This window comes from Frankia torreyi (assembly GCF_000948395.1).
Classification (GTDB): domain Bacteria; phylum Actinomycetota; class Actinomycetes; order Frankiales; family Frankiaceae; genus Frankia; species Frankia torreyi.
Window position 1 is genome coordinate 1 of record NZ_JYFN01000014.1, and the last position, 56,441, is coordinate 56,441.

At 72.5% G+C, this 56,441-nt stretch carries 52 protein-coding genes and 3 pseudogenes (1 of these 55 running past the window's edge); 34 read left to right on the top strand and 21 right to left on the bottom strand.

The features are described 5' to 3' along the window. Positions 1 to 1,314 (bottom strand): carboxyl transferase domain-containing protein (locus FF36_RS10895; RefSeq protein WP_044884919.1); only part of this gene is annotated, 1,314 nt, incomplete at its 3' end. Between the two features lie 135 nt (positions 1,315 to 1,449). On the opposite strand from FF36_RS10895, the gene FF36_RS10900 reads away from it, so the two are divergent. Together FF36_RS10900 and FF36_RS10910 are read left to right on the top strand one after the other, a co-directional pair. Further along, positions 1,450 to 2,226, top strand: a complete 777-nt coding sequence (locus FF36_RS10900; RefSeq protein ID WP_095212134.1) for an SACE_7040 family transcriptional regulator — start codon at positions 1,450 to 1,452, stop codon at positions 2,224 to 2,226. 352 nt (positions 2,227 to 2,578) lie between these two features. Next, positions 2,579 to 3,808, top strand: a complete 1,230-nt coding sequence (locus tag FF36_RS10910; protein WP_242422427.1) for a YncE family protein — start codon at positions 2,579 to 2,581, stop codon at positions 3,806 to 3,808. A gap of 56 nt (positions 3,809 to 3,864) precedes the next feature. Here the strand turns inward: FF36_RS10910 and FF36_RS10915 are convergent, their stop codons facing one another. The 3 genes from FF36_RS10915 to FF36_RS10925 form a co-directional block, all read right to left on the bottom strand. After that, positions 3,865 to 4,506 (bottom strand): CoA transferase subunit B, encoded by a 642-nt coding sequence (locus FF36_RS10915; RefSeq protein ID WP_044884921.1) that lies wholly within the window; start codon positions 4,504 to 4,506, stop codon positions 3,865 to 3,867. Next, complete coding sequence (locus tag FF36_RS10920) at positions 4,503 to 5,249, bottom strand: CoA transferase subunit A (protein WP_044885011.1); 747 nt, start codon at positions 5,247 to 5,249, stop codon at positions 4,503 to 4,505. The genes FF36_RS10915 and FF36_RS10920 overlap by 4 nt, the downstream gene beginning before the upstream one ends. A gap of 210 nt (positions 5,250 to 5,459) precedes the next feature. Then, positions 5,460 to 6,467 carry an LLM class F420-dependent oxidoreductase gene (locus FF36_RS10925; protein ID WP_044885012.1) on the bottom strand — a complete coding sequence of 336 codons (1,008 nt, stop codon included), beginning with the start codon at positions 6,465 to 6,467 and terminating at the stop codon, positions 5,460 to 5,462. Between the two features lie 189 nt (positions 6,468 to 6,656). On the opposite strand from FF36_RS10925, the gene FF36_RS10930 reads away from it, so the two are divergent. From FF36_RS10930 to FF36_RS10935, 3 genes and pseudogenes are all read left to right on the top strand, one after another. After that, the gene (locus FF36_RS10930) at positions 6,657 to 7,766 is read left to right on the top strand and encodes an acyl-CoA dehydrogenase family protein (protein WP_242418670.1); all 1,110 of its coding nucleotides are present in this window, start codon (positions 6,657 to 6,659) and stop codon (positions 7,764 to 7,766) included. Positions 7,767 to 7,814: 48 nt separating this feature from the next. After that, a pseudogene (locus FF36_RS37680) lies at positions 7,815 to 8,124 on the top strand (acyl-CoA dehydrogenase family protein); the annotation flags it as partial. 1 nt (position 8,125) lies between these two features. Further along, positions 8,126 to 9,140, top strand: a pseudogene (locus FF36_RS10935) (acyl-CoA dehydrogenase family protein); the annotation flags it as partial. An 87-nt stretch (positions 9,141 to 9,227) separates the two neighbouring features. Here the strand turns inward: FF36_RS10935 and FF36_RS10940 are convergent. Beyond that, on the bottom strand, positions 9,228 to 10,373 hold the full coding sequence (locus FF36_RS10940) for an acyl-CoA dehydrogenase family protein (RefSeq protein WP_044885014.1): 1,146 nt from the start codon (positions 10,371 to 10,373) through the stop codon (positions 9,228 to 9,230). Between the two features lie 110 nt (positions 10,374 to 10,483). On the opposite strand from FF36_RS10940, the gene FF36_RS10945 reads away from it, so the two are divergent. The 3 genes from FF36_RS10945 to FF36_RS41440 all read left to right on the top strand — a co-directional run bounded on the left by FF36_RS10945 (position 10,484) and on the right by FF36_RS41440 (position 13,583). Further along, complete coding sequence (locus FF36_RS10945; protein WP_044884923.1) at positions 10,484 to 12,145, top strand: AMP-binding protein; 1,662 nt, start codon at positions 10,484 to 10,486, stop codon at positions 12,143 to 12,145. Positions 12,146 to 12,167: 22 nt separating this feature from the next. Then, a complete protein-coding gene (locus FF36_RS10950; protein ID WP_044884924.1) occupies positions 12,168 to 12,818 on the top strand; it encodes a cysteine hydrolase family protein in 651 nt (216 codons plus the stop codon). Between the two features lie 642 nt (positions 12,819 to 13,460). Beyond that, positions 13,461 to 13,583: a hypothetical protein gene (locus FF36_RS41440; RefSeq protein ID WP_255354382.1), complete on the top strand. Its 123-nt coding sequence runs from the start codon at positions 13,461 to 13,463 to the stop codon at positions 13,581 to 13,583. Positions 13,584 to 13,596: 13 nt separating this feature from the next. Here FF36_RS41440 and FF36_RS10960 read toward each other — a convergent pair whose 3' ends face one another. Next, positions 13,597 to 13,968: a MerR family transcriptional regulator gene (locus FF36_RS10960; protein ID WP_044884926.1), complete on the bottom strand. Its 372-nt coding sequence runs from the start codon at positions 13,966 to 13,968 to the stop codon at positions 13,597 to 13,599. A gap of 120 nt (positions 13,969 to 14,088) precedes the next feature. On the opposite strand from FF36_RS10960, the gene FF36_RS10965 reads away from it, so the two are divergent. The 4 genes from FF36_RS10965 (at position 14,089) to FF36_RS10980 (ending at position 16,907) form a co-directional block, all read left to right on the top strand. Beyond that, the gene (locus tag FF36_RS10965; RefSeq protein ID WP_044884927.1) at positions 14,089 to 15,162 is read left to right on the top strand and encodes an alkene reductase; all 1,074 of its coding nucleotides are present in this window, start codon (positions 14,089 to 14,091) and stop codon (positions 15,160 to 15,162) included. Between the two features lie 69 nt (positions 15,163 to 15,231). Continuing rightward, positions 15,232 to 15,591, top strand: coding sequence for a putative quinol monooxygenase (locus FF36_RS10970; RefSeq protein WP_044884928.1), 360 nt, complete (start codon positions 15,232 to 15,234; stop codon positions 15,589 to 15,591). A 183-nt stretch (positions 15,592 to 15,774) separates the two neighbouring features. Continuing rightward, positions 15,775 to 16,383: a helix-turn-helix domain-containing protein gene (locus tag FF36_RS10975; RefSeq protein WP_044884929.1), complete on the top strand. Its 609-nt coding sequence runs from the start codon at positions 15,775 to 15,777 to the stop codon at positions 16,381 to 16,383. After that, positions 16,311 to 16,907, top strand: coding sequence for an IS630 family transposase (locus FF36_RS10980; protein ID WP_199865370.1), 597 nt, complete (start codon positions 16,311 to 16,313; stop codon positions 16,905 to 16,907). Before FF36_RS10975 ends, FF36_RS10980 begins: the two co-directional genes overlap by 73 nt. Before the next feature lie 11 nt (positions 16,908 to 16,918). On the opposite strand, the gene FF36_RS10985 is transcribed toward FF36_RS10980, so the two are convergent. From FF36_RS10985 to FF36_RS11010, 7 genes and pseudogenes are all read right to left on the bottom strand, one after another. Then, complete coding sequence (locus FF36_RS10985) at positions 16,919 to 17,785, bottom strand: SDR family NAD(P)-dependent oxidoreductase (protein ID WP_044884930.1); 867 nt, start codon at positions 17,783 to 17,785, stop codon at positions 16,919 to 16,921. Positions 17,786 to 17,833: 48 nt separating this feature from the next. Continuing rightward, entirely contained in the window at positions 17,834 to 18,634 is an 801-nt protein-coding gene (locus FF36_RS10990) for an enoyl-CoA hydratase/isomerase family protein (RefSeq protein ID WP_044884931.1), read from the bottom strand. A 95-nt stretch (positions 18,635 to 18,729) separates the two neighbouring features. Next, on the bottom strand, positions 18,730 to 19,768 hold a 1,039-nt coding region (locus FF36_RS10995), incomplete at its 5' end, for an ABC transporter substrate-binding protein (RefSeq protein ID WP_242422429.1). Between the two features lies 1 nt (position 19,769). After that, a pseudogene (locus tag FF36_RS39930) lies at positions 19,770 to 19,872 on the bottom strand (hypothetical protein); the annotation flags it as partial. Between the two features lie 91 nt (positions 19,873 to 19,963). Continuing rightward, a complete protein-coding gene (locus FF36_RS11000; protein ID WP_044884933.1) occupies positions 19,964 to 21,235 on the bottom strand; it encodes an acyl-CoA dehydrogenase family protein in 1,272 nt (423 codons plus the stop codon). 20 nt (positions 21,236 to 21,255) lie between these two features. Continuing rightward, the gene (locus FF36_RS11005; RefSeq protein WP_044884934.1) at positions 21,256 to 22,425 is read right to left on the bottom strand and encodes an acyl-CoA dehydrogenase family protein; all 1,170 of its coding nucleotides are present in this window, start codon (positions 22,423 to 22,425) and stop codon (positions 21,256 to 21,258) included. Positions 22,426 to 22,609: 184 nt separating this feature from the next. Then, positions 22,610 to 23,839: an ABC transporter substrate-binding protein gene (locus tag FF36_RS11010; RefSeq protein ID WP_242418676.1), complete on the bottom strand. Its 1,230-nt coding sequence runs from the start codon at positions 23,837 to 23,839 to the stop codon at positions 22,610 to 22,612. Between the two features lie 412 nt (positions 23,840 to 24,251). Here FF36_RS11010 and FF36_RS11015 point away from each other — a divergent pair, with 412 nt between their 5' ends. Further along, positions 24,252 to 25,424 (top strand): amidohydrolase family protein, encoded by a 1,173-nt coding sequence (locus tag FF36_RS11015; RefSeq protein WP_044884936.1) that lies wholly within the window; start codon positions 24,252 to 24,254, stop codon positions 25,422 to 25,424. A gap of 147 nt (positions 25,425 to 25,571) precedes the next feature. Here the strand turns inward: FF36_RS11015 and FF36_RS11020 are convergent, their stop codons facing one another. Continuing rightward, complete coding sequence (locus FF36_RS11020; RefSeq protein ID WP_044884937.1) at positions 25,572 to 26,345, bottom strand: acetoacetate decarboxylase family protein; 774 nt, start codon at positions 26,343 to 26,345, stop codon at positions 25,572 to 25,574. A 92-nt stretch (positions 26,346 to 26,437) separates the two neighbouring features. After that, positions 26,438 to 27,649, bottom strand: coding sequence for a CaiB/BaiF CoA transferase family protein (locus FF36_RS11025; RefSeq protein ID WP_044884938.1), 1,212 nt, complete (start codon positions 27,647 to 27,649; stop codon positions 26,438 to 26,440). Positions 27,650 to 28,303: 654 nt separating this feature from the next. Between FF36_RS11025 and FF36_RS11030 the strand changes: the two genes are divergently transcribed. Both FF36_RS11030 and FF36_RS11035 read left to right on the top strand, forming a co-directional pair. After that, positions 28,304 to 31,051 carry a branched-chain amino acid ABC transporter permease/ATP-binding protein gene (locus tag FF36_RS11030; protein WP_044884939.1) on the top strand — a complete coding sequence of 916 codons (2,748 nt, stop codon included), beginning with the start codon at positions 28,304 to 28,306 and terminating at the stop codon, positions 31,049 to 31,051. Next, complete coding sequence (locus FF36_RS11035; protein ID WP_044884940.1) at positions 31,048 to 31,851, top strand: ABC transporter ATP-binding protein; 804 nt, start codon at positions 31,048 to 31,050, stop codon at positions 31,849 to 31,851. Before FF36_RS11030 ends, FF36_RS11035 begins: the two co-directional genes overlap by 4 nt. A gap of 60 nt (positions 31,852 to 31,911) precedes the next feature. Here the strand turns inward: FF36_RS11035 and FF36_RS11040 are convergent, their stop codons facing one another. Then, positions 31,912 to 32,616 carry a FadR/GntR family transcriptional regulator gene (locus FF36_RS11040; protein ID WP_236706212.1) on the bottom strand — a complete coding sequence of 235 codons (705 nt, stop codon included), beginning with the start codon at positions 32,614 to 32,616 and terminating at the stop codon, positions 31,912 to 31,914. An 805-nt stretch (positions 32,617 to 33,421) separates the two neighbouring features. Here FF36_RS11040 and FF36_RS11045 point away from each other — a divergent pair. The 7 genes from FF36_RS11045 (at position 33,422) to FF36_RS11080 (ending at position 41,056) form a co-directional block, all read left to right on the top strand. Then, complete coding sequence (locus tag FF36_RS11045; RefSeq protein ID WP_242422430.1) at positions 33,422 to 34,261, top strand: hypothetical protein; 840 nt, start codon at positions 33,422 to 33,424, stop codon at positions 34,259 to 34,261. Positions 34,262 to 34,269: 8 nt separating this feature from the next. Further along, positions 34,270 to 35,172, top strand: a complete 903-nt coding sequence (locus tag FF36_RS11050; RefSeq protein ID WP_242418678.1) for an LLM class F420-dependent oxidoreductase — start codon at positions 34,270 to 34,272, stop codon at positions 35,170 to 35,172. A 28-nt stretch (positions 35,173 to 35,200) separates the two neighbouring features. Continuing rightward, positions 35,201 to 36,433: an iron-containing alcohol dehydrogenase gene (locus FF36_RS11055; protein ID WP_044884944.1), complete on the top strand. Its 1,233-nt coding sequence runs from the start codon at positions 35,201 to 35,203 to the stop codon at positions 36,431 to 36,433. Beyond that, positions 36,430 to 37,893 carry an aldehyde dehydrogenase family protein gene (locus tag FF36_RS11060; protein WP_044884945.1) on the top strand — a complete coding sequence of 488 codons (1,464 nt, stop codon included), beginning with the start codon at positions 36,430 to 36,432 and terminating at the stop codon, positions 37,891 to 37,893. The genes FF36_RS11055 and FF36_RS11060 overlap by 4 nt, the downstream gene beginning before the upstream one ends. Beyond that, positions 37,890 to 38,807 carry an SDR family NAD(P)-dependent oxidoreductase gene (locus FF36_RS11065; protein ID WP_242422431.1) on the top strand — a complete coding sequence of 306 codons (918 nt, stop codon included), beginning with the start codon at positions 37,890 to 37,892 and terminating at the stop codon, positions 38,805 to 38,807. The genes FF36_RS11060 and FF36_RS11065 overlap by 4 nt, the downstream gene beginning before the upstream one ends. After that, on the top strand, positions 38,804 to 40,138 hold the full coding sequence (gene lhgO, locus FF36_RS11075; RefSeq protein ID WP_082121827.1) for an L-2-hydroxyglutarate oxidase: 1,335 nt from the start codon (positions 38,804 to 38,806) through the stop codon (positions 40,136 to 40,138). Before FF36_RS11065 ends, lhgO begins: the two co-directional genes overlap by 4 nt. 66 nt (positions 40,139 to 40,204) lie before the next feature. Continuing rightward, the gene (locus FF36_RS11080) at positions 40,205 to 41,056 is read left to right on the top strand and encodes an alpha/beta fold hydrolase (RefSeq protein ID WP_044884948.1); all 852 of its coding nucleotides are present in this window, start codon (positions 40,205 to 40,207) and stop codon (positions 41,054 to 41,056) included. Between the two features lie 308 nt (positions 41,057 to 41,364). On the opposite strand, the gene FF36_RS11085 is transcribed toward FF36_RS11080, so the two are convergent. From FF36_RS11085 to FF36_RS11095, 3 genes are all read right to left on the bottom strand, one after another. Further along, positions 41,365 to 42,249 carry an HpcH/HpaI aldolase/citrate lyase family protein gene (locus FF36_RS11085; RefSeq protein WP_242422432.1) on the bottom strand — a complete coding sequence of 295 codons (885 nt, stop codon included), beginning with the start codon at positions 42,247 to 42,249 and terminating at the stop codon, positions 41,365 to 41,367. Then, complete coding sequence (locus tag FF36_RS11090) at positions 42,239 to 42,793, bottom strand: MaoC family dehydratase (RefSeq protein ID WP_044884949.1); 555 nt, start codon at positions 42,791 to 42,793, stop codon at positions 42,239 to 42,241. Before FF36_RS11090 ends, FF36_RS11085 begins: the two co-directional genes overlap by 11 nt. A 268-nt stretch (positions 42,794 to 43,061) precedes the next feature. Then, a complete protein-coding gene (locus tag FF36_RS11095; RefSeq protein WP_044884950.1) occupies positions 43,062 to 43,823 on the bottom strand; it encodes a 3-hydroxyacyl-CoA dehydrogenase in 762 nt (253 codons plus the stop codon). Between the two features lie 95 nt (positions 43,824 to 43,918). Here FF36_RS11095 and tnpA point away from each other — a divergent pair, with 95 nt between their 5' ends. Next, entirely contained in the window at positions 43,919 to 44,341 is a 423-nt protein-coding gene (gene tnpA / locus FF36_RS11100; protein ID WP_044884951.1) for an IS200/IS605 family transposase, read from the top strand. Beyond that, positions 44,338 to 45,537, top strand: coding sequence for an RNA-guided endonuclease InsQ/TnpB family protein (locus tag FF36_RS11105; RefSeq protein ID WP_044884952.1), 1,200 nt, complete (start codon positions 44,338 to 44,340; stop codon positions 45,535 to 45,537). The genes tnpA and FF36_RS11105 overlap by 4 nt, the downstream gene beginning before the upstream one ends. A 169-nt stretch (positions 45,538 to 45,706) precedes the next feature. Here FF36_RS11105 and FF36_RS11110 read toward each other — a convergent pair whose 3' ends face one another. Then, positions 45,707 to 46,558, bottom strand: a complete 852-nt coding sequence (locus FF36_RS11110; protein ID WP_110431434.1) for an SDR family NAD(P)-dependent oxidoreductase — start codon at positions 46,556 to 46,558, stop codon at positions 45,707 to 45,709. A gap of 293 nt (positions 46,559 to 46,851) precedes the next feature. Between FF36_RS11110 and FF36_RS11115 the strand changes: the two genes are divergently transcribed. From FF36_RS11115 to FF36_RS36360, 10 genes are all read left to right on the top strand, one after another. Then, positions 46,852 to 47,244: an FAS1-like dehydratase domain-containing protein gene (locus FF36_RS11115; RefSeq protein ID WP_044884953.1), complete on the top strand. Its 393-nt coding sequence runs from the start codon at positions 46,852 to 46,854 to the stop codon at positions 47,242 to 47,244. Next, positions 47,241 to 47,738 carry a MaoC family dehydratase gene (locus FF36_RS11120; RefSeq protein ID WP_052681048.1) on the top strand — a complete coding sequence of 166 codons (498 nt, stop codon included), beginning with the start codon at positions 47,241 to 47,243 and terminating at the stop codon, positions 47,736 to 47,738. Before FF36_RS11115 ends, FF36_RS11120 begins: the two co-directional genes overlap by 4 nt. Beyond that, positions 47,738 to 48,532 (top strand): enoyl-CoA hydratase/isomerase family protein, encoded by a 795-nt coding sequence (locus FF36_RS11125; protein ID WP_044884954.1) that lies wholly within the window; start codon positions 47,738 to 47,740, stop codon positions 48,530 to 48,532. The genes FF36_RS11120 and FF36_RS11125 overlap by 1 nt, the downstream gene beginning before the upstream one ends. Continuing rightward, entirely contained in the window at positions 48,517 to 49,899 is a 1,383-nt protein-coding gene (locus tag FF36_RS11130; protein WP_044884955.1) for a phenylacetate--CoA ligase family protein, read from the top strand. The genes FF36_RS11125 and FF36_RS11130 overlap by 16 nt, the downstream gene beginning before the upstream one ends. A 129-nt stretch (positions 49,900 to 50,028) precedes the next feature. Continuing rightward, positions 50,029 to 50,319 carry a hypothetical protein gene (locus FF36_RS11135; RefSeq protein ID WP_044884956.1) on the top strand — a complete coding sequence of 97 codons (291 nt, stop codon included), beginning with the start codon at positions 50,029 to 50,031 and terminating at the stop codon, positions 50,317 to 50,319. Beyond that, positions 50,316 to 51,464: a TIGR03857 family LLM class F420-dependent oxidoreductase gene (locus FF36_RS11140; protein ID WP_052681049.1), complete on the top strand. Its 1,149-nt coding sequence runs from the start codon at positions 50,316 to 50,318 to the stop codon at positions 51,462 to 51,464. The genes FF36_RS11135 and FF36_RS11140 overlap by 4 nt, the downstream gene beginning before the upstream one ends. Before the next feature lie 112 nt (positions 51,465 to 51,576). Beyond that, the gene (locus FF36_RS11145; protein ID WP_044884957.1) at positions 51,577 to 52,737 is read left to right on the top strand and encodes an acyl-CoA dehydrogenase family protein; all 1,161 of its coding nucleotides are present in this window, start codon (positions 51,577 to 51,579) and stop codon (positions 52,735 to 52,737) included. A 219-nt stretch (positions 52,738 to 52,956) separates the two neighbouring features. Continuing rightward, positions 52,957 to 53,682 carry a Phenylacetic acid catabolic protein gene (locus FF36_RS11150; RefSeq protein ID WP_044884958.1) on the top strand — a complete coding sequence of 242 codons (726 nt, stop codon included), beginning with the start codon at positions 52,957 to 52,959 and terminating at the stop codon, positions 53,680 to 53,682. A 27-nt stretch (positions 53,683 to 53,709) separates the two neighbouring features. Then, complete coding sequence (locus FF36_RS11155; RefSeq protein ID WP_044884959.1) at positions 53,710 to 54,021, top strand: hypothetical protein; 312 nt, start codon at positions 53,710 to 53,712, stop codon at positions 54,019 to 54,021. Between the two features lie 1,024 nt (positions 54,022 to 55,045). After that, the gene (locus FF36_RS36360; RefSeq protein WP_044884960.1) at positions 55,046 to 55,234 is read left to right on the top strand and encodes a hypothetical protein; all 189 of its coding nucleotides are present in this window, start codon (positions 55,046 to 55,048) and stop codon (positions 55,232 to 55,234) included. Positions 55,235 to 55,305: 71 nt separating this feature from the next. Here FF36_RS36360 and FF36_RS11165 read toward each other — a convergent pair whose 3' ends face one another. Next, on the bottom strand, positions 55,306 to 56,441 hold the 3' portion of the coding sequence (locus FF36_RS11165) for an ABC transporter substrate-binding protein (RefSeq protein WP_044885021.1). 208 nt of this gene lie beyond the right edge of the window; 1,136 of the gene's 1,344 nt are visible here — the last part of the coding sequence; its start codon lies off the right edge, out of view; its stop codon occupies positions 55,306 to 55,308.

The following is a 56,441-nucleotide window of genomic DNA, read 5'->3' on the forward strand; positions in this document are numbered from 1 at the left end:
GATCACCACCGTGAACTTCGGCACCCGCGCACACGCCACCGCCGTCACCATCTTCGCCCCGTGCTTCGCAATACCACCCGCCTCGTACTCCCGCCCCACCATGAACCCCGAGATGTTCTGCAGGAACACCAACGGAATCCCCCGCTGATCACACAACTCGATGAAATGCGCCCCCTTGAGCGCCGACTCGCCGAACAACACCCCGTTGTTCGCCACGATCCCCACCGGATGACCATGCAACCGCGCCGTCCCGGTCACCAACGTCGACCCGTACTCCCGCTTGAACTCCGCGAACCGACTCCCGTCCACCACCCGCGCGATCACCTCCCGCACGTCATACGGCGTCCGCGAATCCGTCGGCACCGCCGCGTACAGGCCGGCCGGGTCGACCGCGGGCTCCTCCACCGCCGCGACCGGCCAGGGCCGCGCCGCCCGCGGGGCCAGGCTCGCGACGATCCGGCGCACGGTCTGCAGGGCGTCGGCGTCGTCGTCGGCCAGGTGGTCGACGACCCCGGAGGTCTTCGCGTGCAGCAACCCACCGCCGAGGTCCTCGGCCGCGACGACCTCCCCGGTGGCGGCCTTGACCAGCGGCGGGCCACCCAGGAAGATCGTCCCCTGGTTGCGGACGATGACCGTCTCGTCGCTCATCGCCGGGACGTAGGCGCCGCCCGCCGTCGACGAGCCGAGCACCGCCGCGATCTGGGCGATGCCGGCCTTGGACATCGTGGCCTGGTTGTAGAAGATCCGGCCGAAATGCTCCCGGTCCGGAAACACATCGTCCTGCATCGGCAGGAACGCCCCACCGGAGTCGACGAGGTAGACGCAGGGCAGCCGATTATGCAGCGCCACCTCCTGCGCCCGCAGGTGCTTCTTCACCGTCAGCGGGTAGTACGTCCCGCCCTTCACGGTGGCGTCGTTCGCGACGACGACGCATTCCCGCCCCGCGATCCGGCCGATGCCCGTGACGATGCCCGCACCCGGCGCGTCGCCGTCGTACATCCCGTCGGCGGCCAGCGGGGACAGTTCCAGGAAGGGGCTGCCCGGGTCGAGCAGCACCTCGATGCGCTCGCGCGCCAGCAGCTTGCCGCGCTCGACGTGCCGGCGCCGCACGGGCTCCGGGCCGCCCAGGGCCGCCGCGGCGAGCCGCTCGCGCAGCTCGGCGACGAGCGCGGCGTGGGTCTCGGCGTACCCGCGCGCCGCGGGCGAGGCGGCGTCGACGGCGCTGCGCAGCGGCGGCCCGGTCAGGTCCTCCGCCGCCGCGGCCCGTGCGCGTGCGGCGGCGGGGCCGTCGCCGACGTTAACAGTCGCTAACATGGGTCCAGATGTTAGCGCGCGCTAACACTCCCGTCGACCGTCCGGCCTGCCGGGACGTCCGCCACCGCCCGCGCACTTCCGGCCACCGGCCGGTGGGCCGCGCTTGGTAGCCTCTGCCCGGAGGAGGACCACATCGTGCCGTCGCGTGCCACCCGGGTGACGCCCCCGGCGGGTCTGGCCCCCACCTTCTCCGACGCCGCCTCGGACGCCGCCTCGGACGCCGCCTCGGACGCCGCCGCAGCGCCCGCCCACACGGCGGTGAAGGATCCCGCGCCCGCGCCGGCCGCGGCCGAGCCCGACCCCACCGGCGCGGCCCCCCCTGGCGCAGCCCCGGTCGCGGCTTCGCCGGTCAGGCGGCCTCGCACCGGGCGCCGGGACGACCTGCTGCAGGCGGCGGCCCGGCTGTTCGCCGAGCGGGGGTTTCGCGGGGTCGGCATCGAGCAGATCGGCGCCGCGGTCGGCATCCGCGGGCCCGGCATCTACCGGCACTTCGCCAGCAAGGACGCGATGCTCACGGAGCTGCTCGTGGGCATCAGCCAGCATCTGCTCCAGGGTGCCCAGACCGTGCTGAGCGCGGACCCGAGCGCGTCCGACGCCCTCGACCGCCTCGTCCGCCGGCACGTCGAGTTCGCCGTCGGCAACCCCGACCTGATCGTCATCCACGACCGTGACCTGCACAGCCTGCCGGCGCCGGACGAGCACGAGGTCCGGCGACTGCAACGCGCCTACGTCGAGCTGTGGGTCGGCGTGCTGCGCCGGCTGCGCCCCGAGCTGACCGCGCCCGCCGCCCGCGTCCGCGCCCACGCGATCTTCGGTCTGATCAACTCGACCCCGCACAGCTCCGGCGCCCTCGATCCCGCGGTCCGGGCGACCACACTGCAGGCGATGGCGATCGCCGCAGCTACGGCCTAGTGTGCGCGTCGCCGTCGTCCGCGCCCAAGCCCGCGAGCAGGCGACGAGCACGCGGATGAAGAACACACGGTGCGAGCAGAAATCCGGTGGGCGGGGCGGCGACACCCTCTACGTCCACGGCTCGGCGGGCGCGCGGGNGCTGGCCGAGGACCTGGCCGACCCGAGCGCGCCGGTCGCGACCGATCCCCGTCCCAGCGCGGGAAACCGACATCTCCACCGGACTCACCCTCCCGGGCGGTCCGGCCTCCCGGGGCCTCGCTAGTCTGTCGGCGTGTCGGCGCGGGCTTCCTCACATCATCGCAGGCGAGGGCGACCTCCCGGTGTACGGCGTCTGTTGCCGCTGGGCGGGGCGGTGATCATCGTCGTGGTCCTGCTCGCGGTCTATCTCGTCGCGAACCTGGGCAATGGGGGCGCGGGAGCCACGGCACCGACCTCCCCGGCGACGCACGCCGCCCACCTCCCGTCCGTCCCGTCGACCTCCGCGACGGTCACCCCGGGTGGCGGCGCGGCCGTGGACGTCTACAGTCACGCCCGAGCCGGGATGCTGAGCGACGTCGTTCGCACCGATCCGCCGCTCGTCTACGTGCCGAACCTGCACGACGGCACGGTCAGCGTCATCGACCAGCGCACGCTCAAGGTGGTGGACTCCTACGCCACCGGCCGCGAGCCGCAGCACGTGGTTCCGTCCTGGGACTTGCGGACACTCTGGGTGAACAACAACGCTGGTAACAGTCTGTCACCGATCGATCCGCGGACGGGCCGGCTCGCGGGCCCGGCGGTGCCCGTCGCCGACCCCTACAATCTGTACTTCACCCCCGACGGGCGCAGTGCGATGGTCATCGCGGAGGCGCTGCACCGCATCGACTTCCGTGATCCGCACACCTTCGCCCTGCGCAACGGCCTGGATGTGGGCACCGCGTGCGAGGGGGTCAACCACGTCGACTTCGCCCCCGACGGCACCTACGCGATCGCCACGTGCGAGTTCGCCGGCCGGCTCGTCAAGATCGACCTCGTCCACGAGCGGGTGCTCGGCTACCTGGATCTCGGGCGTACCGCCGCCCCGCAGGACATCAAGATCGAACCGGCCGGGAAGGTCTGGTACGTCGCCGACATGAACGCCGACGGCGTCCACATCATCGACGGAGACAGCTTCACCCGGATCGGCTTCGTCCAGACCGGGCCGGAGACCCACGGCCTGTACCCCAGCCGCGACGGCCGCTTCCTGTACGTCGCCAACCGGGGCGGCCACATGAGCTCCGACATGGTCCCGTTCCCGCACTCCGGCACCCAGGGTTCGGTCTCGGTCATCTCCTTCGCCACCCGGTCCGTCGTGGCCAACTGGCCGATTCCCGGCGGCGGAACCCCGGACATGGGCAATGTCAGCGCCGATGGCACCCGCCTGTGGCTGTCGGGACGTCGCAGCAACGTCGTCTACGTGTTCGACACCGGCGCCGCGGCAGGGGCCGATCCCACCACGGGCCGACTGCTGACGAAGATCCCCGTCGGCCGGGAGCCGCACGGGCTGACCGTCTGGCCCCAGCCCGGGCGCTACTCCCTCGGCCACACCGGAATCATGCGCTGAGGTCGCCACCGAGGCCGCCGGCCCGGGCGGCAGACGGGTCAGTCGAGGCAGACGGGTCAGTCGAGGTGGACGGTGAGGTCGGGGCCGGTGGCGGCGCGGACCTCCTCGACGGTGACGCCCGGGGCGAGCTCGCGCAGCACGAGGCCGTGGCCGGGTTCGACGTCGAGGACCGCGAGGTCGGTGATGACCCGGTGCACGCAAGCCCGGCCCGTCAGCGGCAGGGAACACTCCCGCACCAGCTTGTGGGTCCCGTCGCGGGCGACGTGCTCCATCATCACGATGACCCGCCGCGCGCCGTGCACGAGGTCCATCGCGCCGCCCATCCCCTTCACCATCCGGCCGGGGATCATCCAGTTCGCGAGGTCACCCTGCGCGGAGACCTGCATCGCGCCGAGCACCGCGACGTCGACATGGCCGCCACGGATCATCCCGAACGACGTCGCCGAGTCGAAATACGACGCCCCCGGCAGCACGGTCACCGTCTCCTTGCCCGCGTTGACCAGGTCCGCGTCGACCCGGTCCGGAGCCGGGTAGGGGCCGACTCCCAGGATGCCGTTCTCGCTGTGCAACACCACCGTCACGTCGGCCGGCAGGTGACCCGGCACCAGGGTCGGCAGCCCGATCCCGAGATTGACGTACTGGCCGTCGACCAGCTCCCGCGCCACCCGCGCGGCGAGCCCGTCCCGTGTCAACGTCATGCCGTCACCGTCCTGCGTTCGATCCGCTTCTCCGGATCCGGCGCGTGCACCACCCGCTGGACCAGGATCCCCGGGGTGTGCACCTGGTCCGGGTCGAGCTCGCCGGGTTCCACCAGCTCCTCGACCTCGGCGATGGTCACCCGGCCCGCCGCCGCGCACAGCGGGTTGAAGTTCGCCGCACTCGCCCGGTAGACCAGGTTGCCGTGCCGGTCGCCGCGCCAGGCGTGCACCAACCCGAAGTCGCAGACGATTCCCCGTTCCAGGACGTACTCGGTGCCGTCGAACACCCGGGTCTCCTTGGGCGGGGACGCGAGCGCCACGCGACCGGAGGCGTCGTGGCGCAACGGGACGCCGCCCTCGGCGACCTGCGTGCCCACCCCGGCCGGGGTGTAGAACGCCGGGATGCCCGCCCCGCCCGCCCGCAGCCGCTCGGCGAGCGTGCCCTGCGGCACCAGTTCGACCTCCAGCTCGCCGGCCAGGAACTGGCGCTCGAACTCCTTGTTCTCCCCCACGTACGACCCTGTCGTGCGCCGGATCCGGCCCGCCCGCAGCAGCAGGCCGAGCCCCCAGTCGTCGACCCCGCAGTTGTTGCTCACGGTCTTCAGCCCGCCGACCCCGGCCGCCAGCAGGGCGTCGATCAGGACACTCGGGATGCCGCACAGCCCGAACCCCCCGACCGCCAGCGACGCCCCGTCCGGGATGTCGGCCACCGCCAGGGCCGCACTCGCGACCACCTTGTCCACCCGCGCACCCGCCTCCCACAGCAGTGGGCGGCACCACACCGGAGCCACCCGCACGTTAGCGTCCGCTAACCCAGACGAAGTTAGCCACAACTAACATCCCCGTCCAGCCCCCACCGCCCGATCAGGCTCAGGCGACGGCGACCGGGCCGCGCCGCGCCGCTCCCGTACTCCGGCCGGCGCGCCGTGACCCGCCGCCACGCAGGACCGTCGCTAGCCCTTCAGGCCGGCGAGGATGCGGGAGATGACCTCGGGGGTGATGGGGGCGGGCGAGTAGAAACTCACCCGGTCGGCGATGTCGCCGACGCGGGCCCGGATCTGCTTCGGGATGTCCTCCGGGGTGCCCCGCGCCGTGAAGACCTCCAGCACCTCCTCGGTGACGAGCGAGCCGAGGTCCTGCCACCGGCCGTCGCGGGTCAGCTCGTAGAGGTCGCGCTGCAGGCCGCCCCAGCCGTGCAGCTCCAGGACCGCGCTGTAGGCGGGGGTGGAGGCGTAGAAGGCGAAGTGCTGGCGCAGCTTCTTCTCCGACTCGGCCAGCTCCTCCTCGGTGTCCCCGGTGGCGATGAGGGTCGGGAAGGTCAGCTCGACGTCCGAGCGCTTGCGCCCGGCCCGCGCCAGGCCCCGCTCCAGCGCCGGCAGGGTCACCTCGCGCACGAACCGCTCGGAGGACAGGCCGTGCAGCAGGATCCCGTCGGAGACCTCGCCAGCGACCTCGGTCATGCGCGGCCCGAGGGCGGCGAGCTGGATACGCGGCGTCCCGTACGGGTTGGGCCCGGGGTTGAAGAACGGCGTCATCAGGGTGTGCTGGTAGAACTCGCCCTGGAAGTCGAGGCGCTCGCCGTCGTTCCAGCACCGCCAGATCGCCTGGATGGCGAGAACGATCTCCCGCATGCGCTTGGCCGGCTCGGACCACACGGCACTGAAGCGCTTCTCGATGTGCGGCTTGACCTGCGATCCGAGCCCGAGGACGAACCGACCCCCGCTGATGGTGTGCAGGTCGTTGGCGACCATCGCCAGGTGCATGGGGCTGCGCGGGAAGGCCACGGCGACGCCGGTGCGGATCATGACGCGTTCGGTCGCCTGCGCCGCCAGGACCACGGGCAGGAACGGGTCGTGCGCGGTCTCCGGGACGTACAGCGCGTCGTAGCCCAGGGACTCGAGTTCGCGTGATCGGCTGGCGATGTCGTCAAGATCGGCCCACAGACCAACGTCGACCTTCACGTCCACTCCTTAAGTTGGATCAGATAGATGATTTGAGTAAGCTACCTTAATAGTCGCTATCGCGGCAGCCGCACGAGCGGTCGGCTGCGTCACTGACCGGGCAGCACGTGCTGGACGAACGGCGTTTGCTGGTCGAGGGCATGCCACCGGCGCCCCAGGATCGAGAGGAGACCGCCCGTGCTTCCGGGTGTGACAGCGGATCAGAGACTGTTCGCCGAGACGGCCGAGCGCTTCATCAGGTCGACCTGCCCCGTCTCGACGGTGCGCCGGGTGGCGCAGCGGGAGGAGGAGCTCGACGGCGGCTACTTCACCGAGATCGGCGAGCTGGGCTGGCTGGCGCTGTTCGTGCCCGAGGAGCACGGCGGCGGCAGCCCATCCGGTCGGCCGGTCCTCGACGCCGGCCTCATCGCCGAGCAGCGGGGCCGCTACCTGCAGCCCGGAGGGGTCGTCGGGTCGAACGTGGCGGCGCTGGCGCTCACGCTCGGCGGCACCGGCGAGCAGCGCGCCCTGCTTGACGACCTCGCCGGCGGCAAGGCCCTCGCGGCCTGGGCGCTCGGCGACCCGGTGGGTGGCTGGGAGGCGTCGGCCGGCGTCAAGGTCCGCCGCGGCGACACCGGCTTCGTCCTGTCCGGCACCAAGGGCCTCGTCCAGGACGCCCACCTGGCCGACTGGTTCCTCGTCAGCGCCGCGGTGGACGGCCGCCCGGCGCTGTTCTGGCTGCCCGCCGACGCCCCCGGGCTCACCGTCGAGCCGCTGGCCGGGCTCGACCTGACCCACCGGTACGCCGAGCTGGTCCTGCGCGACGTCGCCGCGCCCGCCTCCGCGGTGGTCGGGCAGATCGGCGGCGACGACGATCTCGGCGAGCGGCTGCTGCAGGTCGCCACGGTGCTGACGGTCGCCGAGATGGTGGGCGCGATCGGCGAGCTGTTCGCGATGACGCTGGAGCATGCCCGCAACCGCGCGGCGTTCGGCCGGGTGATCGGCTCGTTCCAGGCGGTGAAACACCAGCTCGCCGACCTCAGCCTCGCGGTGGAGTGCAGCCGTGCCATCGCCGGCGGAGCGCTCACGGCCGTGCAGGAGCAGGCGCCCGACGCCGCGGAGCTGGCCAGCGCGGCCAAGGCGTTCGTCGGTGACGCCGCGATCGACGTCTCCCAGGGCTGCCTGCAACTGCATGGCGGCATCGGCTACACGTGGGAGCACGACCTGCACCTCTACCTGCGCCGGCTGGCGACCGACCGGGTCGTGTTCGGCGACCCCGCCTGGCACCGCGAGCGCATCTGCCGGCTGCACGGCCTGTGAGAGCGGGCGACGACCGATGAGCACACCCCGGCGAGCGGAGGAAGGGCGATGAGCGGACAGACAGCGGATGGGCAGGCAGCCGGCGGGCGGCTGGCGGGCAAGGCGACAACGGGCGAGGGGACAGCGGGCGAGGGGACGGCGCCCGCCCTCGAGGACTACCGGCGCGAGGTGCGGGCCTGGCTCGCGGCGAACCTGGATCGCCGGGACGACGACGCCCCGGCCCGCCTGCGCGGCGGCGACGCCGCCAACCTCTCCCCCGAGCGGGTCGCCCAGCAACGGGACCTGCAGCGCCGCGTCTACGAGGGCGGCTATGCCGGCATCACCTGGCCCGCGCAGTTCGGCGGGCAGGGCCTCACCCNCGCCCACGAGGAGATCTTCGCGCAGGAGAGCCGCGGCTACGTCGTGGCGGACCTGGGCATCGCCGGCCTCACGACCACCCGGGTCTGCGGGCCGACGATCCTCGCCCACGGCACGGACGAGTTCCGCCGCACCCACATCCCGCGGATGCTCTCCGGCGAGGAGATCTGGGTGCAGCTGTTCTCCGAGCCGGGCGCGGGTTCCGACCTCGCCGGCGTGTCGACCCGGGCGACCCGCACCGACACCGGCGACTGGGTGCTCAACGGGTCGAAGGTGTGGACCAGCGGCGCCTACTACGCCGACTACGGCCTGTGCCTGGCCCGGACCGACCCGACCGTCCCGAAGCACCGGGGGCTGACCTGGTTCGGCGTGCCGCTGACCAGCGACGGCGTGACGATCCGGCCGATCCGGGAGATCAACGGCAGCTCGGAGTTCTGCGAGGAGTTCTTCGACGACGTGGTCGTCTCCGACGCCAACCGGATCGGTGCCGTCGGGGACGGCTGGACGGTCGCCCGCACGATGATGGTCTTCGAGCGGCTCGGCGGCGACCCCGACGAGACGCCCCGCCACTCCGGTGCCCGCGAGCTCGCCCCCGACCTCGTCGCCCTGGCCCGCCGGGTGGGCCGTCAGGGCGACCCGGTGACCCGCCAGCTCATCGCCCGCGCCCACGTCATCGACCTCGTCAAGGAGCAGCTCGACGCCTACGTCGCCGCCCTGACCGAGTCGGGGGCGGCCAACCCGAACCTGGGCTCGTACAGCAAGCTCGCCGCCGGCACGCTCAACCCGGTCCGGGCGTCGATCGGCCTGGAGATCGCCGCCGCCGCCGGCGTCGTCTGGCATCCGCAGGACACCGAGGCGTCGACGACGGCGCTGAACTACCTCAACGGCCGGATCCTGGCCATCGCCGGCGGCACCAACGAGATGCAGCGCAACGGGATCAGCGAGCGGGTCCTCGGGCTGCCCCGGGAACCCGCCCACGACCTCGACCGCCCCTTCAACGAGCTGCGCCACAACTGACCAACGCCCGTCTCACCACCGCCGTCTGGCCACCGTCTCACCACCGCCGTCTGACCACTTGGCCGTCTGGCTCAGGTCATCGGCCGCTCAGCCCAGCTGCAGCGAGCGGCCGATGATCTCCTTCATGATCTCGTTGGAGCCACCGAGGATGCGGCTGATCCGGCTGTCGCGGTACATCCGGGCGATCGGGTACTCGTTCATCCAGCCGTAGCCGCCGTGCAGCTGCACCCCGGCATCCACCGCGGCGTCCTCCAGCTCGGTGGCGCACAGCTTCGCCGCCGCCGCCTCGACCCCGGTCAGCTCGCCGGCGACCAGGGCGGCCAGGCAGGCGTCGACGAAGGACCGGGCCATCAGCGCGCGGGCCTGCAGGTCGGCGAGGACGAAGCGGGTGTTCTGGAAGCTGCCGATCGGCTTGCCGAACGCCTTGCGCTCGCGCACGTAGGCGGTCGTGAGCTCCAGCGCGCGAAAGACGTTCTGCACCGAGGAGATCGCGATCGACAGGCGTTCCTTCGCCAGGTTGCGCATGAGGTAGTGCAGGCCCTCGTTCTCCTCGCCGAGCAGGTTGGCGACCGGGACGCGGGCGTCGGTGAAGAACAGTTCGGCGGTGTCCTGCGAGCGGGCGCCGACCTTGTCCAGGCGGCGGCCACGCTCGAAGCCGGGAGTGTCGCGCTCGACGACGATGAGGCTGATCCCCTGGTCGCCGTCCGCGCGGGTCGTCTTCGCGCACAGCACCACCAGGTCGGCGAGGATGCCGTTGCTGATGAACGTCTTGGACCCGTTGATGACGTAGTGGTCGCCGTCGCGCACCGCCGTGGTGCGCATGCCCCGCAGGTCGCTGCCGGCAACGGGCTCGGTCATCGCGATCGCCGTGATCAACTCGCCGCGGACGTAGCCGGGCAGCCAGCGCGCCTTCTGTTCGTCGGTCGTCAGCTCCAGCAGGTACGGACCGATCAGGTCGTTGTGCAGTTGGATGGCGAAGCCGCCGATGCCGGCGGTGGCGAACTCCTCGGCGACGACGGCGCCGTAGCGGGGGTCGTCGATGCCCGCGCCGCCGTACTGCTCGGGCACGGCCGGGCCGAGCAGGCCCACCTCGCCGGCCCGCAGCCAGGCGGCCCGGTCGACGATGCCCTCGGCCTCCCACCGGTCGTTGTGCGGCAGGCACTCCTTCTCGACGAAGGTGCGGGCCAGCCGGCGGTACTCCTCGTGGTCGGGGGTGAAGACGGAACGCTGCATCTCGTGACCTCCGCGGGGATCGTCTGGCAGCATCACAGGGCAGACGGTAAAGAGAATCTAATCATCTGAAGGATATAGCTTGTGCAGGTAATGGCGGCTACAGTGCTGCCATGACCGGTCTCCTGCGCCGCGCGCCGGCGAACGACCACTGGTACGCCGCCGGGCTGCACACCACCCAGACCCTGGTCGACGCGTTACGAGACGGCGCCGCGCGGCACCCCCAGTCGATGATGATCTTCGACTCGGAGACGCATCCGGCGTCGGCCCCGCTGATCGAGATCCACCGCCGCGGCGCCCGCCTCGCCGGCGCGTTCGCCCGACTCGGGCTGCGACGCGGCGACGTGATCGCCTGCCAGGTCCCCAACTGGCTGGAGGGCGCGATCGTCTACCACGCGGCGATCTCGCTGGGGCTGGTCATGGTGCCCGTCGTGCACATCTACGGGCCGGTCGAGGTCGGCTACATCCTGCGGCAGTCGGGCGCGCGGGCGCTGGTCATGCCCGACCGCTGGCGCTCCATCGACTACCTCGAACGGTTCTCCGCGGTCGGCGACTGCCCCGACCTGGAACACGTGATCACCATCGGCGAGCGGATGGCGCCGGGCGGGGTCACCCTGGCGGCACTGGAGGCGCTCGACGCCGACCCGCCGGCACCGCCCGCGCTGCACGCCGACGACGTCTGCATGGTCATCTACACCTCGGGCACCACCAGCGCCCCCAAGGGCGTGCAGCACACCCACAACACCCTGCTCGCCGAGATGCGGGCGCTGGCCGACGCCGACGCCGGCGCCCCGGACGCGGTGCACCTCTCGCCGTTCCCCGCCGGGCACATGGGCGGGGTCCTGCTGCTCGGCCGGGCGTTCCTGTCGGGCCGCACGAGCATCCTCGTCGACTCGTGGAACACCGAACGCGTCGCGCGGGTGATCCGCGAGCGCGGGGTGAGCTGGCTCGGGGCCACCCCGTTCTTCCTCAGTAGCCTGCTCGCCGACGTCCGCGACACCGGCGTGCCGATGCCGTCGCTCGACGAGATCCACCTCGGCGGCGCGGGCGTGCCGCCGGAACTCGTCCTGGCCGCCGAGGCGGCCGGCTGGCGGGCGTTTCGCTCCTACGGCTCCACCGAGCATCCGACGGTGACGGTGTCCGCCGTGTCGGACCCGGTCGAGGTGCGCGCCTACACCGACGGCGTCGCCTTCGGCGCCAACCGCCTCCGGATCGTCGACGACGACGGCCGGGACCTGCCGCCCGGCACCCCCGGCGAGGTCGTGACCCTCGGCCCGGAGCTGTTCGTCGGCTACACCGACGCCGCGCTCAACGCCGAGGCGTTCCTCGACGGCGGCTGGTTTCGCACCGGCGACATCGGCACCCTCGACGACGGCGGCCACCTCACCATCGTCGACCGGAAGAAGGACATCATCATCCGCGGCGGGGAGAACATCTCCTCCACCGAGGTCGAGGGCGTCCTGCTGCGCCATCCGGCGATCGTCGAGGCGGCGGTGACGGCGATGCCCGACCCGCTCTACGGCGAGCGGGTCTGCGCGTTCGTCATCGTCGAACCCGGCCGCGAGCTCTCCCTCGGCGACCTCGTCGAGCACTTCGTCGCCGTCGGCGTGGCCAAGCACAAGACCCCCGAACGCCTCGAGATCGTCACCGAGCTGCCCCGCACCGCGGCCGGCAAGGTCCGCAAGGCGGACCTGCGCGCCCGCCTGCGCGCCCCCGCCCCCGTTCCCGCCGACGCCGGTCAGGGCGGCCGGGACTCCCAGCGCGCCGGCCGCTGAGCGACGCGAACGGATCTGCGCGATGGTCCACGGACTCGACCGCGGTGAGCGCGCCGCGCTGGTCGTCAGCGAGTGCCTGCGCGGCACCCTCGACCCCGAACTGGCGATCTTCGCCGGGCTCGCCGAACAGTCCGCCGACCGCGGCATACTCCCGCGCATCGCCGCGCTCGCCGCGGACTTCCGCGCGTTCGGGCTGCCGGTGGTGCACATCCACGTGGCGCACCGGCCGGACTTCGGCGCGTTCAGCGACACCAACCCCGTCTCGGCGAAGGTGCGCCGCGAACAGCGGGTGCTCGCCGGCACCCCGCAGGCCGAGCCGATGCCCCAGGTCGCGCCCCTGCCCGGCGACTACGTCAGCATGCGCCGCTCGGGCCTGGCGATGTGGTATGGCACCGACCTCGACTCCACCCTGCGCAACCTGCGCGTCGACACGGTCGTCCTGACCGGCGTGTCGACGAACATGGCGCTGCTCGGCGGCGCCCTCGGCGCGACCGACCGCGGCTACCGCAGTGTCCTCGTCGAGGACGCCGCGGCCGGGGCGAGCGCCGAGTCGCACACCTGGATCGTCGCCAACCTGCTGCGCCTGCTGTCGACGGTCGCCCGCGCCGACGAGGTCCGCGCCGACCTCGCCCGCCGCCGGGGCGCCGCACCGGCCACGCCCTCGCGCCCTTGACTCAACACCCGCCCTGAGGATGGCTCCCGACCGAGGTGACGAACGGGTATGACCCCAACTGGTAGACGCGACCGGCCCGCCGCGGCCGGTCAGGGTGGGCCAGGGGATCGTGACGGTGCCAGCGCCGTCGTTGTTGCCAGCGCCGTTGCCTTCAGGGTCGGGGTTGTCGCCGCCGGGGCGGGTATCGATGTCGGTGAGGCGTTCACGTATATGACGGCCGAGCCGGGCGAGTTCCGCGGGGTCGAACGTGGCAGCAGAAGTAAGCAGGAACTGTTCGGCTGATCGTGCCGGCGATCAGGGCGGCGGTACTCGTCGCGCCTTCCCGCAGCGCGCTGCCTCGGCCATGCATCTCCCGCACCAGACCGAGACGGACCGCGGCGAGACGGACCAGCAACGCCGAGCAGTCCAGAGCCGCGCCGTCGAGCTCGGGATCGGCCAACCCCCAATGTCGAACTTATGTTCGCCCGGGTGACCGATATAGGGAAAGGGCCCACCGACGCGTGCACGAGCAATTGTCAAGACCTGTAGATGGGAGCCGCACCGACCCAGCGGTGATAGGCGTCCACGTCGACGTTGCTGCCGCACATGATGGTGACCACGCGTCAGCCGGTGAAGCGGTCACGGTCTTCGAGGATCGCCGCGATGCCGAGCGCGGCCGACGGTTCCGGCGAGGCCAGCGTGGTCGAGGAGTATCCGCATACCGGCGATGATCGACGCCTTCTGGACCAGGACAGCGTCGTCAGCGACCAGAGAAGCCGAAGCTAGGACCGGGACGCCGTCATGCGGCGGTCTGGCGGGCGTCGCGGTGGGCTTGGGCCGCGACCATCAGGACGTCGAGCGCGTCGCGGGTGCGCAGCAGGTCCTCGATGTGGGTGGAGAGCCGGTCGCGCTCCTTGGCCATGCGCTCCATCGCGGCGTCGGAATTCTCGTCGCTGGGCGAGTCGAGGCACGGCAGCAGTTCGGTGACGGTGCGGCTGGACAGCCCGGCCGTATACAGGCGCTGGATGAAGGCGACCCGCTCGACATCGTCCTGCGTGTAGTGCCGCTGCCCGCCGGCGCTGCGGGTGCTGGTGAGCAGTCCCTGCTCCTCGTAGTAGCGCAGCGAACGGACACTGACTCCGGCCAGCGCCGCGAGTTCGCCGATCCGCATCTCACCCTCCCGGCTGTGATCCCGCCCCTACGACTTGCCTCTCACATTGATGTCAGGTTTTAGCGTACCTGTCGGGCTCGCCGTTCCGAGGCCTTTGACCAGGTATGAAGGAGTTCCGGCATGATCACGCTGTTCGACCGCTACCGCCTCGGCGGTCTGGAGCTACCCAACCGTGTCGTGATGGCCCCGATGACCCGGGTCCGGGCCGCGGCGGGGAGCCTCGCGACCCCGTCCATGGCGGTCTACTACGCCCAGCGGGCCACCGCCGGGTTGATCGTCAGCGAGGGGGTGCAGCCCAGCCTGGTCGGGCAGTCCAACCCGGGCACCCCGGGCCTGTACACCGACGAGCAGGTGGCCGCCTGGCGGCCCGTCACCGACGCCGTGCACGCCAACGGCGGGCGCATCTTCGCTCAGATCATGCACGGCGGCCGGGTCTCGCACCCCGACACCACCGGTCTCCAGCCGGTCGGGCCGTCCGCTGTCGCCGCCGTGGGCGACGTGTTCACCCCGACCGGGCCGCAGGCCGCGCCGGTCCCCCGCGTCCTGGACGCCTCCGAGGTGCCCGAGCAGGCCCGCTCGTACGCCGAGGCCGCCCGGCGCGCCATCGACGCCGGATTCGACGGCGTCGAACTGCACGGCGCGAACGGCTACCTGATCTCGCAGTTCCTGTCGTCCAACGCCAACCTGCGCACCGACTCGTATGGCGGCCCGATCGCCCACCGCATCCGTTTCGCCGTCGAGGCGGTCGCCGCCACGGTGGACGCCGTGGGCGCGGCCCGCACCGCGATCAGGCTCTCGCCCGGCGGCACCTTCTGGGGCGTCGAGGAGACCGAGGTGCCGGAGCTGTACGCGGCTCTGCTCGCCGAACTCGTCCGCTTCGACCTCGCCTACGTGCACCTGGAGGCGACTGCCGAGGAGAAGGTGCTGGTCGGGCTGCGCCGCGCGTGGCCGGGCAGCCTGATCATGAATCCGGTGTTGCCGATGGGCCCGAAGCAGGTCGACCGGACCGCCGCCGACCACTGGCTCGGCCTGGGCGCGGATCTGATCAGCTTTGGCCGTGCCTTCATCGCCAACCCCGACCTGGTGGAACGGCTGCGCACCGGCCTGCCGGTCGCACCCGCCGACATGGCCACGTACTACCAGGGCGGCGACGCGGGCTATCTCACCTACCCGGCGTACCAGTACACCGCCTGACCGGAGCAAGCGGACGCAGGGGCGGAACGGTCCGGCTCTGCATCGAGACACGAAGGACGAGAAGGAACAATGAATTCGCTCCAGGACAAGGCCGCCACCACCGCAAGCACGGAACTGTCTGACCAGACGGCCATCATCATTGCCGGCCGGGTCTTCGTCCCGGTCGGTGACGTCGAGACGTTCATCACCGAGGCACAGGCGACGTACCCGGTCGCCGCAGCGAACCCGGGAAACGTGCTGATCTCGTTCTGCGTGGAGGACGCGGCGACCGGAACCGTCACGGTGCTCGAGCAATGGACGTCCCAGGAGGCGCTCGATCGGCACCTGGCCACACCGGAGGTCATGGCGCTCTTCGCCAAGTGGAGCCCGCACATGCGCAATGAGGTGCGCAAGTTCGACGCGCTCAACGAGAGAGACCCCCGGGCCTGAGACCACCAGCATCCGGGCTGAACTACGTCGACGCCGCCGCAGACGTCCCAGCCCGAATATCTCGGTGCGCTGGGGACGGGGACGCCTTCTCGGCCTCGACACACCGGGCTAGTGCAACGTTCCTCAAGGCCGGGGTAGATCGGGTGGGTCGGGGTATCACCGTGTTTTGGTGAGGAGCACGTCATGCCGACTTTCCTGTCCGCGCGGCTCCCGGGTGATCCGGCCGAGGAGCAGAAGATCTGCCAGCTGGCTGGGGCCCGGCACGCTCCGGCCGACTGGATCCTGCGTGCCCGGATCATCATGGCCAGCTGGTCGGGCAACCACGTCCCCCAGATCGCCGCCGCGGTGGGCTGCCACCCCAAGACGGTGCGCCTGTGGCTGCACCGGTTCAACACCGACGGCCTGGACGGGCTGGCCGACCAGCCGATCCCCGGACGCCCACGGCGGATCACCGAGACCGAACGCTCCCAGATCATCGAGCTGGCCCGCACCACCCCGCCGGGCCGGCCCGTCCGCGACGGCGCCGGCGAGTTGAGCGCCGCCGACGAGACCGGCCCACCCCAATGGACCCTCGACACCCTCACCGAGACCGCCCGGGCCAGGGGCATCCAGATCCAGCGCAGCCAGGTCCGGCGCATCCTGCTGGACGAGAAGGTGCGCTGGCGACACACCCGCTCCTGGGTGGAAAGCCCCGACCCCGAGTTCGCCCCAAAAGGGCGGTGGTCGTCGGCCTCTACACCCAGCCGCCCGCGGGCACCACGGTCATCTGCGCCGACGAACTCGGTCCGGTGATCCCCCGCACCTTCCCGCCGGCACCGGGCTGGTCACCCGACGGCCACCGCATCAAGGCACCCCTGGAGTACTCCCGCGGCGAGCAGAAGACCTGGGTCTTCGGCGGCCTACGCATCCACGACGGCGCCGAGGTCACCTACTGCGCCCCGGCGCGCAACAGCGACGGCTGGATCGAGCTGCTGACCCAGCTGGCCCGAGCAAATCCCCGCGGCCCGATCCGGGTCGTCACCGACAACCTGACCACCCACACCAGCTGGAAAGTCCGCCAATGGCTGGCCCACCACCCGCGCATCCAGCAGGTGTACATCCCGAAGAAGGCCTGCTGGCTCAACCTGCAGGAAGGCTGGTGGCGACTCCTACGCCGGGCCGCGTTCGCCGGCCAGACCTTCGCCGACCCCGACGAGATCACCCACGCCGTCAACCTGGCCACCACCCAACTCAACACCCACGCCAAGCCCTGGATCTGGGGACGCCCCGCCCCACCGACCCGCACACTCCGCCGCCGCTTTGTGTACCTCCTTTGAGGAACGTTGCACTAGAAGTCGGAGCCGCCGTCGACGTTGAGCAGGGCACCGGTGATGTAGCCGGCGCGTGCGCTGCACAGGAAGACGATCGCGGCGGCGATCTCCTCGGGGCGGCCGGGGCGGCCGAGGTCGGGTACCAGGCCGCGGCCGGCGCCGCCCATGTCCCGGGAGATCGCGAGGAAGGCCTCCTCGGTGGTCGGTGCCTCCGTTGTGCTCGGCGCCCCCACCGAGGCGGCCAGGGCGTCGGGCGCGACCCACCGGCCCGGCCCGAACTGCTCGATCTTCTCCCGGACGCCCTCGGTCAGGATCGCCCCGGGGCAGACGGTGTTCACCCGGATGCCGTCGGACCCGAGGGCGCGGGCGAGGTTCTTCGACACGCTCGCCAGCGCCGCCTTCGCCGCCGTGTAGGCGACCATCGTCGGGTACTGCTTGCGGATCGACATGGCGGCCAGGTTGACGATCGCGCCGCCGCCGCGGGCCCGCATCAGCGGGATCGCCGCCCGGCAGGTCCGCACCCCGGCCATCAGCCCAATCTCCAGATGCGCCCGGAACAGCTCGTCGGAGGTCTCCGCCAGGGGCAGGTAGTCGTACTCGTCGCTGCCCAGGGTGTTGACCAGGATGTCGCAGCCGCCGAAGACGCCGCGCACCCGGTCGAACAGCTCCTCGGTGCCGGCCGCGGTCGCGAGATCAGCCGGCACCGCCAGCGCGCGCACGCCGAGCGCCTCGATCTGCCCGGCGACGCTCGCCAGCGCCTCGGCCCCGCGGGCGACGACGACCACGTCCGCGCCCTCGCGGGCGAACTCCACCGCCGTCCACCGGCCCATCCCCTTCGATGCGCCGGTGACGACCGCCACCTTCCCGCGTAAACCGAGATCCATCTCCTCGTTCCCCTCGATCAGGTTCGGTGGGCGATCGGGTGCGGCGGGCTACTCGCGCGGGGCGGCGGCCCGCTGCTGGAAGGCACGCACCTTGGCCAGGTGCTCCTGGGAGGTCAGCAGCAGGGTGTTGGCGACCCGGTCGAAGTCGCGGGCGGTCGTGCGATCGACGCTGGCGGCCGCGTCGATGGCGAGCTTGGCCAGGCCGAGGGCCTGCGGGGACAGCGCGACCAGCGAGCGGGCGAACTCCCGCACGCCCGCCGCGAACTGCTCGTCCGCGAACACGTCGTGGACGAGGCCGATCGTCAGCGCCCGCTCGGCGTCGACCGGGCGGGCGGCCATCGCCATCCACCGCGCCCAGTGCGGGCCGACGAGCCGGGTCAGCCGGCTGATGCCACCGGAGCCGGGCAGCACCCCCAGGTTGGGCACCTCCGGCAGGGCGAAGGTGGTCCGCGGCGCGGCGAAGCGGAAGTCGCACGACACGGCGAGTTCGAGGCCGAAGCCGCGGCAGGGTCCCTGCGCGGCGAGGATCACCGGCTTCTCGATCGCCTCGATCTCGTCCATGAGCAGGTGCAGCGCCCGGTAGGTGCGCCGCACCGACCGGCCGTTGACGCTGCCGTCGGGCTCGAAGCCCATCCCGGTGTCGATCGTGGTGATGTCCATGCCGGCGGTGAAGTGCCGCCCCTCGGCGGTGATCACCAGCACCCGGACGGCGTCGTCGTCGCCGAGGTCGGCGACGGCGCCGCGCAGCGCCGCCAGCATCGGGGCGCTAACGGCGTTGAGCTTGTCGTCGCGGGTGAAGGTGATCGTCAGGACGCCGTCGTCGAGCTCGCGCCGGAAGTGCTCGCTCATCCGACCGACGCCCCGCTTCGCCGCCCGGTCACCGGGTGCGCTCCGTCACTGGGTGCGCTCCCTCACTGAGGTGCTCCGTCACTAGATGCGCTCCGTCACTGGGTGGGCGCTGTGCCGAGCCGCTCGCTGCGGGAGCGGGCGGTGTAGCGGTGGCGCAGGATGCTGCCCGGTCCGCTGGTGAGGTCGGCGACCTGGGCGGTGGGGTCCGGTTCGCGCAGGACGATGAAGTGCGGCGTCAACCAGGCGCGCCGGGCGTGTGGGCCAAAGCTGAACACGCCGCCGGGGCCGCCGGTGGCCGCGGGGACCATCTTCACCTTCTCCAGGCCCTCCTTCACGCCGTCCGGCGACAGCGGCGTGGCCTTCGACAGGCCGCGGGCGATGACGACGCCGAAGTCGTAGCACAGCACGGAGAAGAAGTTCGCCGGTCGGTAGCCGAACCGCGCCTCGAACCGGTCGAGGAAGTCCTGGCCGACGACGTTGTCCTCGTCGTACTGGTCGACGCCGACCCAGCCGGCGATGCTCTTCAGTCCGCCGGGCAGGAACGGCGCCGCCATGAATCCCGAGCTCATCACCTTCACCGGATCCCAGCCGGTGCCGTCCAGGGCGGTGTTGAGGTGGGTCGCGGTCAGCCCCCAGCCGAGGTAGGCGATCGCGTCGGCGCCCGACGCCTGCAGCCGGGCCAGCGCCGGGCTCAGGTCGGTGTCGAGCATGTTGATCGGTTCCTCGATGGCGATCTTCACCCCGTCGAAGGCGCAGGCGTCGCGGAAGAACCGGGTGTACTCCTCCCCCGGCACGCACTTGTCGTAGACGACGGCGACGGACTCGACGCCGCGCACCCCGAGGTAGTTCGACAGCAGGTACGGCTCCTCCGGTAACGAGCCGTTGTTGATGCAGAAGCACCACTCGCCGTACCAGCGGTCGGTGCCGCTCATCGACAGGGTGGGGATGTGGCCGACCTCCTCGACGTAGCCCCGGATCGCCAGCACGTTGTCCGACGCCCACGGCCCGAAGATCACCAGGACCCCCTCGGCCTCGAGCTCCTTCCAGGCGTTGAGCACGTCGAAGCTCGTCCCGCGGGGCAGGCCGTCGACGGCCCGCAACACCAGCTCGACGGGGCGGTCGATCTCGCCGTCGNCATAGGACTCGTCGAACGCCAGCCGCAGCGCGTCGAGCATGACCTGCTGCGACGCCGGCGGCATCAGGAAGTCCTGTAGGACTCCCACCTTCATCGACGACATGGTGACCCCTCTCTCGATGGTTCTGCCTGCCTGGCCCCGAGCCGGTGGCGGCCGGGGACGATCACGGACGCGACGATCACAGGTGCGGCAGTCAAAGGTGCAGGGCGCGGGCGACGCGTTCCCGGTGCCACGTCGACCCGCCGTAGCTCAGCTCGAAGGTCTTGCCGCGCCGGGAGTGCAGCTGCAGGTCGTGTTCCATGGAGAAGCCGATGGCACCGTGCACCTGGTGGGCGTGGACGAACACCCGGCGGATCGCGTCGTTGGCGAACGACTTCGCCGCCGCGACCTCGAAATCCGCCGCGTCCGGTGTGCCGGGCTCTCCGGCGCCTTCGGCCTCCCCGGCAGCGGGCTCCCCAGCGGCGTCGGCCGTCCGGACGGCGTCGAGCTTCCAGGCGGCCTGGTAGCACAGGTAGCGGGCGGCCTCCACGTCGGTGAGCATGTCGACGCAGCGGTGCGCCACCGACTGGAACGCGCCGATCGGCTGGCCGAACTGGCGGCGGCTACGGGCATGCTCGACGCTGAGGTCCAGGGCGCGCTGCGCCCCGCCGATCGCGTAGGCCGTGCTCGCCACGGTCATCCGGTCCAGCGCCGTGTCCAGCGCGGGGCCGGCCGCCGCCGGCGTGCCGAGCAGGTCCGCGGCGCTCACCTCGACGTCGCGCAGGACGACCTCGAACACCGGCTCGCCGCCGCCGTCGTGCTGGCGGCGCAGGGTCACCCCGGGTGCGGCCGGGTCGACGAGCACGAGGCCGCGCCCGCCGCCCGGACCGGCGCCAGCAGCGGCATCCGCGCCTGGGGTGGGCGCATCCGCCTCTGGGGTGGGCGCGTCGGCGCCTGGAGCGGAGCCGGCGACCTCCACGACGACGACGAGGACGTCCGCGACGTGCGCATACGGAACGAGGATCTTCGTGGCGGTCAGCCGGTGGCCGGCGCCGTGCGGGGTCAGGGCGGCGTCCGGTGCGCCCCACTCGTCGCGGGCGCCCGGCTCCAGCACGGCCACGGTGGCGATGGCCGTGCCGGCGCCGATCGCCGGCAGCCAGCGGGCCCGCTGCGCCGCGCTGCCGGCGAGGTCGATGAGGCCGGCAGCGAACACGGCCGAGGTCAGCAGCGGGGTGGGCATCGCGGCCCAGCCGAGCTGCTCGGCGACCACCGCCAGGTCCAGCACTCCCTGCCCGGCGCCGCCGTGCTCCTCGGGCAGCAGCAGACCGGTCAGGCCAAGGCCGGCCAGCGTCTTCCAGTGGCCGTCGCCGTAGCCGCGCTCCGACTTCTCGATCTCGCGGACGACCTCCGGCGGGCACTCGCGCTCGACCAGGTCCCGTACCGTGTCCGCGAGCAGGCGCTGCTCGGCGGTCAACGTCAGATCCATACCGCCACCTCCTTCTGCGACTAGCGCGACCGCGGCAGACCGAGGGCGGTCTGGGCGACGATGTTCTTCTGGATCTCCAGGGTTCCGGCGCCGATCGTCGCCGGGATGTTGTGCACCCACTGCTGCTTGACCAGCCCGTGCAGCGGGGCGTGCTGTTCGGCGGGGGAACCGAGCCGCCCGCTCGCGCCGAGGATCTCCAGGCCCACGTGCCCGACGGCCTGCTCGAGCAGCGTGGCGTGGATGCGGGCGGTCGAGGCCTCGGCGGCCGGGTTGGCCCCGGCGGCGACCAGCGAGATCGCCCGGTAGGCGAGCAGCTTTGCCGCCTCGCAGCGCACCCGCAGGTCCGCGAGCTTCTGGCGGACGTCGGGTTCGGCGGCGCGGCCGGTCTCGCGGACGTGGTCGCACAGCCGCTCGACGACGCGCTGGGCGCGGGCGTAGCGGGGGATGCCGATGCGTTCGAGCGTCAGCCCCGAGCCGATCACCCCCCAGCCCTCGTCGAGCGGGCCGAGCAGGCAGTCGCGCGGCACTCGGACCTCGTCGTAGAAGACCTCGTTGATCTCGTGCCAGCCGCCCATGCTCTCGATGGGGCGCACCGTGATCCCCGGCGAGGTCATGTCGACGAGCAGGACCGACATCCCCCGGCGCCGGCCGGCGTCCGGATTCGTGCGCACGAGCAGCAGGTTCCAGTCCGCCGGCGAGTCGGCGTAGCTGGACCAGATCTTCTGCCCGGTGACGACGAAGTGGTCGCCATGGTCGACGGCGCGGGTGCGCAGCGCGGCGAGGTCGGAGCCGGCGTCCGGCTCGGAGAACCCCTGGGTCCAGATGACCTCCCCGCGGGCCATCGGCGGCAGGAAGCGGGCCTTCTGCTCCGCGGTGCCGAACTTCATGATCAGCGGGCCGATGTAGTTGAGGTTCATGTACTGCGGTCCGCGTGGCTCGCCGCTGGCGGTCATCAGCTCGCGCAGCAGCGTCTGCTTCCAGAGCCCGGCCTCCTGGCCGCCGTACTCCTGCGGCCAGCTCACCGTGAGCAGGCCCGCGCGGCCGAGGTCGCGGCAGAACTCCCGGGTGAAGGCCAGCGCCTCGCGGTCCTCGGCGAAGAAGCCCTGCCAGTCCGCGGGCAGCTTCTCGTCGAGCAGCTCGGCGAACCGCCGGCCGAACGCGCGATCGTCCTCGGTGAACGCGAAATCCATGTCCCTCGATCCCTCCAGTCCCTCGATCGCCCCGCCGTCCCCCGGCCGCCCCGCAGTCTGTTGCTGGACCCTCGGTTCCCCGGTCGCCCCGCGTTCCCTCGGCCACCTGCCGCGCCGGTCGGGGCTCATCGTCACACCCCGACCGGCCTCGGCGTCTTGCGCTCGACGCGGGTCAGCCGGCCCGCTACGGCAGGACGCTGGAGACGTCGAGCGGCTGCTCCGACGTCGGCTTGCCCTTCTCGTCGAGGGTCTGCACGAGCCCGCCGGTGGAGCAGACCGCGGGGGTGATGGAGACCTGCTTGCCGTCGCACTGGAACGTCGCGGTGCCACCGAGGGGCAGTTTGGTCTTCGGCATCGTCGCGAGCGCCTTCTCGACCCCGGCGGAGGTGACCGGCGCGGTCAGCCCGGCCATCGCCCGACTGAAGCCGAGCGTGACCACCCAGCCGCCGGCGGTGAGGCTCTTGGCGGTCGGGTCGGTGTCGGGCTGGTACTTCTTCATCGCCGCCAGGTACAGCTTGTACTCCGGGTCGGCGACGTTCGTCGTCTGACCGCTGACGACCTTCATCCCGTCGTAGCCGCCGGGGATGCCGGCGGCCGCCCCCGGACTGACGCACTGCGACTGCAGGACGATGCTGCCCGAGTAGCCCAGCGTCTTGAGCGCCTTGAGCACGCCGGTGCAGAACGTCGGGTCGCCGACGAGGTTCACCTGCTCCGGCTTGCCGGCGAGCACGGTCTGCACCTGCGGCGTCGCGTCCGCGGTGCCCGGCGGGATCGGCTGGATCGTCAGGCCGACGTTCGCCTTGGCGTAGAAGATCTTGTCCAGCGAGTTCACCGGGCCGGTCGCGCCCGGTACGTCGAGCACGAAGATCGCAGCCTTCTTCGCCCCGGCGTCCTTCGCGACCTGGGCGGGCCCGGCCAGCGCCGCGGTCAGCGGGCTGACCAGGATGTAGGCGCCGGACTTGGCGCCCAGCGTGGACTCGTCACCGTTGATGTCGAGCACCAGCGGGACCTTGGCCGCGCTGAGCACCTTGAAGACCGGGGTGACGTTGCCGGAGTTGTTCATCAGCACGACCGGGACCTTGGCGGCGGTCATCTGGTTGGCGCAGTCGGTGGCGCCCGCGGGCGTCTGCTTGGTGTTGCAGACCGTCAGCGACAGCCGGTGGCCGGCGACCCCGCCCTGGTAGTCGTTGACGTAGGAGGTCGCGGCCTGCGCCGCGGCCACCTCGGTCGAGTTGTCCAGCGTCGTGCCCGAGCCGTCGGTGATGAAGCCGATTTTTAACTCGTCGCCGGTGGCGGGCTTCGACGGCCCCAACGACTGCGCGGCGGCCGAGTCGGTCGAGCCCGGGCTGGACCCGCCGCTCGAACCGCCGCTCGAGCCGCACGCTGCCGCGCTGACCATCAGTGCCGCCGACATCCCGAGCGCACAAACGCCCCGCTGTCGCCATCGAGTGCGCGGTCGCATCCGAACGTCCTCCCCACCTGTGCGTGCTGCGCGGATGGTCCCGCGCACCGGGCAGCACACAGGTCCGGCGCGCCAGCGGAATATAGCTTAAGGATACGACTGAGGTAAATCAGCAAGAGGGAGATGGGCGCGCCGGCCCCGCCTGCCGTCGAACTCGACCCCCACCGGCGCAGGCCGCAACGATCCGGCCACAAGGCGATACTTGATCGTGGGGCGACGACCCAGTCACGGGGCGCGGCGGAGGAGCGCGGCGGCTGCGGGGCGTCCGCACCAAACCCGCAGGTCAGCGGCCCGACGCCGGAAATCTGACACCGAGTGCACGAACTGATGTAACGTCGGTTACAGCCGTATAGGAGGAGAAGCCATGCCGCTGCGGGACAGTCACCAGATCGTGTCCGTCGACGACCACCTCGTGGAACACCCCCGGGTCTGGCTTGATCGACTCCCCTCGAAGTTCGACGGTCGCACACCGCGGATCGAGGAACAGGGCGGCAAGCACGTCTGGGTCTACGACGGCGTCGTGTTCCCCACGATCGGCCTCAACGCCGTCGCCGGGCGCGAGCCGCGGGACTGGGGGGTGGACCCCATGCGCTTCGAGGAGATGATCCCCGGCTGCTACGACCCGGTGGCGCGGCTGAAGGACATGGACGTCGACGGCGTCCATGCCGCCCTGTGCTTCCCGTCGTTCCCCGGCTTCGCCGGCGGGGTGTTCCACCGGGCGCAGGACAAGGAGCTGGCGCTCGCCTGCATTCAGGCCTGGAACGACTTCATGGTCGACGAGTGGTGCGCCGCCGCCCCCGACCGCTACATCCCGCTCGCGCTGCTGCCGGTGTGGGACGTCGCGGCCTGCGTCGCCGAGGTCGAGCGGACGGCGGCCAAGGGCGCGCGCACGGTGTCCTTCCCGGACAGCCCCGTCCCGCTGGGCCTGCCCTCCTTCCACAGCAACCACTGGGAACCGCTGTGGGACGTCTGCGAGGCGACCGACGTCTCGGTCTCGCTGCACTTCGGGTCCGGTTCCTTCGTGCCCGGGTTCTCCTTCGCGGCGGCCAAGCCCGTCCCCGGCGGGTTGACCGCGCCGGACGCGCCGTTCGCCGTCGCGATCGCCTCGTTCGCCACCAACCTGATGTGGACCACCATCGACCTGCTGTTCTCCGGTGTCCTGCAGCGCCACCCCAAGCTGCAGTTCGCGCTGTCCGAGGGCGGCATCGGCTGGCTGCCCTACATCCTGGAGCGCACCGACCAGACCTGGGAGAAGCACCGCTGGTACCAGAAGGACATCGACTTCGACACCCGGCCGTCCGACCTGTTCCGCAAGCACTTCTGGGGCTGCTTCATCGAGGACAAGAGCGGCCTGCGCAACCGGCACGAGATCGGCATCGACCGGATCATGCTCGAGATCGACTACCCGCACTCCGACTCGACCTGGCCCAACAGCCGTAAGATCGCCGCCGACCTCATGAAGGACATCCCCGACGACGAGGTCGCGAAGATCGTCGAGGACAACGCGCGCACCCTGTACCGCTTCCCGCGTTCCTGACGGCCCGCACGCCGACGGCCCCCGTCTCCCCTCCTGGAAGACCCGGAGTGGGAGACGGGGGCCGCGGTGCGTCGAGGGCGGCCAGCCGGCCGCTCAGGCCAGCCGCTCTGGTCAGGCCAGCCGCTCTGGTCAGGCCAGCCGCTCTGGTCAGGCCAGCCGCTCGGTCCGGTTGCGGAACAGCTTCGCGGAGCCGACGCCGACGAAGGCCGGGCGCGGTTCCACCTGTGGGACCGCGGCCAGCGCCCGCAGCACCACCGCGGAGTAGGGGGCCTGGTCGTCGGTGGGCGTGGCGAACTCGACCCGCCCCACCCCGCTCCAGCCCTGCTCGAACGACGTCGAGCCGTGGATGAGCGTCGGGTAGTCGGCGTCCGGGGCATCGCGGCCGGGGATCGACTTCCAGCCGAAGATCTCCGAGTCCACCGACGCCCGGTTGACCCGGGCGAGCCGGTCGGCCGGCAGCGGGCGCAGCTCGCCGATCTCGCCGCGCAGCAGCAGCGAGCCGTACTCGCGGCAGTCCCACGCGGCCGTGTCACCGTCGCGGGTGAGGCCGGAGACGTCGCCATAGATCTTCGGGTTGCCGTGCAGCTCCCGCCCCGCGATGATCGGCATCGTGTTGTTCTCCCAGATGACCACCGGGCACGACCGGGTCAGTGGGCCGCCGGCGGTCTCCAGCACCGCCGTCACCGCCACGTTGACGAGGTTGTAGCCCCGCCCCCGCATGTAGTCGACGTTGTCGAGCTGCTGGTAGGTGACGCTGAGCACCGGGCGTTCGGCCGGCTCGAAGCAGGGCGGCAGGAGGTGGGCGGCCGCCGCCGGCGTGGTGACGAAGGAGACCACCACCGTCGACTGCCGTTCGACCTCGGTCACGGGGGGCAGGATCGTCGGCCCGAACCGGAGCCGGTCACCGATCTGCGTGGGCACGCTGTTCTCCTAACTCCGGGAATCCAGACTGCCGGGGAATCCGGACTGCCGGTGAGTCTCCGGACTGCCGGTGAGTCTCCGGACTGCCGCGGTCAGAGGATGGCCGACTTCTCCTTCAGGGTGATGATCTGCTCCCAGTCGAGGCCGAGTTCGAGCAGGATCTCCTCGGTGTGCTCGCCGTGTTCTGGCGCGGGGCTCAGCGCCGGCACCCGGTCGTCGTACTGCACCGGGGTCGAGGCCAGGGCGTAGCTGATCCCGGCGGCGTTGGTCACCTCGGTGACGTAGCCGTTGGCCTGTACCTGCGGGTCGTCGTGCAGCTCCAGCGGGGACTTCACCACCGACCAGACGCCCTCGATCTTGCTGAACCGCTCCTCCCAGTGGGCCAGCGGGTGGGCCGCGAACGCCTCCCGGATCGTCGCGATGCACTCCCGGCGGTTGTCGAAGCGGGACTTCGCGTCGACGTAGCGGGGGTCGGCGAGCAGGTCCGGGCGCTCGAGCGCCGTGCAGAACTCCGGCCAGTGCCGGTCGGCCTGCAACAGGGAGAACCACAGGAAGCGGTCGTCGCCGGTCCGGTAGACGTTCGTCAGCGGGTTCGGCATCTCAGAGATGTCGAAGCGCTGCATCGTCGGCTGGCCCAGGATCTTGGAGCCGACGACATCGAGGGACATGCCCCACATGGCCGAGGCGAGCAGGGAGACGTCGACGGTGCTGGCGGTGCCGGTGCGCTCGCGGTGGAACAGCGCGCCGACCACCCCGGCGGCCAGGTTGAACCCGGAGGTGTAGTCGCCGAACGCGGGGCGCATGAACGGCGGGTAGGAGTCCGGCGACGCCAGCGCGTAGGCGATCCCGCCGCGGGCCCAGTAGGAGGCGACGTCGTAGCCGCCCAGGTTGGCGTCGGGGCCGTGCGCGCCCTGCCCGTGGCCGCGGGCGTAGATGATGTCCGGGTTGACCTCCCTGATCTTCTCGACCCCGACGCCGAGGCGCTCACAGGAGTCCGGCAGCAGGTTGGTGAGAAAGACGTCGGCGCCCTCCACCAGCTTGTAGAGCAGGTCGAGCCCGTCCGGGGTCGCGACGTTGAGCCCGATGCTGCGCTTGCCGCGGTTGCACTGCTCGATGAGATGGTTGACCCCGTCGAGGCCGGCGAGCATCCCGGAGGCGATCAGGCCGCGCTGCGGGTCGCCCGTCTCGGGATGCTCGATCTTGATCACGTCGGCACCCCAGTCCGCGAGCACGGCGCCGGCGGCGGGTACGAAGGTCCACGCCGCCAGCTCGACGACCTGGATGCCTTCCATGATGCCTGTCATGTCTCCTCTTCCCCGGCTCGCGACGCGCCCCGGCGTCCGTCGCCGTGGCCAGGCCGCTTCGCCGCGGCTCGTCGCCCGCGCCGGGACGGGAGCCGGCGGTCGCGCCGCTGCGCCGGCCGCGCTACAGCCCCGGTGGCCCCGATTTCCGTTGGATAATTAGCCTAATTAGTTCGCCGACCGAAGACAAGCGCGCACCCACCCGACCCCGCGGGCCGAGCGCTCACCCCGACCCTTACCCCGCGCACCGACCCTTGCCCGCCGGAGCATCGCGAGCACGGACAGTCGCCACTCCCGGGCAAGCTCGCCTCCACCCGCAGGAACGTCATCCCGACCAGGGTCTCGATCATGAGATGACATGATCCTACGCTTCAGTTAGATGAATTGATTCCTCTTTCGATGGACGAGTGGCCGCGTCAGCGTACCCGCTGGTCAGGCGCGTGAACCTCGGTCGACCCCGCAAAGGATCTTCGTGACTCATCCCACAAGATGCGGTAAATTCCTCTAACTCAGTCATAGCTATCCGCGGGCGGCGTCGACCAGTCCCGGCTCCTGCGGTTTCCCGATCGCCCCCGCCTGCCCGCGCCGACTCCCGCAGCCCGCTGCCCGGAGCCGGTGCGCCCCGGCCGACCCGGGGTGCGCGTCGAAAGGACGGACATGGTTCAGCATCTGGTCTTCCTGTGCCTGGGCATCGGGAACGGCTCGGTGTTCGCCGCCCTCGCCCTCGCGCTGGTGGTGACCTACCGCAGCTCGGGGGTCGTCAACTTCGCGACCAGCGGGCTCGCCCTCTACGCGGCCTACACCTACGCCCTGCTGCGCCAGGGCAAGTTCATGATCCTCATCCCCGGGCTGCCGAAGACCGTCGACCTGGGTTCGCAGCTCGGGCTGGCCGCGGCGATGGCCCTCTCCCTGGCGATCACCGGCGTGCTCGGGCTCCTGCTGTACCTGGTCGTGTTCCGGCCGCTGCGGACCGCCCCACCGGTCGCGCGGGCCGTCGCGTCGATCGGCGTGTCGGTGGTCTTCACCGGTCTCACCGCCGCCCGGCTCGGCACGACCCCGCTGTCCGTCGAGCCGATCTACCCGTCCAGGCTCTGGACGCACGGCTCCTTCCGGGTCGCGTCCGACCGCGTCTACTTCGCGCTGACCATCCTGGCCGTGGCGCTGGCGCTGGGCGCGCTGTACCGGTTCACCCGGTTCGGCCTGGCGACACGTGCCGCGGCCGAGACCGAGAAGGGCGCCTACCTCAGCGGCCTCTCGCCCGACCGCATCGCCGCCCTGAACTGGATCATCGGCGCCCTGGTCGCCGGGCTCGCCGGCATCCTCATCGCCCCGATCGTGCCACTGGTTCCCGTGGCCTACACGCTGTTCATCGTGCCGGCGCTCGCCGCGGCCATCCTCGGCCGGTTCCAGTACCTGGTCCCGGCGGTCGTCGGCGGGCTGGCCATCGGCATGCTGCAGTCCGAGACGCAGCACCTGGAGAGCCTGCATCACTGGCTGCCCTCCTCCGGGCTACCCGAGCTGATCCCGCTCGTGCTGATCCTGATCGTGCTGGTCGCCCGCGCCCGCGCGCTGCCGGAACGCGGAGCGGTCATCCTGAGCTCGCTGGGCCGCGCCCCCCGACCGGCGCACATCCGCCTGAACCTGGTGGTCTTCGGTGCCATCGCCGTCATCGGGCTGTTCGTGCTCTCCGGGCAGTGGCTGACCGCGCTCATCACCAGCCTGGTGTTCGGGGTGATCGCGCTGTCGATGGTCGTGGTCACCGGCTACGCCGGCCAGGTCTCGCTCACCCAGCTCCCGCTCGCCGGCGCCGCCGGCTTCCTCGTCGGCCCGCTGACCGACGACTGGCACCTGCCGTTCCCGGTGGCACCGCTCGTCGCGGCCCTGTTCGCGATGGTGCTCGGCGTGGTCATCGGCCTGCCGGCGCTGCGGGTGCGGGGGCTGACGGTCGCGGTGGTGACGTTCGCGCTCGCCTACGCGCTGGAGGCGATCTGGTTCCGCAACAGCGACATCGTGCCCAGCAGCGGCGTCGACGTCCCCAGCCCGTCGCTGTTCGGCTGGGACCTGGGCATCGGCTCGGGACCGTCGTATCCCCGGGTGCGCTTCGGCCTGCTGTGCCTGGTCGTGCTCGCGCTGACCGCGCTCGCCGTGGCCCGGCTGCGCACCAGCCGGCTGGGCTCGCAGATGCTCGCCGTGCGGGCCAACGAGCGCTCGGCGGCCGCGGCCGGCATCAACGTCACCCGCATCAAGATCGTCGCGTTCGCGATCGCCTCGTTCATCGCGGGCATCGGCGGCTGTCTGGTGGGCTACCAGCAGGGCAACATCACCTTCGACCCGGTCAGCGCGTTCTCCGGGCTGGCCCTGTTCACCACCGTGTACATCGCGGGCATCACGTCGGTGTCCGGCGGCGTGCTGGCGGGCTTCCTCGCCGTCGAGGGGCTGTCCTACCTGATCATCGACAAGATCCTCTCCACCGGCCTGTGGTACGACGTGCTCAGCGGCGTCGGTGTCGTCCTCACCGTGGTCGGAAATCCGGAGGGCATCGTCGGGCCGATGCACTCCTACGCCGACCGCCACCGGCGGCGCGGTCTCGGCGAGCCGGCGCTGGGCGCGCAGGCCGCCCCGGTGCCCGCGCAGACGCGCCCGGCCCCGGTGCGTCCGGCCCCGGTGCTCGGGCCCGACGTGCTGACCGTGCGCGGGCTGACCGTCCGTTACGGCGGCGTGGTCGCCGTCGACGATGTCTCGTTCGCCGCGCCCGAGGGGGCGATCGTCGGGCTGATCGGCCCGAACGGCGCCGGCAAGACCACACTGATGGACGCGATCAGCGGCTTCGTCTCCTGCTCCGGCTCGGTGGAGCTCGCCGGCACGCCCGTCGAGCGCCTGGCCCCCCACGAGCGCGTCCGCGCCGGCCTCGGGCGCACCTTCCAGGCCATCGAGCTGTACGAGGACCTCTCCGTCGCGGAGAACGTCAGCGTCGGCACCACCGCCCTACGCGGGCGGGGCGGCGGCGCGCACCGCGACGTCGAGGACACCCTGGCGCTGCTGGGGCTCGCGGGAGTGCGCGACCGGCCCGCCGGCGAGCTGTCCCAGGGCCAGCGCCAGCTCATCTCCATCGCGCGGGCCCTGGCCGGCAACCCGCGGGTCCTGCTGCTCGACGAGCCCGCCGGCGGCCTGGACACGACCGAGAGCCAGTGGCTCGGCGAACGGCTGCGCGACATCCGCGACAGCGGCGTCACCATCCTGCTCATCGACCACGACATGAGCCTGGTCCTCGGCCTGTGCGACCGCATCGAGGTGATCAACTTCGGTTCGGTCATCGCGTCGGGATCACCTGCCGAGATCCGCTCCGACCGCCGCGTCGCGGCGGCCTACCTGGGCAGCACCCACGCGGAGGACGTGCCGGCATGACGACGACCCTGGATTCCCTCGGCCCCGACCCGGCCGGGCCCGACCCGGACGCGGCCGGCGGAACCGCGGTGCTGCGCACCCGCGGCCTAGTCTGCGGCCACGGCCGGGTGCCGGTGGTCCGCGGCCTCGACCTCGACCTCGACCGGGGCTCGGTGCTCGCCGTCCTCGGTCCCAACGGGGCCGGCAAGACGACGCTGATGACGACCCTCGCCGGTCTGCTGCCGCGCCTGGGCGGGGAGGTGTTCGTCGACGGGCAGCCGCTGCCGAACGCCCGCCCGGCCGCGACCAGCCGGGCGGGGATGGTGCTGGTCTCCGACGACCGGGCGCTGTTCACCGGGCTGTCGGTCCGGGAGAACCTCACGATCGCCCGCCGCCGGGGCGGCCCGACCGTCGGCGAGGCGCTGGAGGTGTTCCCGGCCCTGAAGCGGCGCCTGTCGGTCAACGCCGGCGCCCTGTCCGGCGGGGAGCAGCAGATGCTCGCCGTGGCCCGCGCCCTGGTGCAGAACCCGCGGATCCTGCTCGTCGACGAGATGAGCATGGGCCTGGCCCCGGTGATCGTCGAGGAGCTGCTGCCGGTCGTGCGGCGCATCGCCGACGACACCGGCGCCGTCGTCGTGCTCGTCGAGCAGCACGTGCACCTGGCGCTGGAGGTCGCCGACCGGGCGATCGTGCTGGTCCACGGTGACGTCACGCTCAGCGGGGACGCGGCCGCGCTCGCCCGGGACCCGCAGCAGCTCGAGGCCGCCTACCTCGGCACCGTGGAACCCGACCCCGGCTCCCCGGCCCCGGGTACCGCCTGACCCTCGGCGTCGGCCCGGTCCGCCCGCCGCGGACCGGGCCCACCGCCGAGGGGGCGCGGCTCAGCTCATCATCTCCACGACGGTGGTGGCCAGCGGGCCTTCCAGGTAGTGGCGGGTGGCCTCGTCGAGGTGCCGCTGCCACAGCCGGTGGACGAGGTCCGGCCGCCCCCTCTTGATCAGGTCGACCAGGCGCACGTGGCTGCGGTGCACCTCCACGGTCTCCTTGCGGGTCTGCCCCTGGTCCACGTTCAGCGCGTAGCGCCGGCGGGCGGTGCCGACGATGTGGTACATCATGTCGAGCATCACGGCGAGGGTCTGGTTGTCGGCGAGCTCCGCCATCAGCCGGTGGAACTCCTCGTCGTGCACGATGAACGCCGACGGCTCGTCCAGGTGCGCCTCGGCCCTGGCGAGGCACTCCTCGAGCCGGGCGATGTTCTCCGGCGTCGCCGAGGCCGCGACCAGCCGCGCCAGCGGGGCCTCCACCTCCGCCCGGGCCCGGTAGACGTCCGCCATCGTGGTCCCGCGGTACTCCAGCACGTAGCCGACGTAGCGGGCGGCGACGTCGCCGTTGGGGATCTGCACCCGGGCCCCGCCGTGCACGCCGCGCCGCACGGTGATCAGCGATTCCGACTCCAGGATGCGAAACGCCTCGCGCAGCGTCGGACGGCTGACGTGGAACTGTTCCATGAGGGCCGACTCCGAGGGCAGGAGGTGGTCCTCGAGGAGCTCGCCGGTGATGATCTGGCGGCGAATCGTCGCAGCCACGAGCTCAGCCGCCTTGGGTACGCGTATACCGGCGGTCGTCACAGCCGTCATCCCTCGTCTCTGCGGCTCCCCCGGCGCCTGCCCACGAGCGGGGCGCAGCCGCGGCGTCCGGGAGCCGACCTGGGCCAAAATCGTCTAGCGGAATTGTGGATTCTACATCTTTAACGTCAGCACCAACCGCAGCGGAACCCATCCGCACCGGCCCGCGTCGCCGCCCTCCGGCTCCCGGCCCCGGGGGGCCGGCCACCCCGGGGCCGGTCCGGGGACCCGAGCGGCTCGCGACACTCCCGCGCCGCCCGCCCGAGCCGCGCCGGTCGACGCGCGATTCCCCCCGGCTCATTCTAGGGCCTGCGGCCGCGCCACCCCGGAAGGTCGGCGCGATCAAACGGTTAGAAGAATCACAGAATTACACGCTCGAGCCGACTCTCCGTCATCGATGCCCGAGTCTGGCCACGCCAGACACCAGGTCCCACCAGACATCAGGTCCCACCAGACACCGGGTCCCACCCAGGCACCGGGTCCCACCCAGGCACCGGGTCCCACCCGGCCCGGCCGGGAGCCGCGCCCGACCCGCCAAGTCCCCCGGCCCGCAGGCCTCCCGTGCCGGGACAGGCCAAGCCAGGCCGCACCGAGCCAGACCGGGCGGCGCCGGGACCAGCGGGCCACACGGCGAGGCGCCGGTCCGCGCCCGGGCATCCCTCCCCCTACGGCGTCCCCGCCGCGGCATCGGTGGACAGCATCCCAGCAATAAAGTTAGATGAATGAGCTCCGTAAGCTGATGTAGGGATATTGAGCGAGCCGGCGGATGCCGGGTCAGAGGGACGATGTGAAGATCACGGGTCTCGCACTCGCGCTGCTGGACATCCCGGCGCGGTACACCCAGGAGTACAACCGCTGGTACGACCTGGATCACCTGCCCGAGCACGTGGCCAAGGCCGACGTCGTCGCCGGCCGGCGTTACGTGGCGACCCCCGCCACCCGGGCCACGCCCGGGGCGCTGGCGGGCGAGCTCACCCACGGCCACCCGCCCTACGCGACCATGTACCTGTTCGGCGGCCCGCTCGACTTCATGTCCGAGCAGGCGTTCGCCGGCTGGCGCGACACCGACCGCGCGATCACCCGGGCGGGGCGCTTCTGGAGGCACGGCCGCCCGGTCTTCACGAGCTGGTGGCGGCTGACCGCGGCGCACACCCGCCCGTCGATCGACGTCGCGGCCGACGCGGTCCCGCACCTGGCCCACCAGGGCGTCGTCGTCAGCATCGGCCGGGCCGGCCCTGGCGGCCGCCCGGCGGCACTGGACTGGTGGGAGCGCACCCAGCGCGACGACCTGTATGAGCTGCCCGGCCTGCTGGGAACCCTGCAGCTCGAACCGGTGGAGACCGGCGAGCAGGACCTGGTGCTGCACGTCCTGCTGTGCGCGCAGCCCGCGGCCGAGGTCCTCGCCGGGCTCACCGCGGTCCGCGACCGCCAGCGCCTCACCGGCCGCTTCCCCGCCCACGGTGGCGCCCACGAGACGCTCGCGCTGCTGCCCTACGAGCGGATCATCCCACTCCAGTACGACTTCGACATGGGCGAGCCCACCGAGCCCACCGAGACCAGCGAGCCCACCGAGACCACAGAGACCACGCCCGCGGGCCGGCCCTGATGCGCTTCATGGCCGAGTACAACGTCCGCAGCGACCCGGACGCCGGGTGGCTGGACCCGGACAACGTGGCGACGTTCGCGCGGACGCTGGAGGAGGTCGGCTTCGGCGCGCTGGCGTTCACCGACCACCCGGCGCCCAGCGCGAAGTGGCTGGCGGCGGGCGGGCACGAGACGTTCGACCCGTTCGCGGCGCTCACCTTCTGCGCGGCCGTCACCCGACGGATCCGGCTGATGACGCACCTGACGGTCGTCCCGTACCGCAATCCCCTGCTGCAGGCCCGGTCGATGACCACCGTCGACGTGCTCTCCGGCGGGCGGGCGATCTTCGCACTGGGCACCGGCTACCTGCGCTCCGAGTTCGCCGCCCTCGGCGTGGACGCCGACGAGCGCAACGAGCTGTTCGACGAGGCGGTGGAGGTCATGCGCAAGGCGTGGACGCAGGACGTCGTCGAGCACGCCGGCCGGCACTTCCACGCCACCGGGCAGGCCATGCTGCCCCGGCCGGTGCAGCGTCCGCACCCCCCGCTGTGGCTCGGCGGCAACAGCGGGCTCGCGCTCGACCGGGTGGCCCGGTTCGGCCAGGGCTGGGCCGCGCTCGTCGGCTCCCCGCAGCTCGCCCGCAGCGCGCGCACGGCGTCGATCACCTCCACCGCGGAACTCGCCGCCCGCATCCGCGAGCTCGAACGCCGCCTGCACACCCACGGACGCACGCTGGCCGAGATCGACATCCTCGCCCCCACGCCGGCCGGCGTGCTCGCAAACGGGTGGTCGCCGGCGCAACGCCTCGACGAGCTGGCCCGCCTGCGCGACGTCGGGGTGACCTGGGCCGGCGTCGTGCTGCCCGGCGGCGGGTTCGCCGCGGCCATGGACAGCGTCCGGCGCTTCGGCGCCGAGGTCGTGGCCGCCCTGTGACGCCACCTGACGATCATCGGAGGACAACGTGCTGCTAGATCTCGCCGGCACCGGCGCACCGGCCTTCCTCGCCCCCCGGCAGGTGCTGACCGGGGCGGGGTCCGCCGCCACGGCGGGGGCGGCCCTGCGCTCCTGGGGGGTGGCCCCGGGGCGGGTGCTCGTCGTCGCCGACCGGGTCGTGTCCGAGGCAGGGCTGCTCGGCACCGTGGTCGGCGGCCTGGCGGACGCCGGCTTCGGGGTGACGGTGTTCGACGACGTCGCCGGCGAGCCCACCGACACCGTCGTCGCCCGCGCCGCCGACATCGCCCGCGCCCAGGCGGTCACGGCCGTCGTCGGCGTCGGCGGCGGCAGCGCGCTCGACCTCGCCAAGTCCGTCGCCCTGCTCGCGACGAACACGGGCGGGATCGCCGACTGGGTCGGCGTCGTCGAGCCGCCGGTGCCGGTCGCGCCGCTGCTGCTCGTGCCGACGACCACCGGCACCGGCTCGGAGGCGACCCGCATCTCGATGATCACGATCGACGGTGCGAAACGGATCGTGAGCTGCGCCCAGTTCGTCCCGCTCGTCGCCGTTCTCGACGCCGACCTGGTGGCCGACCTCCCCGCGGCGGTGGTCGCCTCCACCGGCATGGACGCGATCGCCCACGGCGTGGAGTCGATGCTGTCGACCACCCGCACCGCGCTGACCCTGGCGGTGGCCACCGAGGCGGTGCGGATCCTCACCGCCAGCCTCGAGTCCGCCGCGCTCGACGGCGACCGGGCCGCCCGGGGTCGCGTGCTCTACGCCTCGCACCTGGCCGGGCTGGCGCTCAACGCGGGCGTCGTGCTCGGGCACAGCCTGGCCTACGTCATCGCCCGGCACGCCCCGATGCCGCACGGGACGAGCTGCGCGCTGGCCCTGCCCTACTGCCTGGCCTACGACCGCGATGTGCCCGAGGCCCTCGCCGCGCACATCGCGCGGACCGTCACCGCCGGCGGGAGCACGCGGCTGCGGGCGGCGGCGGAACGGGTCGACGCCCTCGCGCAGCGACTCGGCCTACCCCGCTCGCTCGACGCCGTCGGCATCCGGGCCGACCTGCTGGCGCAGATGGCCGCGGAGACCGTCCGCGACTTCCCACGCCCCACGAACCCGGTCCCGATGGCGACGGCGCCGGTGCACCGCCTGCTCACCACGATGCACCGCGGCAGCGTCGCCGACGCATGGGAGCTCGACCTCACCCCGGACCCCGACCCGAACCCCACCTCGGATGGAGTGGCCGCGTGACCACGACCAACGATCGTCCCGTCCTCGTCGCCGGCGCCTGGGACGCTGGCGCGCACGGCGCCTGGATCCCCGTGCTCGACCCCGCGGACCTGCGCCACATCGTCGCCCGGGTGCCCGCCCTGGATGGCGCCGACATCGCGCGGACGTACGACGCGGCCGAGGCCGGCGCCCGCGCCTGGCGCGCCGCCGGGGCCCTCGAGCGCGGCACGGTGCTGCTGCGCGCCGCCGGGCTGCTGCGCGACCGGGCCGCCGACATCGCCCACGACCTCGTCCTGGAGATGGGCAAGACCCTCGCCGAGGCCACCGGCGAGGTCGCCAAGGCCGCCGACTTCTTCGAGTACTACGGCAGCCTGGCCCGTGCGCCCCACGGCTACGAGCTGCCCGACGGCCGGCCGGACACCAGCACCGCCGTGCGGTATGAACCCGTCGGGATCGTGCTGGCCATCACCCCGTGGAACGACCCGCTGCTGACCCCGGCCCGCAAGCTGGCCCCGGCGCTCAGCGCCGGCAACGCGGTGGTACTCAAGCCCGCCACCGACACCCCGCTGGTGAGCCTGCACCTCGCCCACGCGCTGCTCGACGCGGGCCTGCCCGCGAACGCGCTGTCCGTGGTGACCGGCCGCGGCCGCGACATCTCCGGGCCGCTGCTCGCCGACCGCCGCCTCGCCGCCGTCACCTTCACCGGCAGCAACGAGGTCGGGCTGGCCATCATGCGCACCGTCGCCGGGCGCAACCTGCGGGTCCAGACCGAGATGGGCGGGAAGAACGCCACCGCGGTGCTGGCCGACGCCGACCTCGACCTCGCCGCCGACACGATCGCCGCCGCCGCCTTCGCCCAGGCCGGGCAGCGCTGCACCGCGACGAGCCGGCTCGTCGTCGACGGCGCGGTCCGCGACGATCTGCTCGCCGCGCTGGGCCGCCGCGTCGCCGCGCTGCGGCTGGGACCAGGCCTCGAGGCGGACACCACCATGGGCCCGGTGGTGAACACCGCGCAGCGCGACTCGGTGCTCGACCACGTCCGCCAGGCCCGCGCCGAGGGCGCGACGCTGCTCGCCGGCGGCGGCACCCCGGCGGACACCGGGCTGAGCCACGGCTGCTTCGTCGAACCCACGATCCTCGGCGACGTGACCCCGGCGATGTCGATCTGGCGCGACGAGGTCTTCGGCCCCGTCCTCGCGGTGCGCACCGTCGACGGCTTCGACGAGGCGGTCGACGCCGTCAACGACTCGGTCTACGGGCTGTCGGCGGCGCTGTTCACCCGGGACCTGAGCGCCGCCCACCTGTTCCTCGACCGGGCCGACGCCGGCCAGGTCGCGGTGAACCTGCCCACCTCCGGCTGGGACGTGCACCATCCCTTCGGCGGCTTCCGCGAGTCCGGCTCGCCGTTCAAGGAGCAGGGCCTCGAGGCGCTGCACTTCTACCGCCGGGCCAAGACCACCGCCATCCGGTTCCGCGGATGACCGCCGTCCCCCACGATCCCGGTCCGCAGGGCGGTCGCGGTACTCCGGCCGTCCCCGCGGCGATGGCCGGCGCGCCGGCATCGCCGGCATCGCCGTCGCCGGCATCGCCGTCGCCGGTGACGCCGTCGCCGGTGACGCCGTCGCCGGTGACGCCCGCCCCGGTGACGGGGGCGCTGGCGGGGCGAACGGTGCTGGTCACCGGCGCCGGACGGGGCCTGGGGCGGGCCATGGCGCTGGGCGTGGCGGGGGCCGGTGCCACGGTCGTCGCGGTGGCCCGCACGGCGGGCGAGCTCGCCGAGACGGCGGCGCTGGCCGACCCGGGCCGCGTCCACGTGCTGCCCTGGGACCTCGCCGCGCCCGACACCGCCGACGACCTCGTCGCCGGCGCGCAACGGCTGGCCGGGCCGCTGCACGGCGTCGTGCACGCCGCCGGGATCCAGCACCGGGCGCCGGCGGCGGACTTTCCCGCCGACGCCTGGCAGCGCATCCTGACGGTCAACCTGAGCGCGCCGTTCTTCCTGAGCACCGCGGTGCACCGGGCGCAGGCGGCCCGGGGCGAGTCCGGCAGTCATGTGTTCATCGGGTCGTTGGCGAGCTCGATCGGGCTGCGCGACGTCGCCGCCTACGCCGCCAGCAAGGCCGGCGTCCTCGGCGTCGTGCGCGCGCTCGCGGTGGAGTGGGCGGCGAGCGGCGCCCGGGTCAACTGCGTCGCCCCCGGCTACATCCGCACCGCGCTGACCGAGGACCTGTTCGCCGACGCCGAGCGCGCCGCCTGGGTCGCCGGACGCATCCCCATGGGCCGCCTCGGTGAGCCCGCGGACCTCGCCGGCGCCGTCGTGTTCCTGCTCGCCGAGGCATCGGCGTACATCACCGGGCAACTGATCAACGTCGATGGAGGGTGGCTCGCCGGATGAGCGTGTCGGAGGATCGCGGCGCCACGGCGCCGAGCACGGCCGCGGGCAGGCCGGCGTCGGGCAGGCCGGCGTCGGGCGTCACGGCGGCAGGCGTCACGGCGTCGGGCGGGCCGGGGACGGTCAGGCGGACGACGTTCGGGGTCGTGGGGGGCGGCATCATCGGGCTGGCCGTGGCCCGCGAGCTCGCGCTGCGCCACCCCGGCGCCGAGGTCGTCGTCGTCGAGAAGGAACCGCGGCTCGCGGCCCACCAGACCGGGCACAACAGCGGCGTCATCCACGCCGGGCTGTACTACCAGCCCGGCTCCCTCAAGGCGACGCTGTGCACCCGCGGCGGCGCCCTGCTGCGGGAGTTCAGCCAGCAGCACGGCATCGACTTCCAGGAGCTCGGCAAGCTCGTCGTCGCCACGAACGACGCCGAGCTCGAACAGCTCGCGGTCATCGAGGACCGCGCCCGGCGCAACCGGGTACCCGACCTGGTGCGGCTCGACCGCGCCGGGATGGCCGAGATCGAGCCGCACATCAGCGGGATCGCCGCGCTGCACTCCCCGCACACCGCGGTCATCGACTACCGGGCGGTGTGCGAGGCACTGGCGGCGGACCTCGCCGCGCGGGGCGGCCGGGTGCTGTTGTCCAGCCCGGTCACCGCCATCCGCGACGAAGGCGACCGGGTCGCCGTCACCGCCGGCGGGCAGACCCTGCGCGTCGACCGGCTCGTCGCCTGCGGCGGGCTGTCCAGCGATGCGCTGGCGGCGATGGTCGACGACCCCGGCGACGTGCGGATCATCCCGTTCCGCGGCGAGTACTACCACCTGCGGGCGGGGCTGCGCGACCGGGTGCGCGGCCTGGTCTACCCGGTGCCGGACCCGCGTTACCCGTTCCTCGGGGTGCACCTGACCCGCGACCTGACCGGCGGCGTCCACGTCGGCCCGAACGCCGTCCTCGCCCTCGCCCTGGAGGGTTACCGCTGGCGCGACGTCAACCCGCGCGACCTCGCCCAGGTGCTGACCTGGCCGGGGATGCGCCGGCTGGCCCACGAGCACTGGCGCAACGGCCTGGCGGAGATGGTCGGCTCGCTGTCCCGGCGCCGCTTCGCCGCCGCGGTGCGCCGCTACCTTCCGGAGGTGCGGGCCGGCGACCTCACCCGGGCGCCGGCCGGAGTGCGGGCGCAGGCCGTGCGCCGCACGGGCGAGCTCGTCGACGACTTCGTGATCCGCACCAGCGGGCGGGTCACCGTGGTGCGCAACGCCCCGTCCCCGGCCGCCACGTCGTCGCTGGCGATCGCCGAGCACATCGTCGGCCAGCTCGCCGTCATCGGAGGCGCCCGCCCCTGACCTGCCGGTGACGGTCCGCTGCCGCCCGGACGCGCGTCTCGCCCCGACGCGCGGCAGGATGGTGACATGAGCGGAACCAGCACCGCGGGGCCGAGCGCCCCCTCCGACCCGACGGAGAGCCGCGCGCACGTCCGGGGCGCCGAGCTCGCCTACACCGACGCCGGCACGGGTCCCCTCGCCGTCTACGCCCACGGCGTCACCCAGAGCCGCGCGTCGGAGGCGGCGTCGGGCCTGTTCGACTGGTCACCCGTCGTCGCCGCGGGCCGGCGCCTGGTGCGCTACGACGCCCGGGGCCACGGGCAGTCCACCGGCGACCCGGTTCCGGCGCAGTACACCTGGCCGCAGCTCGCCGAGGACCTGCTCGCGCTGCTCGACCAGCTTGCCGGGCCGTCGCCGGTGGCCGGGATCGGTTCGTCGATGGGCACCGGCACGCTGCTGCACGCCGCCGTGGCCGCGCCGGGCCGCTTCGACCGGCTCGTGCTGACCGCACCGCCGACCGCATGGGCGACACGGGCGGCCCAGGCCGACCTCTACCGGCGGGGCGCCGACCTCGTGGAGACGCGCGGCCCGGCACTGTTCGCCGAGCTCGCCGCCAGCGCGCCCGTACCGCCGGTCTTCGCCGACCTGCCCAACTACCCACCGGCACCCGACGTCAGCGAGAAGCTCTTCCCGTCGGTTCTGCGCGGCGCCGCCGACTCCGACCTTCCCTCCGAGCAGGCCCTGGCCACCATCGACATTCCCGTCCTGATCCTGCCCTGGGCCGGCGACCCGGGGCATCCCGTCTCCACCGCCGAGCGGCTCGCCGCCCTCATCGACGGAGCCCAGCTCCAGGTCGCCGAGACCGGCGCGCAGCTCGCGAGCTGGGGCGCCCTGGCCGCGGACTTCCTCGGCCCGGGCGGAGGCGCGGGCGGCGCCTGATCATCGCCCCAGTCCCTCTCCAGCAGCCAGATCCTGCTGCCGGCCGCGGAGTTGCTGGAGGTTGATGGCCACCGGGCCGCGCACACCCCTTGTCGTCACCGCCGCCTGTCGTCCCGCCCACCAGTCCGACGTCCGCATCCCGATTCCCGATTCCCGATTCCCGGCCAGATGGCGGCCAGATCGTGCCGAGGTTTCGGTACGGTTTTTCGCCCGAAAACCGTGCACAGCCCTCGGCACGATTCTGTAGTCAGAGGACGACGAAAAGTGAACGGCTTTCGACGGCGGCAGGCGGCAGCGGACCTGCCCGTCTACCGCCCCGGGACGCTCTCTGCGGCGCGCAGCAGGTGCTCGGCATGGCGCAGGACCGGCGCGTCGACCATCCGGCCCTCGAAGGCGAACACGCCGACGCCCGCCTCATGCGCCGCCGCCAGTACGCGGCGCGCCCAGGCCACCTCGTCCGCCGACGGCGCGAACGCCGCCCGGACCACCGGGACCTGCGTCGGGTGGATGCAGGCCTTGAGACCAAAGCCGCTGGCCGCGGCGTCCCGCGCCTCGGCGGCCATCCCGTCCAGGTCGGCGATGTCCAGGTAGACGGCGTCGATCGCCTGGCGGCCGTGGGCGCCGGCGGCGAGCAGGACGGCCGCGCGGGCGTACCGGGCGACGTCGCGGTAGCGCCCGTCGTCGAACCGGCTCGACCGGCCGCCCAGCCCGGCGACGAGGTCCTCCGCGCCCCACATCAGGCCGACGACGTTCGCCGCCGCGGCCAGCTCTGGCGCCGCGAGCACCCCGCGGGCCGTCTCGCACAGCGCGATGACCGTGAAGCCGGCGAGCTGCTCGACCTGCGCCGCCGACTCCGCCTTCGCCAGCATGACCAGGCGCACGCCCGTTCCGTCCAGCGCCGCGAGGTCCGCGGCGAAGTCCGGGGTGCCGACCGGGCTGACCCGCACGACGGTGCGGGCCGGGTCGAGGCCGGGCAGGGCCGCCACCAGCGCCTCCCGGGCCGCGGGCCGCGCCGGGGGTGCCACGCCGTCCTCCAGGTCGAGGATGACGAGGTCCGCGGCGTCCGCCGCCCGGGCGAAGCGGTCCGGGCGGTCGGCGGGACAGAACAGCAGGGTCGTGCCCGCGAGCCCAGCCGTGTCCGCGAGCCCAGCCGTGCCCGCGAGCCCAGCCGTGCCCGTGGCCTCAGCCGACATCCGAGCGCACCCCGTCCCGCTCGGCCGCGCCCGAGTCCGTTGCCGCCGGGCGCAGGAGCATCAGCGCCGAGCGGGTCGCCGTGGCGACCACGACGCCCTCCTGGTTGCGCGCGGTGTGCTCGAACTCGACGACGCCCGTGTCCGGCCGGCTGCTCGACAGGCGCCGGCTGCGCACGACCGTCTCCGCGTAGAGGGTGTCCCCCACGAACACCGGCGCGGGGAAGCGCACCGCGCCGAAGCCGAGGTTCGCCACCGTCGTGCCCTGCGTCAGTTGTGCCACCGACAACCCCACCAGGGTCGACAACGTGAACAGGCTGTTGACCAGCCGCTGCCCGAACGGCTGCGTCGCGCTCCAGGCCTCGTCGAGGTGCAGGGCCTGCATGTTCATCGTCAGGGTCGTGAAGAGGGTGTTGTCGGCCTCGCCCACCGTGCGGCCCGGGCGGTGCCGGTACACGACCCCCTCGGCCAGCTCGTCGTAGTACAGCCCGCGCTGCTCGATGACGGGCCGGCCGTCCACGAGCCGACCCTCCACCGCGGCCGCCATCAGCAGGCACCCGTCGTGGCGAGCGGCCGGCCGACGTGCGGCCTGCCGGCCCGGAAGACCGAAGCGCGCATGAAAACTCTCCTCTGGCCCAGGGCGAGCGCTCGCGGCTTCACCTCGTCGACAACGACGACGGCCGGGCGCCCTGCCCACCGGAGCGCCGCACCCTCCCGGCCGGCGCCCGAATTCCCCGTGGAAGACGGATCGCCGGCGAGCTGACCGAACGCCCGTTCACCTGCCCGTCAGGGCGAATCCTAGCCGCCTGGCCTGGTCAGCGGGGCGCCATGCGGATCGCGCCGTCGAGGCGGATCACCTCGCCGTTGAGCATCGGGTTGGCCACGATGTGCTCGACCAGGGCCGCGTACTCGTCCGGGTTGCCCAGCCGGCTCGGATGCGGAACCTGCCGCCCCAGCGACTCCCGGGCCTGCTCGGACAGCCCGCCGAGCATCGGTGTCTCGAACAGGCCCGGCGCGATGGTGACCACCCGGATCGCCCGGTCGGCGAGGTCCCGAGCGATGGGCAGCGTCATGGCGGCGACGCCACCCTTGGACGCCGAGTAGGCGGCCTGCCCGATCTGCCCCTCGAACGCGGCGACGGAGGCGGTGTTGACGATGACGCCGCGGTCGCCGTCGACCGGCTCGACCGTGGCGATCCGCTCGGCGGCGAGCCGGATGACGTTGAACGTCCCGATGAGGTTGACGTGGATCACCTTCGCGAAGGCCTCGAGCGGGAACACGCCGCCCCGCCCCAGCACCCGGATCGCGTTGCCGGTGCCGGCGCAGTTGACCACGACCCGCAGCGGGCCGAGGGCGACGGCGGCGTCGAGGGCGGCACCGACCTCCTCGGGCTGGGTGACGTCCGCCGCGACGAACCGGGCGTCGTCACCGAGCTCCTTGGCCACGGCGTCCCCGGCCGAGCTGGGCAGGTCGAGCAGCACGACCCTCGCCCCGGCCGCCAGCAGGCGCCGCGCCGTGGCGAGGCCGAGTCCGGACGCGCCGCCGGTCACCAGAGCGATGCTGCCTGAGATGTCCATCAGTTACCTCCAGAGGGGACTGTCGCCTTCAGGCGACAGGGGAATCCGGTACGGACCGCGATGGTTATACCGGTCGCGCTGGTATAACCAGTTGTATGGGGCGGCAGGTGACGACAGGCGCGGGCGGGGTCTACGACCTCGGCTACCACGTCGTCTGGTGCCCCAAATACCGCCGGCCCGTCCTGACCGGCCCGGTCCGCGACCGGCTTGACATCCTGCTGCGCGAGAAGTGCGCCGAGCATGACTGGACGGTTGTCGCGCTGGAGATCGAGCCCGACCATGTACACCTGTTCGTGAAAGCTCATCCGAAGCACTCCCCGTCGTACATCGCCAACCAGCTCAAGGGCTTCACGTCCCACGCGCTACGCGACGAGTTTGCGCACCTACGCTCCCGGCTGCCGACGCTCTGGTCCCGGTCGTACTTCGTCGCCACCGTCGGCGCGGTGTCGGCCGAGACGGTGCGGCGGTACATCGACACGCAGGACGAGCGGCCGTGGCGCAAGGGCGTGGCCCGGTGAGACGGACGTACAAGTTCCTGCTGCGCCCGAGCGGGCGGCAGGTCGCCTCGTTGAACGCGATGCTCGGCGACCACCGTGCGCTGTACAACGCCGCGCTCCAAGAACGGCGCGACGCCTACCGGCACCCGTCCCGAACAACAGTCCGCTACGGCGACCAGTCGGCCCAGTTGAAGGACATTCGGGCGTACGACACGGACCATGCCCGATGGTCGTTCTCCTCGCAGCAGGCCACGCTGCGCCGGCTGAACCTCGCGTTCGCCGCGTTCTTCCGCCGAGTCAAGGCGGGCGAGACGCCCGGCTACCCGCGTTTCCAAGGCGCCGGACACTTCGACACGGTCACATGGCCCGTCGACGGCGACGGCTGCCGCTGGGACTCGCAGCCCGAGCACCCGAGCCAGACGTTCATCCGCCTCCAGGGCATCGGACACGTCAAGGTCCACCAGCACCGGCCCGTACTCGGCACGGTCAAGACCCTGTCCGTCACACGCGAGGGTAACCGCTGGTACCTCGCGCTGTCCTGCGACGACGTGCCCGCCGTCCCGCTCGAACCGACCGGTGCTGTCGTCGGCATCGACATGGGTGTCGCGTCGCTGGCGACCACGGCCGACGGCCGGCATTTCGGCAACCCGCGCTTCCTCCAGCGGTCCGCTGACCGACTCGCCGCCGCGCAGCGAGACCTGTCCCGGAAGAAACGCGGCTCGAGGCGGCGCCGCAAGGCCGTGGCCCGTGTTGCCCGCCAGCACCGGGCGGTCGCCCGGCAGCGGGCCGACCTCGCGCATAAGACCGCGCTCGAACTCGTCCGCGATCACGACCTGATCGCCGTCGAGAAGCTGAACATCAAGGGCATGGTCCGCCGGGCGCAGCCCAAGCCCGACCCTGACCGGCCGGGCCAGTTCCTGCCCAACGGGCAGGCCGCCAAGTCCGGACTGAACAAGTCGATCCACGACGCCGGGTGGGGGGTGTTCCTCGACGTGCTGCGCGCCAAGGCTGAAAGCGCCGGACGGACGGTTGTCGAGGTGAACGCCCGTCACACCTCCCAGCGATGTGCCGAGTGTGGGCACGTCGCGAAGGAGAACCGGCCGACGCAGGCCACGTTCCTGTGCGTGCAGTGCGGCCACTCCGCGCACGCCGGCGAGAACGCGGCGGTCAACATCCTCAGGGCAGGGCTTGCCCTTCAGGTAGCGACAGCTTCCTGAGAAGCTGACCCCTTCAGGCGTCAGAGGAGTCACGCCTCGATCTCCTTCGCAGGTCGGGTCAGTTCGTGGGTAGGCGGTCGGTTCGGGCCGCGGTCGGCTTGCGGAATCGCGGTCGGCCTGCAGGGTCGCGGTCGGTTCGCGGGGTCGCGGTCGGTTCGCGGGGTCGCGGTCAGAAGGCGGCGTAGCCGCCGTCGAGCAGGATGCTGTCGCCGGTGTGGAAGACGGACGCGGGCGAGGCCAGGTAGACGGCGATGCCGGCGAAGTCCTCCGGGCGGCCCCAGCGGCGCACGGGCATGCGCGGCAGCACCCGCTCGGTGAACCGTTCGTCGTGCAGCCCCTGGTGGGTCATGGGCGAGTCCGTCCAGCCGGGCAGGATGGCGTTCGCCCGGATGTCGTGGCGTGCCAGCTCCACCGCGGCCGCCCGGATCATCGCGGTCAGCCCGGCCTTGCTGGCGCCGTAGGAGTAGGCGCGGGCCTGCCCCTGCAGGACCGCGAGGCTGGACGTGGCGACGAGGCTCCCCCCGTTGCCGAAGCGCACCATCGCCCGGGCCGCCTCCCGCAGGGTCACGAACGCCCCGTCGAGGTCGACCCGTGTCACCTCGCGGAACTCGGCGAGCGACGTCTCCAGCAGCGGGTGGAACTGGGACGCGACACCGGCGTTGACGAAGCAGGAGTCGAGCCGGCCGAAGGTCGCGGCGACCTCGGCCATCGTCGCGACCACCTGGTCCTCGTCGCCGACGTCGCAGCGATGGCCGGTGGCCAGCCCGCCCGCCGCGCCGATGCGCTCGACGGCGGCGGCGTTCTTGGCCGCGTTGGTCCCCCAGACGCAGACGTGGGCGCCGGCCGCGGCGAGCCCGCCCGCGATGCCCAGGCCGATCCCGCCGTTGCCGCCGGTCACCACGCTGACGTGGCCAGTCAGGTCGAACGGGCTTCGCCCGGCGGGCGCGTCCGCCGCCACGGCACCGCCCGACGACCGCCGGCCCGACTCCCGCACGATGCTCATCGCCGAGCCCTCGCTCATCGCCGATCCCTCCTGTGCCGGAACCGCTTCCGAGCGCGGTGCCGACCCGACCGTAGGATCACCACGGCATTTTAGTCAACCATCGCGTCGGTCAAATAAACTCTTGACTGCGAGCCCCGCGATGGGGGACGGTCGGCTCAGTCCCGACGTGACCCGCGCCACGGCTCAAAAATCCCCCGCGAACCGCCTCACCGGCGGGCGGCTCCCCCTGACCACCGCGGCCCGCGGCCCGCGGACCAGCCACGTACCCTCGCCGCGCCCACGGGCCGCGGACAGTCCCGACGGAGGTCGAGATGGACGAAAGCGCCAAGGGCAGAACCCTGGTGGAGGACGACCTCACGGTCTCCCCCGATGTGCTCGCCGCACTGGCCCGGGCCGTCGGCAGCCCCGCGGGGACGGCGACGGCCACCCTCGTGCCCTACTTCGGCGCGGCGGTCGGCGGCGAGTCGACCGCGGTCGACGGCCTCGACCTCGACCTGTCCCGCGCGCTGCTCGCCGGCATCGACTACGACTGGCGCCGGCCCTTCGCCCCCGGCGAGCGGGTGCACGTGCGGGTCACCGTGGAGGACGTCTTCCGCAAGGGCGCCAACCAGTTCGGCCTGCTCGCCGCCGAGTTCACCGACGCGGCCGGCGACCTCGTGCAGCGCCAGACCGTCACCTTCATCGAGCGTGGGAGCAGCAAGTGACCCAGGATGACAGCGCGACTCTCACCCCCGGCGAGAATGTGCCCCCCGGCGAGAACGTGACCCTCGGCGAGAACGTGACCCTCGGCGAGCGCACGCGCGGCCCCGTGACCCGCGTGCAGATCGCCCGCTACGCCGGCGCGGTGGGCGACTTCAATCCCGTCCACGTCGACGACGAGTTCGCCCGCGCCTCCGGCCTGCCGTCGGTGATCGCGCACGGCCCGCTCACCGTGACGCTGGCGCTGGACGCCGTGGTCGAGCAGCTCGGCCCCCAGGCCCTGCGGTCCGCGAAAGCCCGGCTGTCCGCGCCGGTCTTCCCCGGCGACGAGCTGACGGTGGTGCCCACCGCCGACGGCGTCGAGGTGCGCAAGGCCGACGGCACGGTGGCGGCGACGGTCCGCCTGGAGACGGTGAACCCAGAGACGGTGAACCCAGAGACGGTGAACCCAGAGACAGGGCAGCCGGCGACGGCGCCCGAGGCCGCGGGGACGCGCTGATGGGGCACGAGTACATCATCCTGGACGACGAGCCCCGCGGCGTGCGGGTGCTCACGCTGAACCGGCCGGACCGGATGAACTCCTGGAACGCGGCGATGCGCCAGGAGCTGCGCGACGCCGTCGAGGACACCGCGCTCGATCCGGGGGTGCGCGTCCTGATCATCACCGGCGCGGGTGGGCGCGCGTTCTCCGCCGGCGAGGACGTCGGCGGCATGGGCGACCTCACGGCGCTCGGCACCCGCGGGTTCCGCGCGCACGCCCGGCGCATCCACGACGTCTTCGACACGATCGAGGCGATGGAGATCCCGGTGATCGCCGCCGTCGACGGGGTGGCCGCGGGCGGTGGGTTCGAGCTGGCACTGTCCTGCGACTTCCGGGTGGCCGGCGACAACGCCCGGTTCGTCATGCCGGAGGCGAAGGTCGGCCTCATCCCCGGGTCCGGGGGCTGTTCGCGGCTCGTCACCTACGTGGGCCGGGGCCGGGCCAAGGAGCTGGTCATGCTCGGCGGCACCCTGCGTCCCGCCGCCGCGTTGCAGCTCGGCCTGGTCACCGAGGTCGTCCCGGCCGGCACGGCGCTTGACGCCGCCCGGGCCATGGCCGACCGGCTCGCCGCGATGGCGCCGCTCGCCCTCGGCATGGCCAAGCTCGTGCTCAACACCTGTGCGGACGTCGACGGTGAGACCGGCCGCCGGCTGGAACGGCTCGGCCAGAGCGTGCTCAAGACCACCGAGGACCACCGCGAGGGCGCCGCCGCGTTCATCGAGAAGCGGACCGCGCAATGGCAGGGGCGTTAGGCCAGGCCGTCGACCAGCGGTTCTGGAACCGGGCGACGCAGACCGCCGATCGGGAACGGCTCGACGCGCTGCACCTCGCCCGGATCCGCCACCTGGTCGGCTGGGCCTACGACCACTCCCCGCTGCACCGGCGGATCTACGACGCGGCGGGGGTGAAGCCCGCCGACATCCGCACCTGGGACGACTACCATCACCGGCTGCCGTTCACCGACAAGCCCGACTACGTCCGCGACCAGGAGAGTTCGGAGTCGGGGTTCGGCGGTCTGGCGCTCGGCCCGGAGCACTGGCAGCAGTACTTCCACACGACGGGCACCACCGGCCGGTTCCTGCACGAGGCGTTCAGCCAGTTCGAGATGCACAAGGCGGGCACCCAGCTCTGCTACGGCCTGTGGAGCCAGGGCGCCCGGCCGCGCGACTCGATCTACTTCTGCTTCGACTTCGGCATGTGGGTCGGACTGTGGACGTACTACTGGGGGGCGCGCAACCTCGGCCTGACCATCGTCTCCGGCGGCGGTGCCACCGGGGAGCAGCGGGTCCGCCACATCCTCGAACGCCGCCCCGCCATCGTCTGCGGCACCCCCACCTACCTGCTACACCTGGCCGAGATCGCCGAGCGGGCGGGGCTGGACCTGCGCCGCGCCGGGGTGCGCATCCTGGCCGGCGGCGGCGAGGCGGGGCTGTCGGTGCCGCGCATCCGTGAACGGCTCGCCGAGGCCTGGGGCGCCGAGCGGATCCACGACGCCTACGGCATCGGGGAGGCGCTGTTCATCGGCCAGTCGTGCGACGTGTGGGCCGGCGGGGTACACGCGATCGAGGACGTCTGCCACTCGTACTCGGTGGACCCCGCCTCGGGCGAGCCGGTCACCGACGCCGGTGAGGTCGGCGAGCACGTCATCACCAGCTACACCCATCTTGTGCAGCCGTTCATCAAGTACCGGACGCACGACCTCGTCCGCATCGACGCCCGTCCCGACCACGGCTGCGGGTGGACGTGGAAGCACTTCCCCGGGGTCGTGCTCGGCCGGTCCGACTTCATGATCACAATCCGCGGGGTCAACGTGTACCCGACCGCGGTGGAGAACCTGATCAGCGAGGTCCCGGGGCTGACGCACCACTACGAGCTGCACCTGTCCCGCCGCGACGGCATGGACCGGATGCTGGTCCGGGCCGAGGCCGCGACGGGGGTCGGCGCGCTGGCCGACCTGGCCACGCGGCTGTCGGCCCACCTGCGCGACCACCTCGGGGTCCGGCTGGAGACCGAGGTCGTCCACGCCGGGACGCTGCCGCGCTACGAGCTGAAGACCAGACGGATCTTCGACGCCCGCGAGCCGGGCGCACGAGCCGCCACCACCCGGGAAGGGCGCTGAACTATGGCCGGCGTGGCACAGGGCGGCGTGGCACAGGGAACGCGGACTCGCACGGATCTCGACCCACTCCCGCCACCGGGACCAGGCACGGGGCCGGGGCCGGGGTTGGGGTCGGGGTTGGGGTCGGGGTTGGGGTCGGGCCTGGGCGCCGACGTCGAGCGGCAGCGCGCCCGCCTGCTCGCGGTACACGCCGACCTGGCCCGGGAGCGGGAGGCAGCCCTGTCGCCGGCGATCGAGCGGGCGCTGGAGACGGCCCAGATGTACCTGTTCCTCGCGCTGGGCTACGTCGGTCACACCGACGCCCTGTTTCCCGACGAGCTTCAGGCCCCCCACGAGCCACAGGCCCCCGGTGAGCTGTCGGCCCCTCAGTCCGCCTCCCCATCGACCGATGCGACCGAAGGCGGGGGAATCCCCTCATGACATCCGCAGACCACAACAACGGCGTGCACGACGACCTCAGCGTGCACGACGACCTCAGCGTGCACGACGACCTCAGCGTCTACGTGTTACCGGGGCGGGCGAGCGATCCCGCCCGGGCCCTGCGGGAGGCGCGCGACGCCGAGCGGGCCGGCTTCGGCGCGGTCTACGTCAGCGAGCGGCTCGACCTCAAGGAGGCCGGGGTGGTCTGCGGGGCGCTCGCCGCGACGACCGACCGCTGCCGCGTCGGGACCGCAGTGATCCATCAGGGCACCCGGCATCCCCTCACCATCGCCGCGCTGGCGGCGACCGCGCACACGCTGAGCGGCGGCCGGTTCGTCCTCGGGCTCGGCCGAGGGCTGGGGGCGCTGGCGCCGTCGCTCGGCGTCCCGCCGCCGACGCTGCGCGGGCTGGAGCACCTGGTGGGCGTGCTGCGGCGGCTGTGGACAGGCGAGGCGATCCGGGAGGAGGGCACGGCGGGGTCGTTCCGCGGGATGCGCTTCTCCGACCTGCCCCCGGACGGCGCGCCGCCGGTCGTCCTCGGCACCATCGGCCCACGCGGGCTCGACCTCGCCGGGCGGGCGTTCGACGGGGTCATCCTGCACCCGTTCCTCACGGTCGACGCGGTGGCCGCCTCGGTGGCGGCGGTGCGCGGCGCCGCGGAGCGGGCCGGACGCGACCCCGCGTCGGTCCGGGTCATCACCACCTTCGTCGCCGCGCCCGACCTGCCGCCCGACCGGGCTGACCTCGCGGTGCGGGCGCGGGCGGTCAGCTACTTCCAGGTCCGCGGCCTCGGGGAGCTGCTGGTCGAACGCAACGGTTGGGATCCGGCGGTGCTCGACCGGCTGCGCGCCCATCCCACCCTGACCGGACGCGGCATCGCGGACACCGCCGTCACCCGCGACCGGCTGGTCGACTCCGCCGAGCTGATCCCCGCGGAATGGTTCGACACCGGCGCGGCGATCGGGTCCAGTGCCGCGTGCGCGCGGCGGGCGGCGGCCTACCGCGCGGCCGGCGCCGACGAGGTGCTGGTGCACGGCGCCTCCCCCGCCGAGGCCGCCGCCATGGCCGCCGCCTGGGGTGCCCTGCGCTCCCGTCCGGACGCCGCACCCGCCTTCGCCGCCGCGGGCGGCGCAGCCGCCGGCTGACCAGCCCTCCGCAAGGAACCACCAGCCCGCCACAGGCAACCACTCCCGGGACGAGCAACCAGGCCCGCGACAAGCAACCAGGCCCCGCCGAGCACAGCCAGGAGTCGCCGTCATGCAACGCACGCTTTTCGAGGCCGAACACGAGGAGTTCCGCGAGCTCGTGCGGACCTTCGTCACCAAGGAATGCCAGCCGCATCACGAGGAGTGGGAGCGGGCCGGCGTCGTCGACCGCTCCGCCTGGCGTCGGGCCGGTGAGATGGGCCTGCTCGGGCTCACGGTGCCCGAGCAGTACGGCGGCGCCGGGCTGAGCGACCCCCGCTTCGACGTGATCGTCACCGAGGAGCTGGCGTTCGGCGGCATCACCGGACTCGGACTGTCGCTGCACAACGAGCTGCTCGCCCCCTACCTGGTGGGCCTGACCACCGACGCGCAGAAGGCGCGCTGGCTGCCCGGCTACTGCTCCGGCGAGACCGTCACCGCCATCGCGATGAGCGAGCCCGGCGCCGGCAGCGACCTGCGCGGCATCCGCACGACCGCCATCCGCGATGGCGACCACTTCGTCGTCAACGGCGCCAAGACCTTCATCAGCAACGGCCTGCTCGCCGACCTCGTGGTCGTGGCGGTCAAGACCGACCCGGGGGCCGGGCGGGGCTCGCTCAGCCTGCTCGCGGTGGAGCGCGCCACCCCCGGCTTCGAGCGGGGACGCAAGCTCGACAAGGTCGGCCTGCGCGCGCAGGACACCGCCGAGCTGTTCTTCAACGACGCCCGGGTGCCGGCGGCCAACCTGCTCGGCGAGGAGCACCGCGGGCTGCACTACCTGATGCGCAACCTGGCGGCCGAGCGGCTGTCCATCGCCGTCGGCAGCGTCGCCAGCGCCCGCCGGGCCCAGGAGCTGACCAGGCAGTACGTCCGCAGCCGCACGGCGTTCGGCACCACGATCGGCAGCTTCCAGAACACCCGGTTCGTCCTGGCGGCCCTGCATGCCCGCACGCTCGCCGTCCAGGCCCTCGTGGACGGCTGCGTCCAGGCCAGGATCGCCGGCACGCTCACCCCGCAGGACGCCGCCGCGGCCAAGCTGCTCGCCACGGAGCTGGAGTTCGACGCGGTCGACGCCGGGGTCCAGCTCCACGGCGGCTACGGCTGGATGGAGGAGTACCCGATCGCCCGGATGTACCGCGACGTGCGCATCACCCGGATCTTCGGCGGCAGCAGCGAGATCATGAAGGAGGTCGTCGGCCGCGCGCTGCGACTCGACGACCCCACCGCCCCCTGAACGACCAGCCTGCTCCCGCCCGCCAGCCCGACCCGCCCGCCAGCCCGACCCGGCTGCCCGACCGGCCCGGCTGCCCGACCGGCCCGGCTGCCCGACCGGCCAGGCCCCTTGGCCGCCTACCCGAAGACCTCCGTATCCGATTTATCCCTCCGACAAGCAATGCCGATTTCATTCGACTCATGAGTTGACAATAATGGTGGACCTTCCTACGATGAGGTCATGGCAGATGCGATGGTGGGCGAGCGTCGGGTGTACCGGGAGAACGACACCGACATCCCGAGCGAGTTCTCCGACCTGCTGGTGCGCATGCTCGTGCACCACCTGGAGAACTCGACGAACCGGTACTACACCGAGCTGCTGAACCACCTGTGGGAACGCTGCATGACGCTCGCTCCCGAGGAGCGACTGAAGACGACCTTCGCGAAGCTCATGCAGCAGGAGGTCGAGCACGGCGTCATCACGGCGCGGATCCTGGCGGGCCTGGGCGTCGGCAGGATCGAGCAGCCGATCAAGCAGTACCTGTTCCACCTGCCCATCGACACGTTCTGCGACATGGCGTACTTCAACGCCCTGGGCGACCGGGTGGGCTGCTACATCGGGGAGACGTGGGAGGACGTGCCCTACGAGCCCCTGTTGAACGTGGCGGAACGCCTGCACAAGGACGAGGTGTTCCACGCGACGTTCGGCATGTCGAACCTGCGTCGCGTGTGCGCCGATCCGGCCGGGCTGGCGGAGGCCAACGAGAAGATAAAGATCTGGTGGCCGGCCGCGCTGGACATGTTCGGCCGGTCGGACTCGGAGTTCAGCGACGCCTACGTCCGCTGGGGCCTGCGCAAGCTCAACAACGCCCAGCTCCGCCAGCAGTACATCGCCGACACCCGTCCACTGCTGGAGGAACTCGGCATCACCGTTCCCGCGGACACGGCGAACCGCCGTTTCCTCTGATGGCGCGGGCATGAGGCAGGCGCGGGCATGAGGCAGGACGGGGCGCCACCCCCCGCCGATCCCGCCCCGGGTCCCGCAGCGCCGCGCACCCGGACGGTCGACGTCCACCGCTACGGCCCCGACGCCGTCGTCCTCGACGTCCACCTCGGGCAGTACCGCGAGGTCTTCTTCGTCCTCACCGGCGACAAGAGTGTGACCATCACGATGCTCGACGGCAGCGACCCGACCCATCACGAGGCCCAGGTCTTCGTCTTCGCCAAGCCGTGGCAGTGGTCGCTCGACGCCCCCGATGAGGAAGTCCTGCTCCGGGTGTGGCAGTCCGTCGGCGTCCAGCGCTGACACGGCGCACCCCACCCGCACATCCCGGCCGGCCGTGGTCTCGCCACCCCGACCCCAGGCCCGCGGCCCCGCCACCGGGACGTATCCCAGCATGAGCTGGCCTTGTCGACGGGCGGAACCGTCGTCATCGTGATCACCGTGCCAGGGTCCGTCATCGATCATCGGACCGCAGGCATCGGCCGTGGTGTTCCGCGGAACCGCGTCCCGGTCCCCCCGCCCGCGCGGCTGTTCGCCGGAGCCCGGGCCGAGCCCCAGCCGCCTAATTACTGACGGTGACGGTCGAGGGGGGTGAGAGCGGGGGTGTGCGGGGGGCCGGCGTCCCGTGGTTCTTTGCTATGGACATATTTGCTATGGACATAGCGGACGCCAAACCGGCCACAGGGACCACGGTGGTCGCTCTCCCACGCATCCACCCCGAACACCGACCCGTCGCCGCCACGCTCCGCGATCGCTGCCGCCGCCGCCGCGAGCACGTGACACGGTCATGCAGATTCCGCGGAACCGGCTCCCACTCCGCCCCGCGAGGACAGTCCGCTAACGGTGATGTCGGTGAGGTCGCGGCGCGGCAGCCGGGCGGCGCGGCAGCCGGGCGGCGAGGCGGCGGCGGGAACCGGTTGATCAGCGATGCGGTGAGAAGCCCTCGAGCAGGGGGACAGTCGCGCGATAACCGCGACGGGCGCGGTGCCCGCTGGTCGTGATCCCGGTTGAATCTCACGGTCGCGGTAGGCGGCGATCAGATCGCTGATGGCCGCGGGCATCGCGGTCAGCTCCTCCGGCGTGAGGTGGACGACCTGGCTGAACGCCTCGTCCCTGCGCCACCGGCTGGGCGCCTGCGCGCGACGAGACAGCCAACGCTGGTAGGCCTCGTCCTCCAGTCCGCCGGCCAGCTCGCCGAGGTCGTCCCCGTTGGTCGACTCGGCGGTCGTGGTGGCCAGCCGCCAGGGCCGCCGCCGGCCGTGCTCCGTTGGCGCGGGCTCGATCAGGCCACGTCGCGAGCTGGCGCGGGTGGAAGGAGTAAAGGCCGGTGCTGCCGCCCAGTTCGCGAGCCGCGTCGGTCGACGTCACCGTGGCCCGCCGACGCAGCAGGTCCCGCAGCGCCGCGCGCACCGGATGCTCGGCGGACACGCAGCGACGGCGCGCGGCACTGAAGGCGATCCGTGCAGCGGACTGGGACAACCGGCCCAAGCCGAGGATCTTCATCAGTCCGCACTGAGCCATCCGACGGAGTCGGCGGGGCGCCGGCCGGCGGGGGCGGGGCCGGCCGGGAGCCCGGGGTAGGCGGGGTCAGCTCACCGGGGCGAGCAGGTTGACCGGCTTGTCGTTGAGGCCGTCGCGGACGCTCGTCCACTTGCCGCCGGTGTACTGGTCGACGCCGATCTGGTGGCCGCAGACGGCGACGAACGGTGCCTGACCGCACTTGAGCGGGCCGACCTGGAGCATCGCCGGACCGGCGAAGCCGCGCAGCGCCCGGTCCACGACGTCGAAGGACGTGGCCTTGTCCACGCCGAGCTGGTTGACGATCTTGGCGGCGGTCATCACGGTGCCGAACGTCGGCCCGCTGAAGCCGCGCAGCTCGACGGGGGCGCTGCCCAGCGGCTTGGCGTACTTCGCCGCGGCGTACTGGTAGGTCTTCATCCCGGAGTCGACGTCGGGCAGGTCGAAGTTGTAGCCGTAGTTGGCGTAGTACCAGCCGTCGGGGACGGCGTCGGCGGCACCGACGGTCTTGAGGTGCGCCCGCACCGGCACGTCGGCGCACTGGTCGGTCGTGATCACCTTGGGCTTGATGCCGAGCGAGTGGATCGCGTCGTACATGCTGATGCAGCTGCTCGGGGGGAAGGCGGTGATCAGCGCGTCGGCGCTGCCCGCGCCGCTGGCCTGCAACGCCGTCGTCAGGTCCGGGGTGGTGGCCTGCAGGCTGATGAACACCGGGCGGAACTTCACCTTGGCGGCGTCCAGGATCGGCTTCACGAGCTGCTGGGCGGCCGCGCGGCCGGCGGGCGTGTCCGGGACGATGCCCGCCACGGTGCGGGCCTTGAGCTCCTCGACGGCGAAGCGCGCCATGCCCATCAGCACCCCGGGCGAGCCGGCGGTGTAGGCGACGCCGCGGGTCGTCACGAAGTCCTCGCTGGCCAGGGCGTTGCCGATGAGGATCGCCTTGCGGCCGCCCACGGCGTCGTAGAACTCCTTGTTGCCGACGCTGAGGCCGCCGACGATCACCAGTGACAGCGACGCGTCGTTGGCCATCTGGGCGCCGCAGCGGGCGGCGTCCTCGGGCACGTTGACCGAGCAGGAGACCAGCTCGATCGGCCGGCCGCCGACGCCGCCGAGCTCGGCGTCGACGTAGGCCACCGCGGCCCGCGCGCCCTGGGTCGCGGACGGCAGGAAGGTGTCCTGACTGACAAATCCGATCTTGTACGGCG

Coding starts and splice junctions, on each gene's coding strand:
- FF36_RS11115 (WP_044884953.1), top strand. CDS start 46,852: ATGGACGAAAGCGCCAAGGGCAGAACCCTGGTGGAGGACGACCTCACG.
- FF36_RS11030 (WP_044884939.1), top strand. CDS start 28,304: ATGGTTCAGCATCTGGTCTTCCTGTGCCTGGGCATCGGGAACGGCTCG.
- FF36_RS11155 (WP_044884959.1), top strand. CDS start 53,710: ATGAGGCAGGACGGGGCGCCACCCCCCGCCGATCCCGCCCCGGGTCCC.
- FF36_RS11010 (WP_242418676.1), bottom strand. CDS start 23,839: ATGTCGGCGGCACTGATGGTCAGCGCGGCAGCGTGCGGCTCGAGCGGC.
- FF36_RS11140 (WP_052681049.1), top strand. CDS start 50,316: ATGACATCCGCAGACCACAACAACGGCGTGCACGACGACCTCAGCGTG.
- FF36_RS11015 (WP_044884936.1), top strand. CDS start 24,252: ATGCCGCTGCGGGACAGTCACCAGATCGTGTCCGTCGACGACCACCTC.
- lhgO (WP_082121827.1), top strand. CDS start 38,804: ATGAGCGTGTCGGAGGATCGCGGCGCCACGGCGCCGAGCACGGCCGCG.
- FF36_RS10940 (WP_044885014.1), bottom strand. CDS start 10,373: ATGCAGCGTTCCGTCTTCACCCCCGACCACGAGGAGTACCGCCGGCTG.
- FF36_RS10970 (WP_044884928.1), top strand. CDS start 15,232: ATGAATTCGCTCCAGGACAAGGCCGCCACCACCGCAAGCACGGAACTG.
- FF36_RS10945 (WP_044884923.1), top strand. CDS start 10,484: ATGACCGGTCTCCTGCGCCGCGCGCCGGCGAACGACCACTGGTACGCC.
- FF36_RS11035 (WP_044884940.1), top strand. CDS start 31,048: ATGACGACGACCCTGGATTCCCTCGGCCCCGACCCGGCCGGGCCCGAC.
- FF36_RS11050 (WP_242418678.1), top strand. CDS start 34,270: ATGGCCGAGTACAACGTCCGCAGCGACCCGGACGCCGGGTGGCTGGAC.
- FF36_RS11150 (WP_044884958.1), top strand. CDS start 52,957: ATGGCAGATGCGATGGTGGGCGAGCGTCGGGTGTACCGGGAGAACGAC.
- FF36_RS10915 (WP_044884921.1), bottom strand. CDS start 4,506: ATGACGTTGACACGGGACGGGCTCGCCGCGCGGGTGGCGCGGGAGCTG.
- FF36_RS10985 (WP_044884930.1), bottom strand. CDS start 17,785: ATGGATCTCGGTTTACGCGGGAAGGTGGCGGTCGTCACCGGCGCATCG.
- FF36_RS11110 (WP_110431434.1), bottom strand. CDS start 46,558: ATGAGCGAGGGCTCGGCGATGAGCATCGTGCGGGAGTCGGGCCGGCGG.
- FF36_RS11005 (WP_044884934.1), bottom strand. CDS start 22,425: ATGGATTTCGCGTTCACCGAGGACGATCGCGCGTTCGGCCGGCGGTTC.
- FF36_RS10960 (WP_044884926.1), bottom strand. CDS start 13,968: ATGCGGATCGGCGAACTCGCGGCGCTGGCCGGAGTCAGTGTCCGTTCG.
- FF36_RS11145 (WP_044884957.1), top strand. CDS start 51,577: ATGCAACGCACGCTTTTCGAGGCCGAACACGAGGAGTTCCGCGAGCTC.
- FF36_RS11090 (WP_044884949.1), bottom strand. CDS start 42,793: ATGGCGGCCGCGGTGGAGGGTCGGCTCGTGGACGGCCGGCCCGTCATC.
- FF36_RS11045 (WP_242422430.1), top strand. CDS start 33,422: ATGCCGGGTCAGAGGGACGATGTGAAGATCACGGGTCTCGCACTCGCG.
- FF36_RS10990 (WP_044884931.1), bottom strand. CDS start 18,634: ATGAGCGAGCACTTCCGGCGCGAGCTCGACGACGGCGTCCTGACGATC.
- FF36_RS11125 (WP_044884954.1), top strand. CDS start 47,738: ATGGGGCACGAGTACATCATCCTGGACGACGAGCCCCGCGGCGTGCGG.
- tnpA (WP_044884951.1), top strand. CDS start 43,919: ATGGGGCGGCAGGTGACGACAGGCGCGGGCGGGGTCTACGACCTCGGC.
- FF36_RS11095 (WP_044884950.1), bottom strand. CDS start 43,823: ATGGACATCTCAGGCAGCATCGCTCTGGTGACCGGCGGCGCGTCCGGA.
- FF36_RS10975 (WP_044884929.1), top strand. CDS start 15,775: ATGCCGACTTTCCTGTCCGCGCGGCTCCCGGGTGATCCGGCCGAGGAG.
- FF36_RS11000 (WP_044884933.1), bottom strand. CDS start 21,235: ATGGATCTGACGTTGACCGCCGAGCAGCGCCTGCTCGCGGACACGGTA.
- FF36_RS11130 (WP_044884955.1), top strand. CDS start 48,517: ATGGCAGGGGCGTTAGGCCAGGCCGTCGACCAGCGGTTCTGGAACCGG.
- FF36_RS10965 (WP_044884927.1), top strand. CDS start 14,089: ATGATCACGCTGTTCGACCGCTACCGCCTCGGCGGTCTGGAGCTACCC.
- FF36_RS11080 (WP_044884948.1), top strand. CDS start 40,205: ATGAGCGGAACCAGCACCGCGGGGCCGAGCGCCCCCTCCGACCCGACG.
- FF36_RS11025 (WP_044884938.1), bottom strand. CDS start 27,649: ATGACAGGCATCATGGAAGGCATCCAGGTCGTCGAGCTGGCGGCGTGG.
- FF36_RS41440 (WP_255354382.1), top strand. CDS start 13,461: ATGCCGAGCGCGGCCGACGGTTCCGGCGAGGCCAGCGTGGTCGAGGAG.
- FF36_RS11065 (WP_242422431.1), top strand. CDS start 37,890: ATGACCGCCGTCCCCCACGATCCCGGTCCGCAGGGCGGTCGCGGTACT.
- FF36_RS10950 (WP_044884924.1), top strand. CDS start 12,168: ATGGTCCACGGACTCGACCGCGGTGAGCGCGCCGCGCTGGTCGTCAGC.
- FF36_RS11085 (WP_242422432.1), bottom strand. CDS start 42,249: ATGTCGGCTGAGGCCACGGGCACGGCTGGGCTCGCGGGCACGGCTGGG.